Source organism: Amphritea atlantica (assembly GCF_018860855.1).
In the GTDB taxonomy this organism is placed as follows: Bacteria; Pseudomonadota; Gammaproteobacteria; order Pseudomonadales; family Balneatricaceae; genus Amphritea; species Amphritea atlantica_A.
Genome location: NZ_JAHKQE010000004.1, coordinates 173,014 through 218,566 on the forward strand (window position 1 = coordinate 173,014; position 45,553 = coordinate 218,566).

A 45,553-nucleotide genomic window follows, 5' to 3' on the forward strand; every position below is an offset into this window, starting at 1 on the left:
GCTGGGCTGATTTGATCGCCTATGCAGGCACAATGGCTTATGAATCGATGGGCCTAAAGACCTTCGGTTTTGCGTTTGGTCGTGAGGATATTTGGCACCCAGAGAAGGACACCTACTGGGGGGCAGAAAAAGAGTGGTTAGCGCCTAGCGGTAGTGAGGGAAGCCGTTATTCCGGTGAACGTGATCTGGAAAACCCATTGGCTGCGGTCATGATGGGGCTTATCTACGTCAATCCAGAAGGTGTAGATGGTCATCCTGACCCACTTAAAACGGCAAATGATATACGTGTTACCTTTGAACGTATGGCCATGAATGATGAAGAAACCGTTGCCCTGACCGCGGGTGGTCATACGGTGGGTAAGTGCCATGGTAATGGTGATGCGGAACTGCTTGGCGCTGATCCAGAAGGCGCTGAAATCGAAGATCAGGGGCTTGGCTGGTTGAACAAAACCAAGCGAGGTATTGGTCGTGGCACCGTGACTAGCGGTATTGAAGGGGCTTGGACGACACACCCTACCCAGTGGGATAACGGTTATTTCAAGCTACTGCTTAACTATGAGTGGGAACTGAAGAAGAGCCCCGCCGGTGCATGGCAGTGGGAGCCTATCGATATCAAAGATGAGGATAAGCCGGTCGATGTTGAAGACCTCGCGACCCGTTATAATCCGATCATGACCGATGCGGATATGGCCATGAAAATGGACCCAGAGTATCGGAAAATTTCCGAGAGATTCCAGCAGGATCAAGCTTACTTCTCTGACGTATTTGCCCGTGCATGGTTCAAACTGACCCATCGCGATTTAGGACCAAAAACGCGCTATATCGGCCCTGATGTGCCAGAAGAAACGCTTATTTGGCAAGATCCAGTGCCTGCTGGCAGCACAAGCTATGATGTTTCCGCCGTGAAAGCGAAAATCGCGGCCAGTGGTCTAAGTGTGAGTGATATGGTTTCTACCGCATGGGACAGTGCTCGCACTTTCCGTGGATCAGACAAGCGTGGTGGTGCCAATGGTGCGCGTATTCGGTTGGCTCCACAAAAGGATTGGGAAGGTAATGAGCCCTCACGTTTGACTACCGTGTTGACTGTGCTTGAGAGCATTGCCGCCGATAGTGGTGTGAGTATTGCGGATGTTATTGTGCTTGCGGGCAATCTGGGTGTTGAGCAGGCGGCTAAAGCGGCGGGCATTGAGGTGAGTGTGCCATTTACACCTGGGCGCGGTGATGCAACCGCAGAGATGACGGATGTCGAGTCGTTTGAGGTGCTTGAACCTTTGCATGATGGTTATCGTAACTGGTTGAAACGCGACTATGTCGTCAGTGCAGAAGAACTGATGTTGGATCGTACCCAGTTGATGGGCTTAACTGCGCCAGAGATGACCGTGCTGGTGGGCGGTATGCGGGTGATGGGTACCAACTATGGTGACACTAAGCATGGCGTGTTTACCGATCGTGAAGGCGCCTTGACCAATGACTTCTTCGTCAACTTGACCGATATGAATTATACGTGGAAGCCTAGCGGTGAAAACCTATATGAAATTCGTGATCGTCAGACGAATAAAGTTAAGTGGACAGCAACACGGGTTGATCTTGTGTTTGGGTCTAACTCTATCCTTCGCTCATACGCGGAAGTTTATGCGCAGGATGATAACCAAGAAAAGTTTGTCCACGATTTTGTGGCGGCATGGACTAAGGTGATGAATGCTGATCGTTTTGATCTAGCTTAATTTCAGTAATTCCCCCCTACGTCACTGATCAAGGTGGCGTAGGGGCTTCTGTGTTTCATTTCTCTGCCATAATGACTTCGGTAACAGGGCTATCATCCTGACGGTACTCGCTTTTGCCTACCGCTGTTGAGAAAACAGCTGGCCGATTTTAAAAGAAGTTTCCCCCCATATTGAAATCGATCTAAGGTTAGCTTGGAGTCCTCCTGATTTAAGTGAAGGCTCGGTCGATATGTGTATTCATTTTTAGCACCGGCAACGAATCAACCCTAGCGTTTATCGTTTTATATGCCGGAGGCTTTTCTCCGCCGCTTGATAACCCAGTTCAATCATTTCGGTGGCTCGGTCAAACTCTAGCATTCGGCAGGCATTGCGGGGGATATCGACAAAATGATCGGGGGGGTAGGCCGCCAGTTTTTGTCGAGCAATGGTGCTTTGCATGGCATCAAATGCCTGATGGGCAATATCGTAGACGCCATTGTCTGGTGCGATGAGAGCGTTGTCCATATCTTTGAAACTGTCGAGAAATGCCGTTATTTTGGCCGAAAATAGATCTTTTTTCGCGCCGTCTATCTTGTTATCTAAGTTTGTTTTGCTTTTTCCATTGGGCTTGCCGCTAAGATTGACGGCGATAGTGAGATCAGTTCTGTCATTAAAGGTCGGCGCAATAGGGACTGGGTTTAATACCCCACCATCAATAAGGTCGATACCCTTGTAACGAAAAGGCGTTAATAATAGCGGTAGGGACATTGACGCTCGGATGCCATCAAACAGCTTGCCGGAATTAATCCATACCTCTTTTTCATTCAGGATGTCGGTGGCTACCGCGGTATAGCTGATTGGCAGGTCTTCAATCATCACATCACCCACCAACTCAGTCAGTATGCTGATGATTTTATCACCTTTAACCAAACCGCTTCTTTTCCAAGAGATATCCATGAAGGTGACGATATCGACTTTGCGTATCGCCTGTGACCAGGTTGAAAAGTCTTCCAGTTTTCCCGCTGCATAGACTCCACCGATAAGTGCGCCGATGGAACAACCGGAAATCGATTTGATATTAAAGCCATTTTCTTCCAGCCAGTGAATCACGCCGATATGGGCAAAACCACGGGCGCCGCCGCTGCCTAATACCAGTGATACGGTTGTCTGCTGAGTGGTCATGGGGTGGTTCGGCTCCTTGTGGTAGGTGAGCGGGTCAATTGTCAGTACTTTAATTGAAGTCGTTAGATCCACTTATAGGTCATCGACTTGTGAATACTAACCTATTAAAGAATAACAGGCCTGTCTTGGTTGAAAAACTCACCTTTTTACGCAAAACATTCCATTTTTGTTGGGCTTTTGCCGTCATTTTTAAGTTAAAGCACAGTACGGGAAATACGTGCCTATACTTAAAACCCATGCGCAAAAAATTGAGGAATGCAAATATGTCAACAAAATTGATTGTTGGTTTAGATGGGAGTGAGCCTGGTGAGCGTGCGCTGACCTATGCTAAGCATCTGTCAAAACTGATAGGCGACTGTGTGATTGAGCTAGTTTATGTCATCGAATGGTCCCCCTATAGTTTTCAAACCGCTGAAGAGAATGCCATGCGGCATAAGCGTCGTGAGCAAGAGATCAAGCTTGCTTCCGAACGGGTTATCACGCCCGCATTAGAAGCCATGAAAACAGAAGGCTTTACCGCAGGGGGACGGGTATTACACGGCGATGCTGCTGAGTTATTAAACTCTGTGGCGGTTAAAGAGAAGGCGCAACAGATTATTGTGGCACGCTCGACTGAGAGTGGGTTAGCGGCAAAGCTGTTTGGTAGTGTCACTGCAAAGCTGGTGATGAGTGCGAGTGTCCCTGTCACTGTGGTTAATTGAGGTTGTCTTATGCATATTAAAAAAATAATAAGTAGCGCATTTATCTCTTTGTTTCTGTGTTTCTCTAGCGCATCGGCACTGGCCGAAGAGGGGAGTATTGATCAGACGGTGAATGAGGTCTTTGCTTCGGCGACGGGTTGGTTTGTCAACCTGATCTTTGCGCCGTTACCCGGCACGACGTTTCCATGGATCGTTCTCTGGTTGGTCACCGGAGCCACGGTTTTTACTGTCTATTTTGGTTTTATTCAATTTCGGGCCGTACGTCATTCGGTCGAATTAATTAAGGGTGATTACTCTGATCCCGATGATGCCGGTGAGGTGTCTCATTTTCAGGCGTTGGCGACGGCGCTCTCCGGTACGGTTGGTTTAGGTAACATCGCGGGTGTTGCTGTGGCCGTGAGTATTGGTGGTCCCGGTGCAACCTTCTGGATGATTTTAGCTGGTTTGATGGGGATGGCCTCGAAGTTTACTGAGTGTTCTCTCGCGGTGAAATACCGAAATGAGTATGCCGACGGTACCGTCTCTGGTGGCCCGATGTATTACATCTCGAAAGGCTTTAAAGAGAAAGGGCTTCCGGGGGGCGGCATACTGGCGGTATTGTTCTCGATCTTTTGTATTCTGGGCGCACTTGGCGGCGGTAATATGTTTCAGGCCAATCAGGCGCATGCCCAGATCAGTAGTATTGTCGGTGATTACCCCGGCTGGATCACCGGTGTGATTTTTGCCATTATCGTTTTTGCTGTGATTGTCGGTGGTATTAAGTCGATCGCTAATGTGACCGAAAAAGTGGTGCCATTGATGGGCATTCTTTATGTGCTGGCTTCTCTGGTTATTATCCTAATGAACCTCGATAAAGTCGGTTGGGCCTTTGGTCAGATTTTTGAAGGAGCCTTTACCGGACTCGGGATTGCCGGTGGTTTTGTCGGTGCATTGATTCAAGGGTTTAAACGGGCGGCGTTCTCAAACGAGGCCGGTGTTGGTTCGGCGGCGATTGCTCACTCGGCCGTGCGGACGAAAGAGCCGATTACGGAAGGGTTTGTTTCGCTGCTGGAGCCATTTATCGATACGGTGGTGATCTGTACGATGACGGCGCTGGTGATCATTATTACCGGTCAGTTAACCACGGACCCAACCACAGGGCTATATCTGGTGGGTGAAAGCGGTCGCATTATTACTGCCGATGGCTCTTCGGGTGTTGCCTTGACGTCAGCTGCATTTGGCTCGGCTTTCAGTTGGTTCCCTTATGTGCTGGCGGTTGCGGTCGTGTTGTTTGCGTTCTCAACCATGATTAGCTGGTCTTACTACGGTCTGAAGGCTTGGACCTATCTCTTTGGTGAAGGAAAAACGACCGAGTTAGTCTTTAAAGTCATCTTCTGCCTGTTTGTCATTATTGGCGCAGCAGCCAATCTGGGCCCCGTTATCGATTTCTCCGATGCCTCTATCTTTGCCATGGCGGTGGTCAATATCATCGGCCTGTACTTCTTGATGAGTGTGGTTAAAGTCGATCTGAAATCATACCTGTCACGTTTGAAGTCCGGTGAAATTAAAAAATTCAAAAACTGATTACCAGCGCGGTTATTGGCGCTAAACCTAACGGGGTAAAAGAGGTTATTCTTTTACCCCGTTTTTTATGGTTTAGCGTCAAGGGTGCTTATTTGCCTTTAAAAAATAATCACGGAGGTTTAAAGTTAGATCGTAATTTTACATAAATCGAACTTCGGGGCGGGGCGAAATTCCCCACCGGCGGTGATTTTGATGGGCTATCCTGTCAAACAGCCCGCGAGCGCTTAATGTGATTGATTCAATCATATTAAGGTCAGCAGATCTGGTGAGATACCAGAGCCGACGGTCATAGTCCGGATGATAGAAGATCGACCAGTCTGTAGCAGTCTCTGAACTATTCAGCGATGGCTTTGTTGTGTTTGGCTGCGTTTAAGCCAATGACACAGGCGGGTACATTCGTTTTCATCACCCCTGGCATCTTATTTTGGGAGAAACCAAAGATGGCAGGCACATGTTTTATCATGATCGCATGTTTTACCTGGGCACTGGATACATTAATTCGTTATCCCTTATTGGGGGCGGGTTATGCCACACTACAAATCGTTTTAATCGAACACCTCACACTGGTGCTGTTGGTCAGCCCGATGCTGTGGCGCTATCGCCATGTCTTTCGTCATTTATCAATAAATAGCTTTTTGTGCCTGTTTTTTATTGGCGGGGTCGGTTCTGCACTTGGTACTTTAGCTTTTACCGAAGCGTTTCATTATCTGAATCCAACGGTGGTGATTTTATTGCAAAAGCTACAACCTCTGGTGGCTATCGTGCTCGCCTATGCTTGTTTAAATGAGCGCATCGAAGGATCGTTTGTTCGCTGGGCGATAGTGATTTTATCCGGCAGTTTGGTGATGTTGTGGCCTGATATTCAGTCGTTGGCTGAGGTGCAGTGGCACTATGCTAACGACAGTTTGAGTGTTTTAACCGGCTATGGTTATACGCTCTTGGCTGTGCTGGCGTGGGGGGCCGCTACGGTATGTGGTAAGTATCTTTCTCAGCAGCAGATGCATCCCAGTGCGATTATGTCAGGCCGTTTTATGGCGGGATTGTGTGTTTTATTACCTTTAGCCCTACTGCAACCGGATAGTTTAATGCCGATGTCACCGGTGGATTTAAGCTTAGCGATAGCCATGGCGTTATTGAGCGGATTGATTGGAATGCGTTTTTATTATCAGGGCTTGAAAACAATACCGGCACACATGGCAACCTTGGCAGAACTCTCTTTTCCCGTGTTTGCGGCGGCGGTCAACTGGTTTGTACTTGGAATGGGGTTAACGCATTATCAGATTATCGGTGGACTTATGCTGATGTTAGGCAATTTTGGTTTGCGGCTGAAAGCGTTGCAACGCAGCGATCCAAGCCCTGTGGTTTATCAGTCTTAATCGCTGTTTTAACGGCCTAACAACGATTGTTAGGCTGTTTCGCACATTTTTTGTCAGGTATATTGGTTTATATGTCCGAGTTTTATTAATACGTTTTTATGAGAAGCTCTATTTATACGTTCTATTCACAGATTCTATTTAAAGATTCTATTTAGGAGTCACTATGCACAGTGTTATTGAGCAAGTAACTGCCCGAATTATTGAGCGGAGTCGGAACAGTCGAGCGGCGTATGTGCGCCAGATGCAGGATGCACAAGAGCAAGGCGTGCATCGTGCACAATTATCCTGTGGCAATTTAGCACACGGATTTGCCGCCTGTGGTAGCGAAGATAAGCAGGCGCTTAAATTAACCAATGCGGTGAATGTGGGGATTATTTCCGCGTATAACGACATGTTGTCCGCCCATCAGCCGTTCGAGACGTTTCCAGATACTATTCGTCAGGCGGTGCATGAGATGGGCTCGGTGGCTCAGTTTGCGGCGGGTGTGCCAGCGATGTGTGACGGTGTGACGCAGGGGCAACCGGGTATGGAGTTGAGCCTGTTTAGTCGAGATGTTATCGCGATGGCCGCGGCAGTGGGGTTGTCCCACAATATGTTTGATGCGGCATTGTATCTAGGCGTATGCGATAAAATTGTGCCAGGTTTACTCATTGGCGCACTGCGGTTTGGTCATCTACCAACACTGTTTGTGCCTGCCGGCCCTATGCCGAGTGGTTTGCCGAATAAAGAGAAAGCCAAGATTCGCCAGTTATATGCCGAAGGCAAGGTGGATAGAGACGCTTTATTGCAGTGTGAATCGGACTCTTATCATAGTGCAGGCACTTGCACGTTTTATGGCACGGCTAACAGTAATCAGATGATTGTTGAAGTGATGGGGCTACATCTGCCGGGGTCCTCTTTTGTTAACCCAGGCACAACGATGCGGGAAGCCCTGACCCGAGAAGCCGCACAGCAGGTGGTGCGCCTGACCGATCAGAGTGGCGACTTCACGCCGTTGTACCAGATTGTCGATGAACGCGCGTTGGTGAATGCACTCGTGGCTTTGCTTGCGACCGGTGGATCGACCAATCATACCCTGCATCTGATCGCGATTGCCCGTGCAGCAGGCATTATTATCAACTGGAATGATTTTTCCGATCTATCGGCGGTGGTGCCGTTATTGGCGAAGGTCTACCCCAATGGAGAGGCGGATATCAATCACTTTCAGGCGGCTGGAGGAGTGGCCTATCTGGTGCGTGAACTGTTGTCGGGGGGATTATTACATGAAGATGTGATGACGGTAGTTGGGCGTGGATTGTCACGCTATACCCAAGAGCCCTTTGTTGAAAATGATAAACTGGTTTGGCGCGAGGGAACCCAAACATCCCTCGATAAAGCGGTTTTAAGCACCGTTGCTAAGCCTTTTAGTGTCGATGGTGGCTTGAAACTGATGCAAGGCAACTTAGGTCGTGGTGTGATTAAAGTCTCTGCAGTGGCGCCGGAGAATCAGATAGTTGAAGCCCCTGCGGTAGTTTTTGACGATCAAGATGATGTTAAGGCGGCGTTTGAGTCCGGATCGTTGAATCGAGACTTTGTTGCGGTAGTGCGTTATCAGGGGCCAAAGGCTAATGGAATGCCGGAGCTACACAAGCTCACGCCTTACTTAGGTACGTTGCAAGACCGGGGCTTTAAGGTGGCTTTGGTGACCGATGGTCGTATGTCCGGTGCTTCGGGTAAAGTGCCTGCGGCGATTCATGTCTGGCCGGAAGCGAGTCTTGGCGGTCCGTTAGCTCAGGTGGCCGACGGCGATATGATTCGAGTCGACGCCCGTAGTGGTGTGCTTCAATTAATGGCTGATGATGATACTTGGCTATCCCGTGGGCAGGAAAAACCCTCCGCTGCAGCAAGGCATCATCAGGGGATGGGTCGTGAACTGTTTGCCCCGATGCGTGAGCAGGTCAATTGCGCCGAACAGGGGGCCAGCGTATTTAGCTTTACGGGGATAGATTGAACTGCCATCAATTCTGCCTATTAAAAAGTTAGGGCAAAAATAGGCAAAAAAATAGCACAGCGGAACATAATAAGAGGCGAGGAAGGTTTTGATGGGCGAGCAACAGTGGCAGGGTGATCTTCAACAGATGATCTCAGGTTATGACGAGGGGCGGACTGATCTGCAATGGCAGGGTTATGATCTCTGTGTGTTTAAGCAGTGCTGGGGTGAGCTGGTGATTGCGCTGGATGGCGGTCAGGTGCTGTTGTTTCGTCCGCTTGGTGAACAGCCATTACTCTGGTTAAGTGACAAACCGGTGCCTGCGCCAGGGGCTATTCGTGGCGGTGTGCCGGTTTGTTGGCCTTGGTTTGCTGAACATGTTGATGACGCTTCTCAGCCAAAGCACGGTGTTGCCAGAACCGCCCGCTGGACATTGGACAGTGCTGAGATGGATGCTCAAGGAGGCCACTGGCGATTGACGCCGCAGTCATCACTTTGGGATGGTTTGACCCTTGGCCTTGATGTGAGTGTTGCGCAGGGAAGGCTTAGTCTGTCATTAATCTCACACAATATATCTGACCAGCCAATCGCAATGACACAGGCGCTGCACAGTTATTTTGCCGTGTCAGATCGTGCTCGGGTCGAGTTGCAAGGCGTCGATGGTCTACTCCTTCGCGATAAGTTAAAAGGAATGCAGGAGCGGCGGCATAGCGGCATCGTTGAGTTTCCAGTGGAAACCGATGTTATTTTTCAACATGAAGGTGCTACCGAAGTGATGCTGGTCGATCATGGTTGGCAGCGTGTAATCGGTATTCACAAGGAGGGTGGCAATTCTACGGTGGTCTGGAATCCCGGTGATTCCGCTGCCACGATGCCGGATGTGGGGATGGACCAGGTTTCTCGCTTTGTCTGCGTTGAAGCGGCCCAAACCCGTTTTTATGATCATCGGTGGATAGCGGCGGGTGAAACTCAGAGGTTAACAACCACGTTTGAGTTGTTACCTTACCCAGATAAATCCGCTGACTGAATGGGTCAGGTTGATTATCTGGGTTTAATTAAGACAGCAGTAGATTTTAGTGTGAGGCGAAAGGAGATTATGGCGCTGTTTTCCCCAACCGTTTTTCTAGGTAGCGTTCATAATCCGGTACTTTGTAAGGGTGCAATTCGTTTAATAGCGGTGAGCTGATCATAAAGTCGGCGGTACTTCGATTGCAGGCGACGGCGACATTCCAGACAGCGGCGACGCGGAGCAGGGCTTTGACATCGGGATCGTGGGGCATCGGCTCGTACGGATCCCAAAAAAAGATAATGATATCTAATTTCTGTTCGGTCAGCATGGCGCCGATCTGTTGATCCCCACCGAGTGGACCGCTAATCAGTTTGGTGATTGGGGTTTGTAATGTGTTTTCTAGCAGATGACCGGTGGTGCCAGTGGCAAACAGTTTATGTTGCTTCAGGGTCGTGAGGTTTTTACCCGTCCAATCGAGCAGATCCTGCTTCATATTATCGTGGGCGATAAGCGCGATGCGTTTTTGTACCGGCATCGCTATCTGCTTCATGTCTATATCCATATCGGTTGCCTTGTTACGTTTTACGGGTCGGTATTGGGCTTAATTTTAATACCAAAGAGTCAATAATATTACTTATTTCGCACTGTTTACCGTTTGTTTCGCCAGTTGTGTAATAGCTTGCCAGTCTTGCTTATTGACGATATCCGCCGGTGTTAACCAAGTGCCACCGACACACATCACATTGGCAAGGGCGAGATACTCTTTGGCGGTGTGGGCGCGAATACCTCCGGTAGGACAGAAGCGAATATCACCAAAGGGGCCCGAAAATGCGTTGAGTGCCGCGGTGCCGCCGGCTATTTCCGCGGGAAAAAACTTAAACCGTCGGTAGCCACGTTGTATCCCCTCCATCATCTCAGAAACTGTTTGTATACCGGGTAAATATGGGATGTCGCTGATGATGCCATAGTCTAGGAGTTCGGGCGTGATACCGGGGCTGACAATAAAAGAGCTACCACTGTCGACGGCTCGTTTAAAGTCTGCGGGATTGATAACAGTGCCAGCTCCAACATGAGCCTCGGGTACTGCGCGGGTAATGGCTTCAATCGCTTTGAGAGCATGTGGTGTACGTAATGTGACTTCGAGTACGGGCAGACCGCCCGCTACGAGTGCTTCGGCGATAGGAATGGCATCTTCCAGTCGGTTGATAGTCAGCACCGGAATCACCGGCCCCAGACGGCAGAGCTGATCGATTTTGGCAATCATCTCAGGTGGTAATAACGTTGTGTTCATCGGTTTTCCTATGCGTAAAGGGTGGCTGAACAATTGAGTATCACTGTTTTTAAGCTCAAGGTGCCCAGTAAATGATCAAGGGATGTTGCAAAAATAGATGAATGGGCATCACTTCGGCGGAACAGGTTAAGGCTTTTGCCAGTGTGGCTAACTTGTCTTCACCGACGATATGTAAAATACGTTGCTTACTGTTGAGTAGCCTAGCCGGCGTGAGTGACATGCGGGCATAGGGCGCTTGAGCTGGGTTGATGGCAACACAGTCCATCTTATTATGGAGTGCAGAAGGGAACTCGGGGGCGTCAGGAAACAGCGAGGCGGTATGGCCATCATTCCCCATGCCGAGCACGACAATATCGATCGGGTCGGTGATCTGTTGTAGCTGTATCTGGCAGCTTTTCTCGGCGACCTCCGCGGTCATATTGGCTTGCCAGAGGGGGATAAAACGGGCCTTGCTGGCGTGATGCTGCAGTAATTGTGTGCGTAGTAAATATTCATTACTGTCGGGCTCGTCAGGGCTGATCCAGCGATCATCTACTAGGGTGATCGTGATCTGCTGCCAAGGCAGTAACGTATGGCTTAGACGGTTAAACAGTGGCACAGGGGTTGTGCCGCCGGAGAGGGCTAGGGTTGCTTTACCGCGGCTGTTAATCGCCTTATTAAGCTGTTTTTCTATCAACTCGGTAAGATCAAGTGTTAGGGCTTCGCGGGATACAAAGGTGCGTAGATGGACATGATCGGGCAGATGGAGGTCACTGATCTTCATACCAACAGTTCCCATCTTTGATTAACATCAGGTCAGCGGCTTTCGGTCCCCAAGTGCCCGCTGGATAGGGCAGTGGGGCTTTGTTTTCGTTTTTCCAGTATTCCATCAGTTGATCACACCAAAGCCAAGCATGTTCCACCTCATCTCGGCGGACAAACAGATATTGGTTACCTTGAATCACTTTGAGCAATAAACGTTCATAAGCATCGGGGACGCGGCTCTTCTCAAACGATTGTGAAAAATTAAGGTTGAGTGCTTCACTTCGCAGGCGCATCCCTTGGTTAAGGCCGTGATCCTTATTGAGAATCTGAAGGGAGATACCTTCTTCCGGTTGTAGGCGGATAATCAGTTTATTCTGCGCCAGATGCCGCTGGTTCTCATCAAAAATAAAGTGTGGTTGGGGTTTGAAATGGATCGTTATCTGAGAGAGTTTTTCTGGCAGGCGTTTGCCGGTGCGAAGATAAAAGGGCACCCCAGCCCAGCGCCAGTTATTGATCTCTGCTTTGATTGAAACGAAGGTTTCAGTATTACTATCGGGGTTGGCTCCCTCTTCCTCCATATAACCGGGTACTGGGTTACCTTCAACCATACCTTTGGTATAACGACCGCGTACCACATGGGTGTTACACATAGCGGCGGTTATCGGGCGTAGGGCCTTTAGCACCTTTACTTTTTCATTACGGATCATATCGGCGGACAGATCATCGGGGGGATCCATCGCGGTTAGACAGAGAAGCTGCAACAGATGATTTTGCACCATGTCGCGCATCTGACCGGCTTTGTCAAAATAGCCCCAGCGGCCCTCGATACCGACTTTTTCGGCTACGGTAATCTCAACATGGGAGATATGGCTTTGATTCCACTGCGAACCAAATAATGGATTGGCAAACCTTAAAGCGATCAGGTTTTGTACCGTTTCTTTACCCAGATAGTGGTCGATACGATAGATCTGTGATTCATCGAAATATTCAGCCACCTGATCGTTCACCTCGTTGGAGGATCTAAGATTATGACCGATCGGTTTTTCCAACACGACACAACTATTGGTGTTGATGCAGTCGCTTTTGGTCAGGTTGCGACTGATGGCACCATATAACGATGCAGGAGTCGCGTAGTAAAAAACGCGCGCACGTTCAGCACCGCTATTGAGGGTATTTTTGAGTGTTTGATAGCTGTCCACCTCAGTGAAGCTGACAATATTGTATTCGATTTTTGCGAGAAAACGATTGACCACCTCGGTGTTCAGTTCTTCCGGCTTGACGCGCTTGCTGAGACTGTCGCTGCATATTTTGCGAAAAGCGGCGCTGTCTTGTGTGGAGCGGGCCAAGCCAATGATGCGAGTGTCCTGTCCAAGCAATTCTGCACTTTCGAGTTGGAATAGGGCTGGGATTAGTTTGCGTTGCGCTAAATCACCCATGGCACCAAATATCACTATATCGCTGGATCTATTAACCATCGCCATAATTACACCTGCCTTTGTGATCATTAAAGCCAACTAGACATCTATAATAGGCACAGGATTTAGTCTATTTCAACCGGTCTTGGGGATCATAAAGGCATTAATTACAACGACATTGTGCTGTGCAGCATCGATTTAGCCGCAGATATTCTAGCCAAATGTTTGGCCTGCATTAGGCGGCACTAATGCCGTAGCGGGGTAAAATTTCATGGATGACCGTAAAACGGTGGGCCTGTAGGGCGTCATGAAAGTGCTTCCAATCGCTATCTAAAAATGATGGGTGATATGTAAAGGTCTGATTTTTTAATTGCTTTGAACGGGTATCTTTAATCGCCTGATATTTCCACGAACCAACGCCTTTGGCGACATAGTGTAGTTTTTCTGCGGGAAAGCCAAACTCGCCATTAGCAATAGCCTTGAGCCATGTTTGGTGTCGTTTATCGCCGTTTTCCTCAACGGTATTGCGCATCATGGTATCTAATTGATCTCGGCTCGACGGTGATAGTCCGGCGACATTGGCATCGGCATCACCTAGCTGAAAACGTCGCATCGCTTTGCACATCTCATCGGCGGCAGTGATAAAGTCCTTGGGGTTATCCCGTTCAACATGGGCACCCTCACCGTTGGTGTAATGCCATTTAAGGTAGGGGCGGTCGGGGTAACTCAATGCGGCACCGTGGCCAAGGGGTAATAGACCGCCGACAAACTGTGATTGAGCCTCGTCGAAGCGATCAAGGAAGTAGTTTTTCACCTGCTCTAATAGGCTTGGATCGGGCTGGTTATTTTTATCAAGCACATCACGAACCAAGTTGATTCTATCGTTGATGCCTGCAAACCCTTGATGCGCCCATGTATCAGCAAATACATGCATGGTGATGCCGAGGCGGTGCAGGGCATTGGGTTTCTGGTGATCATCGATGCAAGCACGTACCATCTCTTGTGCAACAAAACTATTCGGCCGACAGACAATTTTATGACGAAAATCAGCATCTGGATTTCGTCCTGCCGCTAAGCCTTCATTACCGGGGAGGAAGTGAAACGGAATCCATACCTGATGGTTGGCGAGTTTTTGAATGTTTTTGTAGTCGATCATTTTATGGGCCGAAGCGATACGTTGATACATCGCCTGATTCTCGAAGTAGATCACTCCTGCATTGGTCGCATCGTCTACATATTGAGCCGAGTGGGCGATGATCTCTGCTTTTGTATGACCAAAACCAGCAAGCCGAGCAACCACGTAAGTGACGGCATGGTGAAAGTCGATCTGCATGATAATGCTCCTGTGCTTAAGTGAATGCCGAAGCTGCCGCTGTTTTCATAAGCACTGGTTCGACGATTAAAAATATAGTCCAAATAAACAGACATTTAGCAGCAGACTAGCAAAAGGTTGGCGTTATTAACGAGGGCATTGCGTTAGGTCAATCATCGCCTCTGATCTGTAGTATTCACCGTGCAAGGGTCAACCCCGCACGGGGTAATACTGTGTTATTGCAGCTCAATCGTATATTCATCGAAATCACGAGCGGGTAAGTTGTCGTCATCCCGTTCACGTACACGCCAGGCATTTACTTTTAGTTGAATACGGTTGTTGTCGGTTTGGTTAAAGCTGGCGGTCATGAAGTGCTCTCGGGTACGTGACTTGGGGTAGGCTGATAACAACCAACCACGCTTCGTGCTGACGGCAAATGATTGATCATAGTGCACCGCTTCTGCCGTCCAACCGGGAACATCAACGACCGAAGGATCTGGAAAATGGCTGGGTTTGAAACTGGGGGTGGCGGTGGCAATACCGTTAAGACCGGTGAGGTTCGATAAAGGAGATGAGATCACTTCGATCAGTCGGCCGCCTTGTGGCCCTAGCTTGGCGGTGGCGATCCGACCAAAATGGACATCACCGCTGAGCAGTACAACGTCGTGTCCGCTTGTGCCGAGTGCCTGCAGCAGTTGTTGATATTGGGTTTTGAAACTGAGCAGATTGCGTTCGGTTGGATTTTTTTCGACGATCAGTGGCTGTGGTAGCACGAGCACACCGGGTGATTCTAACGAGCGGGCCCAGTCGGTTAGACGCTTGAATTCGGCGGTGGGCAGAAAACCGTTATCGTCACGAAAAGAGCGCAGATCGGCGAGACAAAACGATAGATCGCTGCCAAGGTTAAATATCTCGATCTTGGGGCTTTGTTGTACCCGTTGCACACCATCTAACGAGGCCCGTGACCAGGTCTCTCTAACCGATTTAATCTTTAATGCCAGCAATGTTGGGATCAGCGAATCGTAAAAGGGGTAGTCGTTCCAGTATTCATGGTCATCGGGCAACATCCAGGTGGCACCACGGTTGAGAATACTGCCTAGCGCTTGCCAATGCAGAGCATAGTCATCGGCCACGCGCTGTCTGATTTCGCTGTTGATAAAGGAGAGCGAATCAAAGCCTATATCCAGATAAACCTGATCGCCGGTGAGAAAGGTGATATCCGGTTTCACCGCCTCATCGCCACGGTCATAGAGGGCTTTATAAGCCCCCGCCGCCTGGCCACCATCGCGGTGATTATAGAAGCAACTGCCAAAGCCGATGGTGAAGGGTTTTTGATGGGATTTAGGTAACTGTGTAGGCAGGGTGTCAAATTGGGCGGTGCGTAACAGTTGCCAAGATGCCTCACGGACCCCGTTGACCGCCTCAATACGTCTCAGAAAACGCACTTTATAATGACTGCCGGGCTGTAGTTGTGAAAAATTGGCGGTGATATAGAAGCGTTTGCGGATACGGCTAAAGGGCCTGTTCCAGTCGTTTTTAACAATGTTATGAACGCTGACGCTGTTATCGGGGGCAATCAACTCAATGCGGGCCTGTTCGGGCATGGTTAAGGTGGAGAACAGAGTGCCCGCCCAAACCTTGACGCTGTGCTGAGTGGCTCGCAGCACGACCAGTGACCATTGGCCGGTGCTGGTAATAATCTCATCGCTCATGTTGCAGACTCCCTGAGTAAACTGATGATCTGTTTGATTATTTGTCTCTGGCGTATAATCCTATTTGTTAAGTCTATGGCGCAAAGCGCTAGATCCCCCTAAATGTAGGCAACGGTAAGCGAGTTCGCCAATTAAACCCGCCTTTAAGACGACTAAAAAACGAGTAAAAAGCATTGCTCAAGGCTCTGAATATACGCACTGAATAAAAACCTTATTGTTATGGTAGTTGAACTTCATACAATTGTTTTATTTTTTGCTGACATTCCGCCTTAGGATAAACGGCTTAGGTCATCGTCATCAGTGATGATGGGGCGTCGATGAGCGAGCACTTTAGGATCTAAGAGGACTGTGACTGGTTAAGAGGCGAACATCATGGATTGATACGCCCCCGTATGAGCAACGGAGACGCGTTAAGGTTTTATCGATTATTTATTTGATGATGATACCAATTTCTAAAGGCATCCGGTGGCATCGGTCGGGCGAGCAGAAACCCCTGTAGCTGGTCACAATTCATACCTTTGAGAATATTGAGTTGAGTGTCCGTTTCGATACCTTCGGCAACCACCTTCAAGCCCAAGACGTGACTCATCTCAATAATGGATGAAACAATAGCGCGGTCGACTTCGGATTCTTCTAGATTAATCAGAAAGCTACGATCAATTTTCAGAATATCCAATGACATGTTACGTATATAGCTAAGACTGGAGTAGCCGGTGCCAAAGTCATCGATGGCTACCTGAATTCCTTGGCTGCGCAGATGGTCGATGGCGCTCTTGGTTTCTTCTGGACAGTGAAGAAAGCTGGTTTCCGTTAGTTCAACCGATAGCTGCTGGGGTGGAACTTGGTGCTGTTGCAGTGCTGCGAATATTTGTTCGACAATATCGCCTTGCTGAAACTGCTTGGCTGAAACATTGATGGCGACATTTACGTCGTCGCCTTGAAGGCTCCAAGCGGCCATCTGTCGGCAGGCCTCTTCGATCACGTAGTGACCAATACGGTTAATCAGGTCTAGATCTTCCGCTAAAGGGATAAACTCCTCTGGAGAGATAAAGCCTAGTTGGGGGTGCAGCCAACGCAATAAGGCTTCACAGCTGGTGGGTTTACCCGTTTTCAAACAGACTTTGGGTTGGTAGTAGAGCTGAAACTCTTGATTATCGATGGCCGCTTGCAGATCACTGCCCATCTGATAGCGGCTTTGAATCATGCGGTGCTGCTCGGATGAGAAGAATCGGAAACTGTTGCGGCCAAAGTCTTTTGCTAAGTGAACGGCTGAATCCGCACATTTGAGTAGCGCTTCAGCATTGTCGGCATCCGTCGGAAAGAAGCTGACACCAATACTAACGGTGGTTTTGATCTCCTTTTCATCGAACAGAATCGGTTGACTCACGGAGTTTAGAATACGGTTGAGAAACTCACTGATTTGCGGGCTGTCATCATCATCGACATCGGTCAGAATAAGATTGAATTCATCGCCACCAAAACGGGCGACGGTATCCCCATCATCCAGTTGTTGGTCAATTCGTCGGCCAATCTCTTTGAGCACTCTATCGCCGACCTCATGACCATGGAGATCATTGATCTGCTGGAAAAAATCCACATCAATATAAGCGACGGCTACCCGGTGACCATGCTCTTTGGCATAGCCTAAAGACAGCTGCAGGCGGTCATTAAATAGCTTGCGATTAGGCAGGCGCGTCAGCTCGTCAAAATAGGCTAGCCGCTTGATGCGCGCTTCCGACTTTTTAACCTCTGTCAGGTCGGTAAAGATGGAGGCGTATTGAGATATTTCACCGTTATCATCTTTGATGGCGGTGATACTGAGCCATTCAGGGTAAACCGATCCATCTTTGCGGCGGTTCCATATCTCACCTTGCCAGGAACCATGCTCGGTGAGGTTTTGCCACATGCTTTGATAAAACTCCGGTTGATGTCGGCCGGAACTTAGAATATTAGGGTTTTGTCCTAGTACTTCGCCACTGGTGTAGCCGGTAATCTCTGTGAACGATGGGTTTACCCGTAATATACGCGCATGGCGGTCGCAAATAACGATCGCTTCCATCGACGCTTCAATCACTTTATCCGCTAGCTTGAGGCTATGCTGAGATTTTTCTAAAGCGCGATCCCGTTCGCTAAGGAGTTCGCGTAGACGGTCGAGATGGTCATTCTCGACAGTTTTTAGAATATCTGAATAGGAGATGACACCGGTAATACTGCCACTATGATTAGTGATGGCGAGGTGTTGAACACGATGCTGATTAAATACCTGACGGGCGTTATATAAACTTAAGTCCTCTTCAATGGTGACCAGCAATTGGCTGCAAATATCGATGAGAATGTCATTTTGACGGTTCTGAGCTAATAGTTTGATCGCATCTCGTTCAGTTAGTATGCCCTTAACATCGTTATGTTGGCGGACGAGTAGCGCTGAATCATTGGACTCTTTGAGTATTTTCAAGGCCGCTAGAACGGTCATGCTGCCATCGACGATGATGGGCGTGTGATTGGCTATTTCATCCACTGAACGCATAAAAAGATCATGTTCAATGCTATGGCTGTTCACCACATCTGTTTCAGAAATAATCCCGCAGGCTTCCCCTGAGGTCTTGATGACAACTAAATGACGTATCTTATGGTTAAGAAACTTTTGTCCGGCGTCATCTACAGATGCCCATTCAGAAATAGAGATAACAGGCGCAGACATAAAATGTCGCACCGCGGTAGAGGCCATCGTTTCATGTTCTAACCAACGGTTGATCAGATCGTGCCGGGTGACAATACCGATGGGCTGGTGCTGTTCGCAGACCACAATACTGCCAATTTTTTTCTCGTCCATCAGTTGAACTAGCTGATCGGCCTTAGTATCCGGCTGACAGCTGATTAGATTAGGTTGGGCAATATGCCTAACGAGTAATCGGTTATTAACCTGTGGAGGCCTGGACATCGAAAATAAATCCTTTCACCAGAAGCTTAGATAGAAAAAGAGGGCCATCTTAGCGGGTGTTTCTAAACGGGTACAGATGGTGGATACCCAAAATGGTTGTTTATCGTGTTTAGTTTCAAACAGAATAGGGGTTTCTTGATATAGGTCGTGTTTAACCATTATCGACGGTGAAATAAAACCACTGATCTTTCTCTTGCTGATTTACGTAAGCAGTGTCAGAAGAGGTAATGATAATGAACAAAACAGTCTCAGAACATACATGGGTTAACCTGCTCGGTTTTCAGCTGGCTTGGTGGTGTGCCATTTTATACACGACCGACAGTGTGCCTGTTTTGATCGTGTTATTAACGCTGCATCTGCTGTTTCATTCTCAGTCTTTACGGGAGCTTTACGTATTGCTGCTATGTGGCCTGATAGGCTTCGCAGTAGATCTGTTGCTTACAACTCTAGGGCTCTTTCACTTTGAATCACCGGGTTTACCCCTGTGGTTACTGTTCTTATGGTTCTGTTTTGCGGCTACGCTGCGTCAGAGCTTAGCTTTGTTTGCTTCGCATCTGCCGCTCGCCTCACTCTGTGGCGGACTGTTTGGCAGCCTGACCTATCTAGCGGCCGCCAATTTAGACGCGATGATTTTAGGATTGTCGCTGCTACAGAGTGGCTTGCTCTTGATGCTCATCTGGATGGCGCTATTTCCACTGTTAATCGGTTTGAGTAACGGTCGTTTTAGAGGGCTAAATGATGCGGCTTAATCTGTTAGCGATTTCATTGATTCTGTTTTTTACCGGCATCACTCATGCTTTAGCAAAACCCTTACCCGACAATATGCAGATAGTTGGCCAGGCAGAGCTGAAGATACTGTGGTTCAAGGTCTACAGTGCCCGACTTGAAAGTCTGGCCGGACGTTATGATTCAGCAATATCCCCTTTAGTACTGCATCTGGATTATCAGCGGGATATCAGTCGCCAGCAATTACTCGATGAAACCGCCTCTCAATGGCAAAGGGCGAAGGTGGATCCAGCCAAACAAGCTGGTTGGTTAGCATCCTTAGCGCAGATTTGGCCGAATATTCGTCAGCACGATTCCCTGACCTTTTATCAAGCCAGTGATGGCGGTCATTTCTATCATAATCAGCGTTATATCGGTGCGATCAATGATGTCCGCTTTAGCCAAGCCTTTCTGGCTATCTGGTTAGCGGATAACAGTGATTTCCCCCAGTTAACCCGGGCGTTAACCGGTAAACAATAATCGTATAAGAGCAACAGGATTATCAACATGACACCGACGAGTCTTACATTAATGGCTTTGTCCTTACCGCTTTTACTTATCTTGCCGGGGTGTGCCCGCAGCGTGGATGAGTACCGTGATGAGCAACCGGCGTTGGCGCTGGATCGTTTCTTTAACGGCCAACTGGTGGCCTATGGCATGGTGCAGAATTTCTCGGGTAAAGTGACCCGTCGATTTCGTGCAGATATCACCGCGCATTGGCAAGGTGAGCAGGGCATCTTAGATGAGCGCTTCGTGTTCAGTGATGGTGAACAACAGCAGCGCTGTTGGCGCTTAACCAAACAGGGTAATCACTATCGTGGCACGGCCGAGGATATTGTCGGTGAAGCCCGTGGCGAAGTGCAGGGTAATGCCCTTAACTGGCGTTACACACTGCAGGTGCCGGTGAATGGCAAAGTATGGGATATCGCCTTGGATGATTGGTTATATCTGATTGATGAGAATAATTTAATCAATCGAACCAAGATGAAAAAATGGGGCTTGCCAGTGGGGGAGTTAACCCTGCATATCCGCAAACTGAGCGATGCAGAAAGCGTCGCTACTGCTGTGTCGGCTACACCGGGTTGTGTGATTGAGCCACCGGTTTGAATATTGAGATGGGCTTAGCGTTTGGCTTAGAGAGTTGAGCATAAAAATAAGCCATAGCGATGACATATTTCAGCACCGAAGCTTGAGGGATTACCGATGAAAACTAACATAGGGAGTGCAAACCTGCCTTGGAAAAGTGCTTGGATAACGGGAGCAGGAAGGGGTATTGGGGCTGAATTAAGCCGTCTGTTATGCCGTCATGGCGTAACAGTCTACGGTTCAGCCCGCAGTACAGAACAATTAGCTCAGTTACAACAGGAGCTGGCCTCTTCTTCTGGGGCGTTTATCCCCGTACCGGTTGATATTGGCGATCTCGATCGTTTACAGCAGCAGTTTAAGCGGTGGGATCAGCAGGGAATTATGCCTGAGTTAGTGGTCTTAAATGCCGGTACCCATGATGCATTTTTGGCATCTGATTTTTCGGCACAGCGTTGTAAGGCATTGCTGGATATTAATTTACAGGGGACGATTAATTGTCTTGACCCTGTTTTATACCGTTATCTTCATAGGGATGGCGAGAATAATATCGCCAAGCGGTTAACAGTGGAGCAGGAGGTATCTGGCAGTAGAGGGCATATCGCGGTGGTAGCGTCGGTTGCAGGTTATCGAGGCTTACCAACTGCGGCGGCCTATGGGGCCGGCAAGGCCGCGTTGATTAATTTGTGCGAAGCGCTGCGGCTTGATCTGCAGGGCAGTGGGGTTAAATTACAGCTGATCAATCCTGGCTTTGTGCGAACACCGTTAACCGAGCAGAATGATTTTGTGATGCCTGCGCTGATGGAGGCGGATGAAGCCGCTCGGCGAATCGTTAAAGGCCTTTTAAGTCAGCGATTTGAAATTGTTTTTCCCCGTCGCTTTGTTTATCTGCTAAAACTATTCAGGCTGCTACCCTATGGTTGTTATTTTAGTTTGATTAAGCGGATAACGGGAGGATAAAACGATGTCTGAAACGACGACTGAAATAGAGACTGAAATAGAGACTGAAATAGAAAGTGCGGATCGTCCTAACCCTGAACTGCCCATCGCGACAGTATCTTATACTGAGTGCTTAAATCACTATGCCTTGTTGTTTTCGAAGCTCAGCCCGACTAATGTTGCCGCACTCGGCCCACTCGTCAGCGAAACCATCTATTTTACCGACCCCTTTAATCGGCTGAAGGGCAAGGCTAACTTTCTGGGGCTGATGAGTGAGATGTTTGATCAGCTAAATGATGTAGGGTTTGAGGTGCTTGAAACACAAATACAGGGCCAAACCGGTTATCTCTATTGGCGTTTTTCTGCATCCTCCTCGCTAACCGGATCTTTTTCGACCGAAGGCACCAGTCGGGTCTGTTTTAATCATCAGGGATTGGTGATCAGTCATCAGGATTTTTGGGATGCCAGCGTCTTGATCGAACAGTTTCCACTGCTGGGCCGGCTTATTCGCTATATTCGTAAGCGTGGTGCCTATCAGGCGAAATAACACTCAGGCTTAAAGGGACATCTTTGTTTGCCTGTTTCGATCGCGACTGTTTCTATAGCGACTGATGGTATCGGGGCTGTTTGTATCGGGGCTGTATCCATAGAGACGTTTCTATAGGCGCAGGGCCTATCGCGACAGTCACGTCCACGACTCGACTTCATCTGCTTAGCTATTCATGTGTAGCGAGGTATCTATGTCTATCGAAGCAGCATGAAGAGCGAACCGCATGCTGCTTGTCGAGCTTAAGAGTTGTTGTTAACGAGTTGATACAACCCTACATCGATAGAGCCTTCTTCAAATCCACCCTCGCAATAGCACAGATAGTAATGCCATAACCGTCTGAACTGCTCATCATAACCGAGCTTTTCTAAAGCCTCCGTTTGCTGCTCAAAGCTGGCTCGCCAGTGGCGCAGTGTGCGGGCGTAATCCTTACCAAATAACTGTTTATGCTGCAGACTGAAGCCATGCTCGGCGAATTTTTGTTCGAGTCGCTCGATGCTTGGCAGCATTCCCCCAGGGAAGATGTAGCGTTGAATAAAGTCAGCTTGTTTACGATAGCTGTCAAACCGCTGTTCCTCTATGCTGATCACCTGCAGTACGGCGACCCCACCGGGTTTGAGGCTGTTTTTTAAGGTGCTAAAGTAGGTATCCCAATACTGTTCGCCTACGGCTTCAAACATCTCAATAGAAACGACGCCATCGTATTGCTTCAGTAAGTCTCGGTAATCGGTCAGGCTGATATCGGCTTGTTCACCGAGCCCTTTGGCTTTTAGCTGCTGACGGCTCCATTGACGCTGCTCTTTAGACAGGGTGATACCGTGCAACCGAGTATTATGATTTTCTAATAGTTCGCTGGCAAAACCACCCCAACCACAGCCAATTTCGAGAATATGATCGTTTTTGGCGGGTTTTAAAAGATTTAATATTCGCTGATATTTCGCCCGCTGTGCCGCTTCCAGGGACTGGCTGTCAGATTCAAACAGTGCGGCAGAGTAGGACATACTCGGGTCCAGCCAGAGCTTATAAAAGTCGTTGCCTAAATCATAGTGGGCGGCGATATTACGGCGGCTACCGCTGGGGCTGTTGTTATTGCGCCAATGATGAAGATTATCAAATAGCTGTTTGATAAAACTGGCTTTTGATAAGCCCTCCAGTGTGGCTTCGTTTTGCAGTGCCCAGCGCACTAGGCCGGTGACATCCGAGCTATCCCACTCACCGGCGATATAACCCTCAGACCAGCCGGTGATCCCACCACTAACGAGGCGTACAAGGCAGCGCAGAGAATTCAGTGTGACACTCACCTGTATGGGATCATTTAGCGCATGCTCAGTGCCAATCTCAGCGTCAGTTAAGCGGGTTAGTTGGCCGAAGCTCTGCTGATAACCACTGGGCATGGTCAAGTGTAAACGGCCACGGGTTTTACTCAGCGGCCCTTGAAGGCGTTTGAGTAGCTGTTGTTCCAGCCAACGGGGCTTACTGGATCTGTAATGGTGTTGTTGGGCAACCGGTTTAACCTGTGCTTGGCCCGAGGCGGTCTTATAGTGACAGGTTTTCATAGTGATGTTCTCCGTTGCGATCTGACCAGCTAATGCTGTAACTTTTGGTGGTGTGACGCGGTTGTAGTTTTAGACCTTTCAGCCACAGTCTGAGTGCTTCCCAATGTATCGCCCCGATCACTTTCAAAGTCATGAGAGGGTGGCTGAAAAACAGTGTTAATAGGTCGCGGTCGGTGAGTTTCTGTCGCTGACCGCTAAACGTTGCATTGAGTATTGGGGTCGCTTCTGCCGTTTTACTGCATTGTAGAATGGCGACGGTAACCCGTTCGCCGGGCGGGCGAATGTTGAATTGATAGGCGGTATCCATCGGCATAAAAGGGCTGACATACATCTGCTTTTGACAGCCCTGTTTGATGGCTTGGCCGCTTGTTTCGGTACTCAATAGATAGCTGTGCCGTTGCCCAAAGGTGTTGCTCACCTCATAGATAATCACCTCAACCTCATTGTGCTGGTTGTAACAGAAGTAAACGCTCAGAGGGTTAAAGGTGTACCCCATAATGCGGGGGTAGCAGAGCAGCTCTATTCTGGCGCTCGCACTGCTGTAGCCCCGCGCTGACAGCAGGTCGGTGATCTCACTTCGGAGGTGGCCATCGCCACGGCCATGATCTTTTTCATGAAAGGAAAATAAACCGAAGCGGTTAATGCCCATGAATTTTAATCGCTGTAATTGCGGTAATTCATCGAGATCAATACAAAGCGAAAACACCCGGTAGGCAAAGCGATGCTGTTTGGGCGTGAACCGTTGGTGCACCACCGTGCCGGTATAAATTGCTGATGCATACTCAGCCATTAGCGCTCTCCCGAACATCCGTTGTTGGATGATCACTTGATGCGGGTGCCGTGGCATAAATACGACTGTTAGGCTCGTCTAAATGCCAAGGGCGGGGGACGCCACCTAGTTGCTCGGCAACGGCTAAACCGGATTGTAAGCCATCTTCATGAAAACCATAGCCGAACCAGGCGCCACAGAACCAAGTGTTTTGCTGCCCCTGTAGGCTCCAGAGTTTTTGTTGGTTGGCGAGCGAGTGGCGATCGAAGGCAGGATGATCATAGAAAAATGTGCGGATCATCTTGTCGGCGGCCGGCTCTTTGAGTGGATTAAGCGACACGATCACCGGTTGTTCGGTTGCCAGCGGTTGTAGGCAGTTCATCCAATAACTGATCGATACCTGACGGTCATCAGGGCCGCTACCGGTAGCCATGTAGTTCCAGCTCGACCAGACCTTAGGGTCACGGGGGAGCAGGCTTTGGTCTAGGTGTAAATAAGCTTTGTTACGCTGATAAGGGAAGCTGCTTAACAGTTGTTGCTCTGCTTCGCTCGGATTGTCCAACAAGGCGAGTGCTTGGTCTGCATGGCAGGCTAACACCACATCATCATAGTGTTCCTGTGCGCCGTGTAGATCTTCGATAATGACGCCATCAGACTGGCGGATAACCTTATGAATACGGCTGTTGAGCTTTATGTTGCCCGCCAATGCGGCGGCTAGCTTGTTGACATAGCCGATGCTGCCACCGGGAATAGTGTGCCACTGCGGGCGATCTTTGACCTGTAATAAACCATGGTTTTTGCAGAAGCGTAGGAAACTGAGAGCAGGGTAGTCGAGCATCTGTTTGACCGGCGTCGACCAGATCGCAGCACCCATGGGTAATAGATGGTCGTAAATAAAGCGATCGCCATAACCGTGCTGGGTTAATAGCTCCCCCAAGCTGATATTCGCTAATGAGGGGTCTAGCATCATGCTGTCGGTGTTGCGATAAAAACGCATTAAGTCTTTGATCATGGCCCAGAACGAGGGGCTGATGATATTGCGGGTTTGGGCAAATAGGCCTGTTAAACCGGAACCACTGTACTCGAGTTGGCCATCATCAATCGATACCGCAAAGGACATATCAGTGGCACAGGTGGGCAGGTCGATATGTTCAAAAAACTTAACCAAATTAGGGTAGTTCACCGGATTAAAGACAATAAAACCGGTATCTACATCTACTCGGGTGCCGTTAAGATCAAAGTTAACGGTATTGGAATGTCCTCCTAAACGATCATCTTTTTCATACAGGGTTACCTGATGGGCTCTATTTAACAGCCATGCGCAACTGAGGCCGGAGATGCCTGAGCCGATAACGGCAATTTTTTTCGGGCGGATGGCGGTAATATTCATGTGAGCAGTCCATACTGTAATCTGTTTGCAGCACTTTACGTGTGGCAGCAGAAATAGGATCACCGTTGTTTTTATTGATATATCAATAGGCGTCGATTGTTTTTAGCATTCGACTGATCCGCTTAACTCGGCAAGACGTATAGGAGGTATATGAATAAAAGACCACCGGGAGACGATGTGGATAACATCATACAACTGAAGCAAGCGGAGATGGCCAGCGCTGACTGGAGTAATCTGCTGGGTCATCTAGCGGTTAAGCCTGATAAGCGTTTATATGCTCGGCTGTTTAGCCATTTTGCCCCTAAAGTGAAGGCCTATATTGTTCGTTTAGGGGTGGCACTGGCAACAGCCGAAGAGCTAACCCAAGAAGTGATGTTGTCGGTGTGGCGCAAAGCGCACATGTATCACCCGGAAAAAGCGGCCGCGAGCACTTGGATCTTCACCCTCGCACGCAATCAAAGCATCGATTGGATGCGTAAACAGAAATACCCCCAATACAGTCTGGATGAATGGAGCGAAACCGCCTCTGAGCCGGGTCAGGGCGAACAGAAAGTCCTATCGGATCGGATTGCGGCCGCTATTAAGTTACTTCCTGAAAAACAGGCGCAGGTTATCTATATGTCTTATTTCGAAGGGCGGTCACATGGTGACATCGCCGGTCGTCTCGATATTCCCCTTGGCAGCGTCAAATCTAGAATCCGTTTGGCGTCAGAAAAACTTAAGCAGATCTGGGGAGGTGATCGGTATGAACATTAATCACCACTTGGATGATGCAACCCTGATGAGTTATTCCGCTGGAAGCTTATCTCAAGGAATGGCATTGGTGGTGGCATCTCATCTGGCGTTTTGTTCTGCGTGTCGTGAACGTGCGGAAATGAATGATGCGGTGGGTGGTGTGTTGCTAGAATCCCTTGATGCCGAAACTATCGAAGATGATATGTTGGCTGCGATATTGGCGCAGATCGATGAACCTTTAGAACGCCGTATAGTTGAGCCTCGACAGGCGATACCGAGCCTCAGTGATCCTGAGATTCCCGTGCCGCTAAACGAATATGTGAGTGGCCCTCTTGATCAGCTGGAATGGAAGCGTATTGTTCCCGGTGTGGCATATTACGATATGCCTTGGCAGGGACGAGGCGTGTCACGGTTATTACGGATAGCGCCGGGCAAGTCGATGTTAACCCATACACACAACGGTAACGAACTAACGCTGGTGTTACGCGGCTCGTTTTCCGATGAGGTAGGCCGTTTTTGTCGTGGTGATATTGCCGACTTGGATGATCAGATTGAGCATCAACCGCTGGTGGACAGTGACGAGGATTGTATCTGCTTAATAGCGACCGATGCGCCGTTACGGTTCACCACCTTGTTTGGCAAGCTAGTACAGCCGATGACTGGTTTTTAGGATGGTACAAATAAATCCTAACAAGCTTAACCTCAGTAAGTGGACGGCGGTTAAGCCAGAGCAACGCGAAAAGCATTTTTTGGTGACTGCGTTAATCAGGGATGATGACGGCGTGGTACAGCAATGTGTATTAGAAGCGGTGCTCAGCCGTCGTGAGCAGCGTATTCCTTGGCAGGAGCTTCGCAATAGTCAGCATTGGGCCCAAGGCTGGTGTTAATTCATAATGGCTTTTAAGTCGTCTCTTTCTATAAACACTGTCATTACTCTTCAATACCATAGCCCGCATCGTTCTCCTTTATAATCGAAGATGATGCGGGCGATCTCCATCCCTCTCTAAAAATACATCAGCCGTTGTTTGGTCAGTGCGGCTTTATGTCTGCTCGAATATCTTTGTTTCCCCAGTATAAACAGTCAATATAAAAGACCGGACAATATCGCCTATTGGCGGTGATCTGGCTGTTGCTATATGATTGCGCGCCCGATAAGGGGTAATATCAGCTATCTCGATAAGGGTCACATGCCGTTATCTTGACCTACGCCACAAGCGTAAATAAATAAAGGGCCTCTCATCGAGGCTGTTTAATAATAAATAATAATAGGAAAAAATATGAATATGAGTGCTGTGGAATTAACGCTATTGCAACGGCTAAGTAAATTTTTTGTTACTCTGTTGCAGCGTTACCTTCCTGATCCGTTTATCTTTGCTATCGTGTTAACCCTAGTGGTTTTTGTGTTGGTTATGCCAGCCACAAACCAAGGACCCATGCAGGTTGTTGATGCTTGGGCCGGTGGGTTTTGGAAATTATTAACCTTTGCTATGCAGATGGCGATGGTTGTTGTTACCGGTCATGCGATGGCCAGTGCACCTGCGTTTAAAAGCAAGTTAGCCATGTTGGCTGGTATTGCTAAAACGCCAGGCCAAGCCATTATTTTGGTAACCATGATCAGTGCCGCTGCGTGTTGGGTGAACTGGGGCTTTGGTTTAGTCGTGGGTGCTATTTTTGCACGTGAAATCGCGGCTCGCGTTAAAGGCGTGGATTATCGCTTGTTAATCGCATCGGCTTACAGCGGCTTTCTGTTTTGGCATGCGGGTCTGTCAGGCTCGATTCCTTTGGCTATTGCCAGTGGTACTAAAATTGAAATCGTGACTAACGGTGCAGTAACAGCGCCAATTCCAACGTCTGAAACCCTGTTCTCTACCATGAACTTGGCTATCTTGGCGGTGATGTTTATTACGATTCCTTTGTTGAACCGTTTAATGCATCCAGCGGCTCAAGACACCATGGTGATTGATCCAGCATTGCTGGCAGAGACTGCCGCGCCAGAAGCATTGCCAAACAAAGAGGATATGACGCCAGCAGAACGTCTGGAAAACAGCCGTATCCTGTCTCTGCTATTGGGGGCGATGGGCTTTTCATACATTATTTATTATTTTATCAATAATGGTTTTGCACTGAATCTAAATATTGTCAACTTCACTTTCTTGTTCTCCGCTATTTTGTTGCATGGAACACCTAAAAGTCTGTTGAACTCGGTATCTCAAGGCGCGAAAAACTGTGCCGGTATTCTGCTACAGTTTCCGTTCTATGCCGGTATCATGGGTATGATGACGGCCACCGGTGATTCAGGTGCCTCTTTGGCCGGTATTATTTCCGAAGCCTTTGTGTCTATTTCAAACGAAACGACTTTCCCGCTGTTCACTTTCTTGAGTGCCGGTATTGTTAACTTCTTCGTCCCATCCGGTGGCGGTCAGTGGGCTGTTCAGGCGCCGATCATGATGCCTGCCGGTGCTGCACTGGGGGTTGATGCGGCCAAAACCGCGATGGCGATTGCATGGGGTGATGCTTGGACTAACATGATCCAGCCTTTCTGGGCACTTCCGGCGCTGGCGATTGCAGGTTTGGGAGCTAAAGATGTGATGGGTTATTGCATCATGGCCTTGCTGGGGTCTGGCGTAATTATCTCGCTTGGTTTGCTGATTTTCTAATCACAAACGCTTGATTGTTACAGACAAAAAAACCAGCGTATTGCTGGTTTTTTTTGTTTTTGGGTCAATAAACCCAGTGACGACCGGATTTAAATCTTATCGTTTATAGGGCTAGGGGTATTTTGGTTGTATCGGGCTGCTGCTTTAAGCTTGAATACGCCGTTAATGCCGCCTGCCGTGATTGCTTTAGATCGAGTATTGGGTGGGGATAGGTGCTGCCGAGTTCCACCCCAGCATCCTTAAGTACCTGCTCAGGGGCTTCCCAAGGGGTATGAATATATCGACTGGGTAGTGTTTTTAATTCGGGAATATAACGACGAATATAGTCACCCTGCGCATCAAATTTTTGCCCCTGCAACACAGGGTTAAAAATGCGGAAATAGGGGGCTGCATCGGTACCGCTGCCAGCCACCCATTGCCAACTGGCACTGTTAGACGCTAAATCGGCATCCACTAGCGTATCCCAAAACCACGCCGCGCCAAGGCGCCAATGCTGGCGTTGATTCTTTACCAGAAACGAGGCGACCAACATACGCACGCGATTATGCATATAACCGGTCTGCCACAGTTGCCGCATCCCCGCATCGATCATCGGAAAGCCGGTCAGACCCTGTTGCCACACTTGGCATTGTTCAGGTTGATTTAGCCAAGGGAAACGATTGAAACGTTGATTCAGATTTTCATTCGTCATGGCGGGGTTATGATAGAGCTGATAATAGGAAAACTCGCGCCAAGCGAGTTCTTTCAAAAAGGTATCTAATGCATCTTCTAAGCCGGGTTGGCTGCCTTGTTGCTGACTGTAATACCAAATCTGACGCGGTGAAATCTGCCCCCACTGAAGGTAAGGCGAGAGACTTGAGGTAGTCTCTAGGGAGGGAATATCACGGCCTTGCTGGTAGTCTTGCAAACGTTCGCCGATGAAATGCTGGAGGTGTTGCCAAGCGGCTTCTTCAGAGATCGTCCAGTGGTCGGTTATCTTCTTCGTCCAGCTATGTTCATCTAATGTCAGTTCAGCCACGGGGATCTGTTTTAGATCGCCTTGACTGATAATAGCCTCAGAAAACAGTTGGATCGCTGGTCGAGGAAGTGGTTCTGACGGAGGCGCTGCATTGAGGCAGCCTTTACGATAAAACGGGGTAAATATTTTATAGGGTTTGCCGTCGGCTTTACTGATGGTCCAAGGCTCCCACAATAACGAGCCGTTATAACTGTGTATCTCGGCTCCGGCGCTTTTAAGAGCAAGTTTGATTTGACTGTCTCGCTTGATGGAATGGGGTGTGTAGCAGCGATTCCAGTGCACCTCATGGGCGCCGGTTTGCTTGGCGAGTGATAATAAAATCTGCAGTGGGTCGCCCCTGAAAATACGTAACTGGCCAGACAGTTGATCATTGAGATCAGCCAAACTGTGCTGTAGCCAGCAGCGGCTTGCGGCCCCAAGGCTCCATTGATCAGGCGTGGTGCTATCATCGATAAAGACGGGTATAACTCGGCCAGCCTGAGCAGCATAGTAAAGAGCAGGATTATCCGCGAGTCGCAGGTCGTGGCGCAGCCAAACAATAACGGGCGTGTTCAAGGTGTTCTCCTTATACCTGATTACGTAGCCCAAGGTGTGCTGGGTAAGGTTCTAGGTAGCGTTGAGCGCGGATATAGTCGCTGCCATTTTGATTAATATAATGGGAGAGCAGGGTCATCGGGGTGATGAGGTTAACCTCCTCGAGTCGGTATTGCTCAAACACGGCTAGAATCGCCTGCCGTGCGGTACTATCAACGCTCTGTTTTAGGTAGCCCATAATATGCTGCATAACATTACAGTGAGCACCTCGAGAGGCGGGTTGGTTAATAGCCGACATAAACTGATCAAAATAATCTGCCATCAGTTTGTCTAACGGTTCATGGTGAGCATCGGCGAGCATCTTGCCTAGCGTTCGATAGGCGACTTGATTGTGGGCCATCAGTAGATATTTATAGCTGCTGTGAAACTGTAATAAATGATGGAAGCTGGGTTGTTCGACCACCTCTTTGCGAAAATGATGATGGGCAAAGACTCGCATCACGAAGTTTTCCCTCAGTTGGGCATCATTCAAGCGACCATCTTCTTCGATGGGTAGGTTAGGGTACTGTTGCATTAATGCTTGGGCGAATAACCCCGATCCCCGTTGTTCGTGAGGATGGCCAGATGGCTGATAAACTTTCACGCGTTCCATACCACAGCTAGGGGAGTCTTTCTTAAGGATAAACCCATCGAGTGCGTGACAGCGCTGTAGCATTGGCTGGCAGGCCGCAGTGAGCTGTTCGGTAAGATCCTTCGCAGGGCCATCATCAGTTGTTTTAGAGAAGATTAACGTCGGCTTTGTTGGATCACCCGTCAGGCGCATGGTCGGGCGAGGGATGCCAAAACCAGCGGCGACTTCTGGGCAGAATGTTTGATATTGAAAGTGGCTTGCAAGCTGGTTACGGCAGATTCTTGATTGGCTGTGACCACCGTTAAAGCGGACTTCTTCACCCATGACACAGGCGCTGATGCCGACGGGTATGTTAGTGGTTTCGGAGATTGAATTCATGCTCATTCCTTGGCTGTAAGCTCGATTAAATATGTGTACGTAAAATACTTTGCAGTGGATCAGCCATGGGGTGATTTTTGAGAGGTGTGGTGTGGTTAAAAAGTAGTCAATAAATTGTTGACTGAATTAGTAGGGTATATATAATTAAGCCGTAATTGATTCGGATTGTATCAGCGCTGTTGGCTCATCTGCTCTCTCACCAGATATAACGTACTGATACCTTTCCCCGATGATGTTCAACTGCTGTGGTCAATTGATGCATCCGGTAACACTGGGTTTTCATTGTCCTTTTTTCAGGCCGCTGTTTGTACAGCGGCCTTTTTTTTTCCAATATTGACGGCATTTCTTCCGTTGGTTATTCGTTGTTTTCACAGGCTTTTGCTTGTATCGCCGTTAACGCGATTGTGAAGACGATATCGTCTACGAGCGCGCCTCTGGATAGATCATTCACCGGCTTTCGCATCCCCTGTAACATCGGACCGATGCTGATCACATCGGCGCTACGTTGAACCGCTTTATAGGTGGTATTGCCGGTGTTTAAGTCGGGGAAGATAAATACGGTTGCATGGCCGGCCACCGAGCTGTTGGGGGCTTTAGATTTCGCGACACTTTCCATCACGGCTGCATCATATTGCAATGGACCATCGATCAGCAGATCTGGACGTTTTTCGCGCGCGATACGGGTCGCTTCCCTAACTTTATCAACATCGGCTCCCTTGCCTGAAACGCCTGTGGAATAGCTAATCATCGCTACTCGAGGCGGAATGCCAAAGGCGGTCGCTGAATCCGCCGACTGGATTGCAATATCGGCTAATTGTTCGGCGTTAGGATCGGGGTTTATCGCACAGTCACCGTAAATCAATACCTGTTCCGGCAGGCACATAAAGAAGATGGATGAGACTAAGTTGCTGCCCGGGGCTGTTTTAATGAGCTGCATGGGCGGGCGAATGGTATTGGCGGTGGTATGTTCCGCGCCGCTGACTAGCCCATCAACATGACCCATTTCCAGCATGAGGGTGCCTAGCACGACATTGTCCTGCAAAAGTCGCTTGGCAATAAATTCTGAGACGCCACGTTGGCTCCGCAACTCGACCAGCCGTTTAATATAGTCATTACGGATGAGTTGTGGATCACGAATGATGATCTTATCGTTGAGGGTGATCCCTTGGTTCTTGGCGACCTGAGCAATCTCTTTGATATTACCGAGCAGTAGGCAGCGAGCGATGCCACGTTCGGCACAGATCGCTGCGGCTTTAACAGTGCGTGGTTCATTGCCTTCTGGTAGCACAATTAATTTATCTGCTTGGCGCGCTCGGTTGATCAATTGATAGCGGAAGGCCGGTGGGGACAGGCGGCGCTGATAACTATCATCCACCATGGTGTTAAGCCAGTCACGATCGATATAGGCGGCGGTCGCTTCTTTGATATCACGGATGCGCTGATGATCATCGATTTGGGTGCGTTGGTTCATCTGAGTCATCGCCAGTGCCGTTTGCCAGCTGTTCAACTGAATACTGAGAATTGGTAAGCCCGTTTTAAAGGCGCCGGCACAGAGTTTCAATACCGGCGAGGAGGGGGTGAAACCACTGGTTAACACCACTGCAGCTAATTCAATCCCGTTGACGGCGGCCATGCAGGCGGCAATGATCATATCGTCCCGGTCTCCGGGGATAAACACTAGGGCACCTGGCCGCAATTCGTCGACTGAGTTAGCGACACTGCGGGCGAATAGTGTGATGCGGCTGGCGCGGCGAGTGTCGATATCTCCCGTGTTGATAATGGTCGCATTTAGGTAGGAGGCTATATCCTTGATACGGGGAGTGATGAGGTCGCGGTTCCACGGAATACAACCGAGCAGGCGAAACTGATCGCTAAAGATAGTGGCGTGTTCGCGAATAACCTCTTCGGTTATGCTGTGAATGACGGTTTGGCCGGCGCCGAGAAATGGCTGCATATGACCATCGCGGTCAACGGGCGCACCCAGCTTGCTTAAAATACAGCCGACTAGCTGTTTGCTTTTAATGCCACCGTAAGCACGAGCCGTAATATCAATATGATCCTGCAGGGCTTCAATACTGTCTGTGCCCGGGGTTGCCACCAAAATTACTTGGGCATCCAGTGCTTTAGCTATCTCATTATTAATACGGGTTGCATAGGGCTGATGTTCGGTATGCACCATTCCCTCGATAATCACTACTTCATTATCGGCGGGTAGGTTTTGCTCATAACGGGCAACCAGCTGCTCTAACAACTCATTACCTTTATCTTGGCTGACGAGTTGTTCAATATCGCGAATCGATACCGGTTCAGCGATGGAGGCACAATCCCCCTGCAACATGGCGATGGTCGAGTCGACCCTATCGTTCTCTTCTTGGGCGATCGGTTTAAAGAAATGAACCTTTATGCCTTGACGGTTCATAGCCTGAAAAAGGCCCAATACGGCGGTGGTTAAACCTGCGCCTACACCGGTGGGAGCTATCAATAGTGCTTGAGACATCAGAGTTCCTTACGGTCAGTAGCGACCTGTTGTTCATTCCTAGCAGGTTGCCGTGTGTTGAATCGAGTTTTCAAAAAGGAACCAGGTTTAGAAGAATTGTTTTTGACTGGTATGAGATAGATTCTACGGCGTTGGTGAAAAAATTTACAGGCTTTCGTTTTATCCTCTTGTTACTTAAATATATAGATTTAGGTCTCTCTGCTGAGGGCGGGTCGGTTAACCATCATTGGGTATTATGACGGATATTTATCAGCCTTTTTGTCGATCGCTTTTGGGTATTACAAACATGGCTCTTGGTATTTGGGATGACGACACGACTGTGTGTAATAGACGAAATTATAGTTGATAGCTATTGATGTTGTTGAGTTTATTGCCGTTCTGAATATCAAACAGAGGGTATCCCCTGAAAGGGGTAGGCAGCAAAAATGTTAATACAAAGGTCATTGTTTTGCGCTATCAGTGTAATGTTTTGTTTAATGATTTATATCATTAAAACAATGAATTAGCGTTGATTTGGTCGGTTTGTGTTGGTTTTTGTTAGAGGCTGTTCTATCAGGGGTAACGCCGCTGATTAACAGTGCTTGCAGCCGTTGTCCGAATATCTAGTCTTCCTATTTATAATAATGGGTGTTAAAAATAACGAACATCTATCCGCTAAGAGATAGATTCGTTATTCAGGCGTCACGGGACAATCAATTAATTGATTGCCGGAAGGCAGATGCCTGCCTGAGTTATAAGAATTTATAAAAAATAGGAAGACGATAGTGAAAAGAAGAGACTTGCTTAAAGCTGCAGCGACCGGTATCGCAGCAGCACCCTTAGCCCTTTCCTCAACAACCGCTCACGCAGGTAAAAATGTTCGACTGCGGATGCAGACGCTCTATGGCACCGAGTCTGATGATCTTTATAAAGAGTTCACTAATGATGTAAAAGCGGTATCGAATAAGAGCGTACGTATTCAACGTTTCCGTGGGTCAGAGTTGGTACCGAATGATCAGATGTTAGATGCGGTGTCTAAAGGCACCTTGGATATGTGTCAGGGATATGCCGGTTATTGGGCGGGTCAGTTAGATATTGGTAAGATCGAATCAGGTATTCCTGGCGCTTGGGCAAGCTATGATGAAGCGATCTATCTGCATCAAGCGAAGGGGCTGACGGCGTTACTCGAAGAAGCCTATGCCGAGAAAGGGGTTAAGTATTTAGGGGCTGTCTTTGGTGGGCCTTATGATCTGCTGACCACTAAGCCTGTGAATAGCCTTGAAGACCTGAAAAAACTGAAGATCCGCGCGACTGCAACGGTCGCTGGCATTCTGGAAAAATTTGATATTCCTACCGTGTATCTGCCAAGCCAAGAGCTCTATGTTGCCTTGTCGACCGGTGCGATCGATGGCGTTATTTATGGCGGATCATTGGAGTATAAAGCGCTTAAACTGCACGAATCTGCTAAATACTACACCTACCTGAATATGATCAACCCAGGCTATGCCGACGGTATGTTGATCAATATGAAAAAGTGGGAATCTCTCACAGAAGATCAGCAAAAAGCACTGGAACTGGCGACAGCGAAGCACGCCGTTAACATGCATGCTTGGAACGTGAATGGCTGCTTGGATGTGAATGGCGAAGGGATCTTTGAATTTTCCTCATTGCCTGAAGCCGATTCTAAAGCACTGACAACGGCGGCTATGGACGTTTGGAAAGAGGAAGCGGCTAAGTCTCCTCGTAACGCCAAGGCGATTGAGGCGATCACGGCGACAGCGAAGGCAACAGGGAGAATCTGATGTCCAAGCTTTCTCAATATCTTGCTTTTCAGGACAGGGTATCTGAGTGGATCGGCCGGACTTTCTGTTGGTTATGTCTGGCCATGATTGCAGGGCTTTGCTACGAGGTAGGGGCGCGTTATCTATTTAACAGCCCGACCTCGTGGGCACACGAATCGACCACCATGTTGTACGGCACTTTTTGCATCTTAGCCGGTGTTTATACCCATAAACACCACGGTCATGTACGTAGTGAAGTGATCTACAACCTCTTTCCCGAGCGGACACGAGCCGCGCTGGATGTGATAACCGGTGTGATCGGTTTAGTGGTGTTTGCGGTGTTTTTCTACATTACCTTTAATTTCGCTGCCGATTCTTGGGCGATTAGAGAGGTCTCGTCAAAAAGCACTTGGGGGCCTGTGATATACCCATTTAAGTCTGTACTGCCTTTGGCGGTAGGGTTGATGATTTTGCAGAGTATTGCTGAGCTGATTCGCAGCTTTATGATCATGATCGGTATACAACCAGAACCACAGGTTTGATACCGATATTGATTTGCAAGCTTGGTAACGCTCTCTGTCTGATTCGGCAAGCCTTTTGTACTTGCCGCTCAGACCCTCAATTATAACAAAGGTGTATGTGTGTTAGATCTAGATCCCTTACTGGTTACCTTCGGCATGTTCTTTTCTATGCTGATTCTGTTGGCGATAGGTGCTCCGCTGACTTGGGCTCTGCTCACCGTAGGTGTGGGTTCGGCTTATTTTCTTTGGGGTCCAGCAGGACTTGAATTATTAGCGACGAGTGCCTTTTCGGCGATGGATAACTTCCTGCTGGTTGCTTTGCCGATGTTTATTTTCATGGGCCTGATGTTGCAGCGTTCGGGTATTACCGATGATCTCTTTGATATGATCAATAAGCTCATGGGTGGGGTGCCTGGCGGCTTAGGTATGGGTACGGTAATCATCTGTGCGATTATTGCGGCGATGGCGGGTGTGTCCGGTGCGGCGACAGTCAGTCTGGGTATTATTGCTCTGCCATCGATGTTGAGTCGTGGCTACGATAAGAAACTGGTGACCGGCACGATCATGGCTGGCGGTGCATTGGGCTTTCTGATTCCACCGAGTGTGTTGATGATTGTCTACGCCTTTCTGGCGCGGGAATCCGTTGGCAAACTGTTTGCTGCGGGCATGATGCCAGGATTGATGTTAGCCGTTATTTATATGGTGTATATCTTCCTGTTTGCGGTGAAAAATCCGGATAAAGCGCCGCCGATTGCCCTATCTGAACGCTTGGGTGCAATAGATAAGATTAAGGCGCTCAAGGCGTTGATTTTGCCTGGCGCGCTGATTACAACGGTTTTAGGCTTTATTATTGGTGGAATCACCTCACCTTCTGAAGCCTCCGCTGTTGGTGCTGCGGGTTCCTTGGTTTGCGCCGCTATCTATCGCACGCTTAACCTGAAGATGCTTAAAGAGGTGTTGATGAGCACCACGCAGCTGATGGGGATGCTCTTGTGGATTACGGTTGCGGCGGTATTCTTCAGTAAGATTTATATCGGCCTTGGTGCCGGTATGTTGATTACTGAGCTGGTGCAAGACTCGAACTTGTCCCCTTATATGGTGATTGTGGCGATGTTGGCGACCTACTTTATTTTGGGTATGTTCCTCGATGATTTTGCCATTGTCTTTATTACTGTACCGCTGTTCGTGCCTATTGTGCAGGAGTTGGGTTTTGATACCGTTTGGTTTGCCGTGCTATTTATTATCAGTATGCAGACCGCTTATCTGACGCCGCCCTTTGGCTATAATCTCTTCTATATGCGTTCGGTGGCGCCACCATCGATTACCATTTACGATCTGTATAAGGCGGTAATTCCGTTTATTATTCTGCAGGTTATTGGTTTGGCGTTGGTGGTTATCTTTCCGCAGATTGCACTTTGGTTACCGAATCAGATCTTTGGTTCATGATCCGTTAAACATTAAAAAGCCGCTCACTGAGCGGCTTTTTTAGGTCTACTGTTTAGTTGTCCATCACTGAGCTTAATAACGAGTAGTGGAGTACATCGCTTGCAGCCATGCAATGCCATCTTGTTCGGTTAAAAAAGTACGGAAATTAATACCATGTCGCATGGCGGATTGTTCAGCAATGATATTATCTTTTCGGTTGACTGGGTTGGTATCCACATAGGCGATCACGAGTTCTGGCCAGATCCATTCCTTGACACCGGCAACAATATTAAAGGTATCCATCAGTGAGCGTGTGCCGTCTAGATGAAAAACGGCGAGTACCATATTCAAACCTTTGCTCTTACAGTGTTTGGCCACACCTTCCCACATCTTTAGCGACTCTTGTGTAACGTCGGCTTTGTTGCGGCTTCCCTGTACTTCGATACGGAGATAGTTGCCGCATTCGGTAATGGCATACTGATATGACATCGATAATCTCTTTTCGGGCTAATGAATCGATTTAAACAACTGTTTTATTATAGCCGTAATGCAGGCCACTTACTGCGCCTTAATTGCATTGCGGATAGATTGGCTTCTCCTGGTGATCTTCGCCAACTATTTACATGTGCTATACGTAAACTATAGCACTCTAGTCATGTCACCATCTGCTTACTCAGCTGCGACATTAGTCGTGAACCTCTTGCAGCGTTTATGGCCAGGGTGCCGTTGAGTTATCGTGCGGGTGGTTTTAGGTAGTTGGTCAGTGGGTCAGGGGGGGAGTCTGGGGTGACCATGCGTAACGAGTCAATAAAGAGATGAAACATCTCCGCCTGTGAATTGATATCCAGCTTTGAGTAGATGTTTTTACGGTGATGCTTGATGGTTTCTGGGCTGATTTCGAGTTTCTGCGCAATATATTTTACCGCGTAACCTCTTAACACCAGCTGTAAAATCTGGGTTTCTCGTTGGGTCAGCACTGAGCGGCCAAAATTGCTTAGTGCACACTCTAGGTGTGATTCTAGAAAGGTCTCTTTTTGCTCATGTTTTGAACTGGTCCACCATTTTAACAAAATGGCCTTAACGGTTGAGAACACCCGTTGAATTAGATCTTGCTGTGCGGCGCTGAATTTAGGCTTATTGTCTTGGCGGCTAATAGATACTTGAATACTCGCATTTTCCGTGGGAATGATCAGGCAAATCTCGTCACCAAAATTAACTAACTGGTAGTAGACGCGATAAAGCTCACTCTGTTTGAAACCATCCGGTGCGACTTGAGCAAGGCTATAAACCCCTTCGGCTGGCCCCTCGACTGCTAAACGATAGAAGGGGTCGAGTAGATAAGCACTTTCAATATAGCGGTCAATATGGATGCGCGGATCTTCGCCTTTGCGGCGTTTACGCGACGGACAGTAGGGTTGGCTGCCTTCAGGGTAGACAATCAGCGTGCTGCCATCGGCATCAACGATTCTACGCAATGAATCCATCAGGTTGTCGACGGCATCATCCGTAACCCCGTGGGTAATAATACCGGCAATAGCGTCATGCCACAGCATGAGGGGTTGTTTAGCGACACGATGAAACTTTGACAAATCAGCGAACCTTAATCAGCAATGTTTTGAATCGCTTATTAAAGCCTGCTTTCTGTGTGGAGACAATAGTTTATGTCCTTGAAACACTAATGATAATGGCTTTTATGAGTCTTGCTGCTTGAATTTTTTGACACTGATTACTGTTTTTAGTTTTCGGTTACGATTTTTATAATCTGATTGAAACTGAAGACTAAGTTCTCTGAGGTGCAAAGATTAAGTCGCCGTTTATCAATATGTATTGTTGCCTGCTTCGTAGAATGATTGATATTCAGGTTATCCACTCTGTCGTCATTTAGCAGGGTGGGTAAACCTTATTATCATAAAATCAAATAAGGGGTGCAGCATGTCGATAAGTGTCGATCCAATCACACTGGCAGTTGTTCGCGGAGCGCTTGAAACGGCGCAACGTGAGATGACTTTGACATTAGAGAAAACCGGGCGTTCGAGTGTCTTTAATTTAGCTCACGACTATAGTAATGCGTTGTTTGACCATTACCCCGAGATGATCTTACAAGGGCAAGATATTCCTATTCATCTTGGATCCTTAATTCCAGCCATGAAAGAGGTCGCTCGTTTTTTTGGTGATGATATCCATGAAGGCGATGTTTTCTATCATAATGACCCAGCTTATAAGGGCAGTCATATACTTGATTGTTGTATGTATAAGCCGGTTTTCTATAACGGTGAGCTCGTTTTCTGGACTGTTTGTAAAGGTCATTTGACCGATATTGGAGGACCCGTGCCCGCAGGTTATAACCCGGACGCGACGGAAATCTATGCGGAAGGGCTACGGATTCCTCCAGTTAAGCTTTGGGATAAGGGTCAACGTCGCGAAGATGTTATTAACTTGCTACTGACCAATATGCGTGCTCGGCGTGATCAAGAGGGTGACCTAAATGCACAGTATGGTGCCTGTCGAGTCGGTGAGCGGAATTTGATTGCACTGCTGGACAAGTACGGCATAAAACAGCTTCAGGCTTGTATTGCAGAACTCAAGAATATGGCTGACAAGCAGATGCGTTCACTCATAGAAGATGTTCCTGATGGTGAATACTTCGGTTCGGCGGTATTAGAAGATTCAGGTCATGGTTTTGGTGAAATGGAAATTACTTCTAAAGTTACCATTACAGGCGATAGTGTACATATTGAGGTGCAGAGCCCGCCGCAGATTCCTTACTTTATCAATTCTTATGAAGGCAACTCAATGTCTGGGGTTTATCTCGGATTGATGATGTTTGCTCAGTTACCGCCTCCTTATAACGAAGGCCTTTATCGCTGTGTCACCGTCGATCTCGGCAAGCCAGGCACACTGTGTAACGCACAAGAGCCGGCCCCACATGTGAACTGTACCACTACCCCGATGGAAACGCTGACGGATGCGGTCCGAAAAGCATTAGAGCAAGCCGCACCAGAACGAGTAGCAGCGTCTTGGGGGCATGCCAGTGGGATCAATATTGCGGGTATTGATCCGCGTACCGGTGAACAGTATGTAACGATGGTGCTTGCTTCCATTATTTCAGGTGCTGGTGCAACTCAAGTGATGGACGGATGGCACGCTTGTGGGCCTCTGTGTTGTTTTGGAGCGCTTAGTTCAGGTGATATCGAGTTATTGGAGTATTCATACCCCATCATTATTCGGCGCTACGGTTTGATCCAAGATAGCGGCGGTGCAGGGATGTATCGTGGAGGGTCAGGCACGGTCTGGGAAGTTGAACCCATCGACCATGATATGACGGTTATTGCATTTGGAGAAGGTCGGAAAATTCCTACGATGGGGGCTGCGGGTGCGGAAAATAAACTGCTTGAACCTAAGTTAGGTAAGCTGGTTGTTAAAGGTGAACAGGAAGACGTTTATAAGGCTAACACGATTATTACGGTTAAACCGGGGGTGCGGGTAGCAAACTTTAACCCTGGTGGCGGAGGTTTTGGCGATCCGAAAAAGCGTGTGCCGGAGGCTGTTCTTACCGATTATCGCAATGGTTTGGTTTCGCTAGAAGCTGCCGTGCAAGAGTATAGCGTTGTGATTGATTCCCAATCGGTGAGCGTTGATCAGCAAGCGACCGCTGAGCTACGTCAGCAATAAATCGATAGAAATAATAAGTAAGGAATAAAATTATGCGTAATAAATATCGTTTGGGTATCGATGCCGGTGGTACTTTCACAGATTTTGTATTGGCTGAAAATAATGGTGAGTTACGGGTGTTTAAAAGTCCCTCCACTCCACAGGATGGCACGATTGCTATAAAAGCAGGGTTGACGCAAATATCGGAGGCGGTTGGCCGCTCTATTGAAGAAGTGGTGCAAGATTGTGATCTATGTATTAACGGAACAACGGTTGCCCTTAATGCTTTGATTGAAAAAAAGGGAGTTAAAGTCGGTTTGCTTTGCACCGCAGGCCATGAAGATAGCTTAGAAATCCGTTTAGGGCATAAAGAAGAAGGTTATCGTTATGAAGCGGACTTTCCTCCAGCTCACATGATTGTGCCCCGCCACCTGCGTCAGCCTATTAATGAGCGCGTGATCGGTACCGGTGAAATTGATACACCGATGCTTGAACAAGAAGTGCGGGATGCGGTGAGTTACTTTAAAGCTCAGGGTGTTGAGAGCGTTGCTATTTCTTTTGTTTGGGCGGTGAGAAATTCAGCCCATGAGAAACGCGCTAAAGAGATAGTTCAGGAGATGATGCCGGGTGTTTTTGTGTGTACCGGCAGCGAGGTTTATCCACAAGTTAGAGAGTACACCCGTACCTCGACAACCGTTGTTAATGCCTACCTTAGCCCTGTTATGCGCCGTTATGTTCAGAAAATTGATGAGTACTTTCAGTCTCTAGGTGCAAAATATCCGGTGCGTTATTTTCAGTCTAATGGTGGCTTAGCGATCGGTGAAGCAATGCAGGGGCGAGCTGTTAATGCGATTAATTCCGGTCCAGCGTCAGCACCTCAAGCGGGCCTCTTTGTCGGCCAGCCTTTCGGTATTAATAATGTTATTACTGTTGATATGGGGGGGACATCGTTTGATATAACTTTGACTAAGGATGGTCATACCAACCTGAATAAGAATATTGATTTCCTGCGTTATCGTATTGGTGTTCCGATGATTCAGGTAGAAACTTTGGGGGCCGGTGGTGGTTCACTTTGTCAAGTGGATCAGTATGGAATGTTGCAAGTAGGGCCTGAAAGTGCAGGAGCTATACCTGGCCCTGTCTGTTATGGTAAAGGCGGCACGATACCTGCTGTTACGGATGCTAACTTAGTGTTAGGTTATTTGAACCCTGATGCGGTGTTAGGCGGTACAATCAAGCTTGATCGAGACGCTGCCTTTCAGGCGGTTAAAGAGCATGTTGCCGATCCTCTGGGTATCAGCGTCGAGAAGGCGGCTTACGGTATCAGCACCATTGTGAATTTAAATATGGTTAATGGTATCCGTAGAGTCTCGATTGAACGTGGTTATGACCCTCGTGATTTTGCTTTGCTCTGTGCTGGTGGTGCGGCAGGCATGCATATCACCGCATTGGCGGAAGAGATTGGAAGTACGACGGTATTAGTACCCAAAGTATCATCTGTATTTTGTGCTTTTGGTCAAATTATTTCTGATGTTCGTTATAACTATTTAGCATCTGAGCCTATGCGGCTTGATAATGATGCCAATCTAGATGCTTTGAATCGTAAATTTGAAGATTTAGAGCAGCAAGGGCGTGAGCATCTGATGTCTGATGGCTTTAATAGCGAAGATATTAGTTATACCCGCAGTGTCGAGATGCGTTATGTAGGGCAGATTCATGAATGTAATGTTGAAATTCATCCAGGTAAAATTTGTCATGAGAAGATGTTAGCCATTCTAGATGATTTTCATAAAAGGCATGAAGAGCTGTATACCTATTCAGAAGAGCATAATCCAGTGGAGCTTGTTAATATTGAATCGACCATGGTGGGCCATGTTGTAAAACCTAAGTTTCAAACCCTTGTGTCTCAAGGTGGTACTGCGGAGGATGCTTTGATCGGTTATCGGCCTGCTTTATTTGATGCGGAAGGGCACTGGATCGATACAGCTGTTTATTCAGGGCCTAAATTAGATGTTGGTGTCGAGATTAGAGGACCCGCCGTTGTTGAGGAACCGACAACCAACATTGTTGTGCGTCCAGGTTGGAAGTTGGTCCTCGAACCAAACCAGTGCTACAGATTAACTAAATCTTAATCAAGATATCCTTGGTGTATAGAATAAGCTGAGGTTATCTACGAGGTAATGAAAGTTTTCACTACTCTGGCAACAGGGTTTTCGGTCAGGGGCGTTACCGGCGTTCTTGACTGCTTTTTGGTTTGAAACGGTGTTGCTACAAAGGGGTGTTTCTGATTCAAATTTAAACAAGGATGTAACTAATAAACGTATAGGCTCTACAACAATAAAGAGGGTGTTATATATGAATAATCGTTACAGTACTTACCTGTTACCTCAGCAAGAGCGGCAGGGTTATTGGCGTAATATAATAAATAAGGCCTATTTTCCTCTTGAATTGGATTTCAGAGGTAAGGTTGAGTTTCATGGTCATTTGAGTCAATGGAATATGGGGTGTTTGAATATCTCAAGGATGGAAAGCTCAGCGACTTGCTTCAAGCGAGTGAAGCAGCAGATTGATGAATCTGAGGCTTATTTCTTGATTACTATTCCAGCACAGGAACAGGTTCATTTTTCTCAAGCTGACCGGAGTGTCGTTTGTAATCCTGGTTCATTTATTCTTGAACGCAGCGACCTTCCTTATGAATTTAGCTATAGTAAGAATAATGCTCTTTGGGTTGTGAAAGTGCCCGTTTCGCTGTTACAAACTCGGATTCGCCAACCTGAAAAATTTCTCTATATGGAGTTTGATAAAAACAAAGGGATAGGTAACGTTTTTTTTAATTTTTTAAGAACAATGGTACAACAAGCTCCTTATACGAATGAGGCTACGCATAAGATCCTAAGTAGTCAGTTGATCGACTTATTAGCTTACAGTATGGAGAGTGATGATCGAGTACTGATGAGTAATGAGGCAGGGTTACGCAGCATTCATCTGAGCAATATTGAGTTGTTTGTACGAGAAAATATTCAGAACCCTGATCTATCTCCTGATATGATAGCTCTGTCTTGCAATATATCGACTCGTTATTTACATAAGCTTTTCAAAGATTCTGATCAAACGGTTAGTCAATGGATTAAAGAATTACGTTTGCAATCGGCTTTAAATGATATAAGAGCAGCCACCGGCCAAACGACATTAGCTGAAATTTCTTATCGCTGGGGGTTTAATGATCAAGCTCATTTCTGTCGTTTGTTTAAGTCTCGATTTGGCTGTACACCGAAGGATATGAGAAGTATCTGATAGAGTTATTGGTATGTTTTTTGACTCGATTATTACAGTATTAAAGGCATGTTGTTAGACGATATTCTCGTTGCTGAGAGGTGTTGTCTTTTTTAATATAGACGGTTTTAAGAGCTGCTTTAGTTTAGATTTTGAGCCACTATAGGCAACTGCTTTGATGATTGAGCAGCTTTGATAATCATGGTATTCAGCAGTTTTAGCAGCATTTTTTGTATAAATAATGAATGTATGCAGGCAGTTAGTCAGGAGCAAGTGATACGACTATCAGCTCTTAAAAAAATCAATTCTATTCGGTTGTTTATTATCTTTTTATTTGTTCATTTTTAAAATTCATCCTCCTATCTGTCAAGCTATATCTTTACTTTAGAGAACTCGTTAGCGACCTCCTTATTTCTTATATTTCGATAGCAAAACTATTCTAGTTTGAGGTGATATTATTTTCCTGGGAAGATTACTTCCACGGTTACGGGGATTCATATAATAAG

At 47.8% G+C, this 45,553-nt stretch carries 37 protein-coding genes and 1 riboswitch (1 of these 38 cut by a window edge); of the genes, 21 read left to right on the forward strand and 16 right to left on the reverse strand.

What is annotated here, in order from left to right; translation table 11 throughout:
• Window positions 1-1,724 carry the 3' portion of a catalase/peroxidase HPI gene (katG, locus tag KO512_RS01705; protein ID WP_215950600.1) on the forward strand. It extends 433 nt beyond the left edge of the window, so only the last 1,724 of its 2,157 coding nucleotides appear in the window; the start codon falls outside the window, past its left edge; it ends in the stop codon at window positions 1,722-1,724.
• A 273-nt stretch (window positions 1,725-1,997) separates the two neighbouring features.
• Here the strand turns inward: katG and KO512_RS01710 are convergent, their stop codons facing one another.
• Entirely contained in the window at window positions 1,998-2,885 is an 888-nt protein-coding gene (locus tag KO512_RS01710; RefSeq protein ID WP_215950601.1) for a patatin-like phospholipase family protein, read from the reverse strand.
• Between the two features lie 263 nt (window positions 2,886-3,148).
• On the opposite strand from KO512_RS01710, the gene KO512_RS01715 reads away from it, so the two are divergent.
• From KO512_RS01715 to KO512_RS01735, 5 genes are all read left to right on the forward strand, one after another.
• Complete coding sequence (locus tag KO512_RS01715; protein ID WP_215950602.1) at window positions 3,149-3,586, forward strand: universal stress protein; 438 nt, start codon at window positions 3,149-3,151, stop codon at window positions 3,584-3,586.
• A gap of 9 nt (window positions 3,587-3,595) precedes the next feature.
• A complete protein-coding gene (locus KO512_RS01720; protein WP_215950603.1) occupies window positions 3,596-5,149 on the forward strand; it encodes an alanine/glycine:cation symporter family protein in 1,554 nt (517 codons plus the stop codon).
• A 146-nt stretch (window positions 5,150-5,295) separates the two neighbouring features.
• A riboswitch (FMN riboswitch) is annotated at window positions 5,296-5,462 on the forward strand.
• A gap of 127 nt (window positions 5,463-5,589) precedes the next feature.
• Window positions 5,590-6,525: a DMT family transporter gene (locus tag KO512_RS01725; protein WP_215950604.1), complete on the forward strand. Its 936-nt coding sequence runs from the start codon at window positions 5,590-5,592 to the stop codon at window positions 6,523-6,525.
• Window positions 6,526-6,688: 163 nt separating this feature from the next.
• A complete protein-coding gene (gene edd / locus KO512_RS01730) occupies window positions 6,689-8,515 on the forward strand; it encodes a phosphogluconate dehydratase (RefSeq protein WP_215950605.1) in 1,827 nt (608 codons plus the stop codon).
• A gap of 91 nt (window positions 8,516-8,606) precedes the next feature.
• Window positions 8,607-9,521 (forward strand): D-hexose-6-phosphate mutarotase, encoded by a 915-nt coding sequence (locus KO512_RS01735; RefSeq protein ID WP_215950606.1) that lies wholly within the window; start codon window positions 8,607-8,609, stop codon window positions 9,519-9,521.
• 67 nt (window positions 9,522-9,588) lie between these two features.
• Here KO512_RS01735 and KO512_RS01740 read toward each other — a convergent pair whose 3' ends face one another.
• The 7 genes from KO512_RS01740 to KO512_RS01770 all read right to left on the reverse strand — a co-directional run bounded on the left by KO512_RS01740 (window position 9,589) and on the right by KO512_RS01770 (window position 18,918).
• On the reverse strand, window positions 9,589-10,065 hold the full coding sequence (locus KO512_RS01740) for a methylglyoxal synthase (RefSeq protein WP_215950607.1): 477 nt from the start codon (window positions 10,063-10,065) through the stop codon (window positions 9,589-9,591).
• Window positions 10,066-10,137: 72 nt separating this feature from the next.
• On the reverse strand, window positions 10,138-10,794 hold the full coding sequence (locus KO512_RS01745) for a bifunctional 4-hydroxy-2-oxoglutarate aldolase/2-dehydro-3-deoxy-phosphogluconate aldolase (protein WP_252734733.1): 657 nt from the start codon (window positions 10,792-10,794) through the stop codon (window positions 10,138-10,140).
• Between the two features lie 55 nt (window positions 10,795-10,849).
• Complete coding sequence (gene pgl, locus KO512_RS01750; protein ID WP_215950608.1) at window positions 10,850-11,557, reverse strand: 6-phosphogluconolactonase; 708 nt, start codon at window positions 11,555-11,557, stop codon at window positions 10,850-10,852.
• Entirely contained in the window at window positions 11,544-13,019 is a 1,476-nt protein-coding gene (gene zwf, locus KO512_RS01755) for a glucose-6-phosphate dehydrogenase (RefSeq protein WP_215950609.1), read from the reverse strand. The genes pgl and zwf overlap by 14 nt, the downstream gene beginning before the upstream one ends.
• A gap of 169 nt (window positions 13,020-13,188) precedes the next feature.
• Entirely contained in the window at window positions 13,189-14,286 is a 1,098-nt protein-coding gene (locus KO512_RS01760; RefSeq protein WP_215950610.1) for a DUF6765 family protein, read from the reverse strand.
• A 215-nt stretch (window positions 14,287-14,501) separates the two neighbouring features.
• Window positions 14,502-15,977 carry a hypothetical protein gene (locus tag KO512_RS01765; protein WP_215950611.1) on the reverse strand — a complete coding sequence of 492 codons (1,476 nt, stop codon included), beginning with the start codon at window positions 15,975-15,977 and terminating at the stop codon, window positions 14,502-14,504.
• 418 nt (window positions 15,978-16,395) lie between these two features.
• Window positions 16,396-18,918: an EAL domain-containing protein gene (locus tag KO512_RS01770; RefSeq protein WP_215950612.1), complete on the reverse strand. Its 2,523-nt coding sequence runs from the start codon at window positions 18,916-18,918 to the stop codon at window positions 16,396-16,398.
• A gap of 233 nt (window positions 18,919-19,151) precedes the next feature.
• Here KO512_RS01770 and KO512_RS01775 point away from each other — a divergent pair, with 233 nt between their 5' ends.
• The 5 genes from KO512_RS01775 to KO512_RS01795 all read left to right on the forward strand — a co-directional run bounded on the left by KO512_RS01775 (window position 19,152) and on the right by KO512_RS01795 (window position 22,252).
• Entirely contained in the window at window positions 19,152-19,667 is a 516-nt protein-coding gene (locus tag KO512_RS01775) for a DUF2878 domain-containing protein (protein WP_215950613.1), read from the forward strand.
• Window positions 19,654-20,163: a chalcone isomerase family protein gene (locus KO512_RS01780; protein WP_215950614.1), complete on the forward strand. Its 510-nt coding sequence runs from the start codon at window positions 19,654-19,656 to the stop codon at window positions 20,161-20,163. The genes KO512_RS01775 and KO512_RS01780 overlap by 14 nt, the downstream gene beginning before the upstream one ends.
• Window positions 20,164-20,190: 27 nt before the next feature.
• Complete coding sequence (locus KO512_RS01785; protein WP_215950615.1) at window positions 20,191-20,790, forward strand: DUF3833 domain-containing protein; 600 nt, start codon at window positions 20,191-20,193, stop codon at window positions 20,788-20,790.
• A gap of 96 nt (window positions 20,791-20,886) precedes the next feature.
• Window positions 20,887-21,726 carry an SDR family NAD(P)-dependent oxidoreductase gene (locus tag KO512_RS01790; RefSeq protein ID WP_215950616.1) on the forward strand — a complete coding sequence of 280 codons (840 nt, stop codon included), beginning with the start codon at window positions 20,887-20,889 and terminating at the stop codon, window positions 21,724-21,726.
• 4 nt (window positions 21,727-21,730) lie between these two features.
• Complete coding sequence (locus tag KO512_RS01795) at window positions 21,731-22,252, forward strand: nuclear transport factor 2 family protein (protein WP_215950617.1); 522 nt, start codon at window positions 21,731-21,733, stop codon at window positions 22,250-22,252.
• A 242-nt stretch (window positions 22,253-22,494) separates the two neighbouring features.
• Here the strand turns inward: KO512_RS01795 and KO512_RS01800 are convergent, their stop codons facing one another.
• From KO512_RS01800 to KO512_RS01810, 3 genes are read right to left on the reverse strand one after another with little or no spacing between them, the layout of a single operon-like run.
• Window positions 22,495-23,808: an SAM-dependent methyltransferase gene (locus KO512_RS01800; protein ID WP_215950618.1), complete on the reverse strand. Its 1,314-nt coding sequence runs from the start codon at window positions 23,806-23,808 to the stop codon at window positions 22,495-22,497.
• On the reverse strand, window positions 23,789-24,598 hold the full coding sequence (locus KO512_RS01805) for a DUF1365 domain-containing protein (protein WP_215950619.1): 810 nt from the start codon (window positions 24,596-24,598) through the stop codon (window positions 23,789-23,791). The genes KO512_RS01800 and KO512_RS01805 overlap by 20 nt, the downstream gene beginning before the upstream one ends.
• Window positions 24,591-25,967 (reverse strand): NAD(P)/FAD-dependent oxidoreductase, encoded by a 1,377-nt coding sequence (locus KO512_RS01810; RefSeq protein WP_215950620.1) that lies wholly within the window; start codon window positions 25,965-25,967, stop codon window positions 24,591-24,593. The genes KO512_RS01805 and KO512_RS01810 overlap by 8 nt, the downstream gene beginning before the upstream one ends.
• A 150-nt stretch (window positions 25,968-26,117) precedes the next feature.
• Here KO512_RS01810 and KO512_RS01815 point away from each other — a divergent pair, with 150 nt between their 5' ends.
• From KO512_RS01815 to KO512_RS01830, 4 genes are all read left to right on the forward strand, one after another.
• Complete coding sequence (locus KO512_RS01815) at window positions 26,118-26,723, forward strand: sigma-70 family RNA polymerase sigma factor (RefSeq protein WP_215950621.1); 606 nt, start codon at window positions 26,118-26,120, stop codon at window positions 26,721-26,723.
• Window positions 26,713-27,372 (forward strand): ChrR family anti-sigma-E factor, encoded by a 660-nt coding sequence (locus tag KO512_RS01820; protein ID WP_215950622.1) that lies wholly within the window; start codon window positions 26,713-26,715, stop codon window positions 27,370-27,372. The genes KO512_RS01815 and KO512_RS01820 overlap by 11 nt, the downstream gene beginning before the upstream one ends.
• 1 nt (window position 27,373) lies before the next feature.
• Window positions 27,374-27,589 carry a TIGR02450 family Trp-rich protein gene (locus tag KO512_RS01825; protein WP_215950623.1) on the forward strand — a complete coding sequence of 72 codons (216 nt, stop codon included), beginning with the start codon at window positions 27,374-27,376 and terminating at the stop codon, window positions 27,587-27,589.
• A 390-nt stretch (window positions 27,590-27,979) separates the two neighbouring features.
• Window positions 27,980-29,359, forward strand: a complete 1,380-nt coding sequence (locus KO512_RS01830) for a short-chain fatty acid transporter (protein WP_215950624.1) — start codon at window positions 27,980-27,982, stop codon at window positions 29,357-29,359.
• A 103-nt stretch (window positions 29,360-29,462) separates the two neighbouring features.
• Here the strand turns inward: KO512_RS01830 and KO512_RS01835 are convergent, their stop codons facing one another.
• The 3 genes from KO512_RS01835 to pta form a co-directional block, all read right to left on the reverse strand.
• Window positions 29,463-30,932, reverse strand: coding sequence for a cryptochrome/photolyase family protein (locus KO512_RS01835; RefSeq protein WP_215950625.1), 1,470 nt, complete (start codon window positions 30,930-30,932; stop codon window positions 29,463-29,465).
• Between the two features lie 10 nt (window positions 30,933-30,942).
• Window positions 30,943-31,920, reverse strand: a complete 978-nt coding sequence (locus KO512_RS01840) for a YbgA family protein (RefSeq protein ID WP_215950626.1) — start codon at window positions 31,918-31,920, stop codon at window positions 30,943-30,945.
• 355 nt (window positions 31,921-32,275) lie between these two features.
• Window positions 32,276-34,417, reverse strand: a complete 2,142-nt coding sequence (pta, locus tag KO512_RS01845) for a phosphate acetyltransferase (RefSeq protein ID WP_215950627.1) — start codon at window positions 34,415-34,417, stop codon at window positions 32,276-32,278.
• A 764-nt stretch (window positions 34,418-35,181) separates the two neighbouring features.
• On the opposite strand from pta, the gene dctP reads away from it, so the two are divergent.
• The 3 genes from dctP (at window position 35,182) to KO512_RS01860 (ending at window position 38,144) form a co-directional block, all read left to right on the forward strand.
• Window positions 35,182-36,198 (forward strand): TRAP transporter substrate-binding protein DctP, encoded by a 1,017-nt coding sequence (gene dctP / locus KO512_RS01850; RefSeq protein ID WP_215950628.1) that lies wholly within the window; start codon window positions 35,182-35,184, stop codon window positions 36,196-36,198.
• Window positions 36,198-36,719, forward strand: coding sequence for a TRAP transporter small permease subunit (locus KO512_RS01855; protein WP_215950629.1), 522 nt, complete (start codon window positions 36,198-36,200; stop codon window positions 36,717-36,719). Before dctP ends, KO512_RS01855 begins: the two co-directional genes overlap by 1 nt.
• 99 nt (window positions 36,720-36,818) lie before the next feature.
• Window positions 36,819-38,144: a TRAP transporter large permease gene (locus KO512_RS01860; protein ID WP_303492776.1), complete on the forward strand. Its 1,326-nt coding sequence runs from the start codon at window positions 36,819-36,821 to the stop codon at window positions 38,142-38,144.
• A 72-nt stretch (window positions 38,145-38,216) separates the two neighbouring features.
• Here the strand turns inward: KO512_RS01860 and KO512_RS01865 are convergent, their stop codons facing one another.
• Window positions 38,217-38,612 (reverse strand): hypothetical protein, encoded by a 396-nt coding sequence (locus KO512_RS01865; RefSeq protein ID WP_215950630.1) that lies wholly within the window; start codon window positions 38,610-38,612, stop codon window positions 38,217-38,219.
• Between the two features lie 242 nt (window positions 38,613-38,854).
• Window positions 38,855-39,712 carry a response regulator transcription factor gene (locus KO512_RS01870; RefSeq protein WP_215950631.1) on the reverse strand — a complete coding sequence of 286 codons (858 nt, stop codon included), beginning with the start codon at window positions 39,710-39,712 and terminating at the stop codon, window positions 38,855-38,857.
• A gap of 343 nt (window positions 39,713-40,055) precedes the next feature.
• Between KO512_RS01870 and capB the strand changes: the two genes are divergently transcribed.
• The 3 genes from capB to KO512_RS01885 all read left to right on the forward strand — a co-directional run bounded on the left by capB (window position 40,056) and on the right by KO512_RS01885 (window position 45,068).
• Window positions 40,056-41,795: a caprolactamase subunit beta gene (gene capB, locus KO512_RS01875; protein WP_215950632.1), complete on the forward strand. Its 1,740-nt coding sequence runs from the start codon at window positions 40,056-40,058 to the stop codon at window positions 41,793-41,795.
• A 32-nt stretch (window positions 41,796-41,827) separates the two neighbouring features.
• Window positions 41,828-43,906 (forward strand): caprolactamase subunit alpha, encoded by a 2,079-nt coding sequence (gene capA, locus KO512_RS01880; RefSeq protein ID WP_215950633.1) that lies wholly within the window; start codon window positions 41,828-41,830, stop codon window positions 43,904-43,906.
• A gap of 223 nt (window positions 43,907-44,129) precedes the next feature.
• The gene (locus tag KO512_RS01885) at window positions 44,130-45,068 is read left to right on the forward strand and encodes a helix-turn-helix domain-containing protein (RefSeq protein ID WP_215950634.1); all 939 of its coding nucleotides are present in this window, start codon (window positions 44,130-44,132) and stop codon (window positions 45,066-45,068) included.
• The last annotated feature ends 485 nt before the right edge of the window (window positions 45,069-45,553 follow it).

Excerpts from the sequence above, each read along its gene's own strand:
- KO512_RS01710 (WP_215950601.1), bottom strand. The coding sequence starts at position 2,885 with ATGACCACTCAGCAGACAACCGTATCACTGGTATTAGGCAGCGGCGGC.
- KO512_RS01715 (WP_215950602.1), top strand. The coding sequence starts at position 3,149 with ATGTCAACAAAATTGATTGTTGGTTTAGATGGGAGTGAGCCTGGTGAG.
- KO512_RS01720 (WP_215950603.1), top strand. The coding sequence starts at position 3,596 with ATGCATATTAAAAAAATAATAAGTAGCGCATTTATCTCTTTGTTTCTG.
- KO512_RS01725 (WP_215950604.1), top strand. The coding sequence starts at position 5,590 with ATGGCAGGCACATGTTTTATCATGATCGCATGTTTTACCTGGGCACTG.
- edd (WP_215950605.1), top strand. The coding sequence starts at position 6,689 with ATGCACAGTGTTATTGAGCAAGTAACTGCCCGAATTATTGAGCGGAGT.
- KO512_RS01735 (WP_215950606.1), top strand. The coding sequence starts at position 8,607 with ATGGGCGAGCAACAGTGGCAGGGTGATCTTCAACAGATGATCTCAGGT.
- KO512_RS01740 (WP_215950607.1), bottom strand. The coding sequence starts at position 10,065 with ATGGATATAGACATGAAGCAGATAGCGATGCCGGTACAAAAACGCATC.
- KO512_RS01745 (WP_252734733.1), bottom strand. The coding sequence starts at position 10,794 with ATGAACACAACGTTATTACCACCTGAGATGATTGCCAAAATCGATCAG.
- pgl (WP_215950608.1), bottom strand. The coding sequence starts at position 11,557 with ATGAAGATCAGTGACCTCCATCTGCCCGATCATGTCCATCTACGCACC.
- zwf (WP_215950609.1), bottom strand. The coding sequence starts at position 13,019 with ATGGCGATGGTTAATAGATCCAGCGATATAGTGATATTTGGTGCCATG.
- KO512_RS01760 (WP_215950610.1), bottom strand. The coding sequence starts at position 14,286 with ATGCAGATCGACTTTCACCATGCCGTCACTTACGTGGTTGCTCGGCTT.
- KO512_RS01765 (WP_215950611.1), bottom strand. The coding sequence starts at position 15,977 with ATGAGCGATGAGATTATTACCAGCACCGGCCAATGGTCACTGGTCGTG.
- KO512_RS01770 (WP_215950612.1), bottom strand. The coding sequence starts at position 18,918 with ATGTCCAGGCCTCCACAGGTTAATAACCGATTACTCGTTAGGCATATT.
- KO512_RS01775 (WP_215950613.1), top strand. The coding sequence starts at position 19,152 with ATGAACAAAACAGTCTCAGAACATACATGGGTTAACCTGCTCGGTTTT.
- KO512_RS01780 (WP_215950614.1), top strand. The coding sequence starts at position 19,654 with ATGATGCGGCTTAATCTGTTAGCGATTTCATTGATTCTGTTTTTTACC.
- KO512_RS01785 (WP_215950615.1), top strand. The coding sequence starts at position 20,191 with ATGACACCGACGAGTCTTACATTAATGGCTTTGTCCTTACCGCTTTTA.
- KO512_RS01790 (WP_215950616.1), top strand. The coding sequence starts at position 20,887 with ATGAAAACTAACATAGGGAGTGCAAACCTGCCTTGGAAAAGTGCTTGG.
- KO512_RS01795 (WP_215950617.1), top strand. The coding sequence starts at position 21,731 with ATGTCTGAAACGACGACTGAAATAGAGACTGAAATAGAGACTGAAATA.
- KO512_RS01800 (WP_215950618.1), bottom strand. The coding sequence starts at position 23,808 with ATGAAAACCTGTCACTATAAGACCGCCTCGGGCCAAGCACAGGTTAAA.
- KO512_RS01805 (WP_215950619.1), bottom strand. The coding sequence starts at position 24,598 with ATGGCTGAGTATGCATCAGCAATTTATACCGGCACGGTGGTGCACCAA.
- KO512_RS01810 (WP_215950620.1), bottom strand. The coding sequence starts at position 25,967 with ATGAATATTACCGCCATCCGCCCGAAAAAAATTGCCGTTATCGGCTCA.
- KO512_RS01815 (WP_215950621.1), top strand. The coding sequence starts at position 26,118 with ATGAATAAAAGACCACCGGGAGACGATGTGGATAACATCATACAACTG.
- KO512_RS01820 (WP_215950622.1), top strand. The coding sequence starts at position 26,713 with ATGAACATTAATCACCACTTGGATGATGCAACCCTGATGAGTTATTCC.
- KO512_RS01825 (WP_215950623.1), top strand. The coding sequence starts at position 27,374 with ATGGTACAAATAAATCCTAACAAGCTTAACCTCAGTAAGTGGACGGCG.
- KO512_RS01830 (WP_215950624.1), top strand. The coding sequence starts at position 27,980 with ATGAATATGAGTGCTGTGGAATTAACGCTATTGCAACGGCTAAGTAAA.
- KO512_RS01840 (WP_215950626.1), bottom strand. The coding sequence starts at position 31,920 with ATGAATTCAATCTCCGAAACCACTAACATACCCGTCGGCATCAGCGCC.
- pta (WP_215950627.1), bottom strand. The coding sequence starts at position 34,417 with ATGTCTCAAGCACTATTGATAGCTCCCACCGGTGTAGGCGCAGGTTTA.
- KO512_RS01855 (WP_215950629.1), top strand. The coding sequence starts at position 36,198 with ATGTCCAAGCTTTCTCAATATCTTGCTTTTCAGGACAGGGTATCTGAG.
- KO512_RS01865 (WP_215950630.1), bottom strand. The coding sequence starts at position 38,612 with ATGTCATATCAGTATGCCATTACCGAATGCGGCAACTATCTCCGTATC.
- capB (WP_215950632.1), top strand. The coding sequence starts at position 40,056 with ATGTCGATAAGTGTCGATCCAATCACACTGGCAGTTGTTCGCGGAGCG.
- capA (WP_215950633.1), top strand. The coding sequence starts at position 41,828 with ATGCGTAATAAATATCGTTTGGGTATCGATGCCGGTGGTACTTTCACA.
- KO512_RS01885 (WP_215950634.1), top strand. The coding sequence starts at position 44,130 with ATGAATAATCGTTACAGTACTTACCTGTTACCTCAGCAAGAGCGGCAG.